The sequence below is a fragment of the Aquimarina sp. 433 genome (assembly GCF_054054605.1).
The window spans coordinates 346,029-403,699 of the sequence record NZ_JBSWZK010000001.1 but is presented as its reverse complement, the minus strand read 5'-3'; the positions used below and the strand labels follow the sequence as shown (position 1 = coordinate 403,699).

The window sequence follows — 57,671 nt, the reverse complement described above, 5'->3', positions numbered from 1 at the left end:
GCGGCACAGTTAGTATTCTTATATAATTTTATACATTCTATTTTCTATGGAAAGAAAGCAACTCAGAATCCATGGAAATCAAATACGATGGAATGGACTACGCCAGTAGAGCACATACACGGTAACTGGCCTGGAGCTATTCCTCACGTATATAGATGGCCTTATGATTACAGTAAGACGAGAGAAGATGGGGAGTATGTAATACCAGGACAAGATTGGGTATCGCAGATTACGCCAATGCAAGATGATGAAGAGGAGTTACATCATTAATGGATATATAACTTCAATAATATATAGAGCCTTTTCAGTTTTATGAAAAGGCTCTTTCTTTTTCTATTATATTTGTTGAAGTTGTATGGAAATCAAATAATGATTTAGAATGTAGCTAAAATGTATCGTACGAATGAATGAAAACCTTAATCCATCAAACGAAAATTATTCTAATGAAGATTTAGATATAGAAAGAGCGTTACGTCCATTGGCCTTTGAAGACTTTTCTGGTCAGGATCAGGTTTTAGAGAATCTTAAAATTTTCGTTCAGGCAGCCAATCTTAGGAATGAAGCTTTGGATCATACCTTATTTCATGGTCCTCCAGGTTTGGGTAAAACTACCTTGGCGCATATTTTGGCAAATGAGCTCGGAGTAGGTATTAAGGTTACGTCAGGTCCAGTATTGGATAAACCAGGAGATTTAGCAGGTTTATTAACTAATTTAGATGATCGTGATGTCTTATTTATAGATGAAATTCATCGTTTAAGTCCTATTGTCGAGGAATATCTATACTCGGCGATGGAAGATTATAAGATTGATATTATGATCGAAAGTGGTCCTAATGCTCGTACAGTGCAAATTAACCTGAACCCATTTACTTTAGTTGGCGCCACGACAAGATCGGGTCTACTAACGGCTCCCATGCGTGCACGTTTTGGAATCCAGTCGAGATTGCAATATTATACTACAGAGTTATTAGCTACTATAGTAGAAAGAAGTGCTCATATACTTAATGTTCCTATTTCCTTGGAAGCCGCGATAGAAATAGCTGGACGGAGTAGAGGAACACCAAGAATTGCCAATGCACTGCTTCGTAGGGTGCGTGATTTTGCACAAATTAAAGGGAATGGTAAAATAGATATAGAAATTTCAAAATTTGCCTTAAAAGCGCTTAATGTAGACGCTCACGGTTTGGATGAAATGGACAATAAAATTCTTACCACACTTATAGATAAGTTTAAAGGAGGTCCTGTTGGAATTACAACCTTGGCTACGGCAGTAAGTGAAAGTGCAGAAACCATAGAAGAAGTATACGAACCTTTTTTGATTCAGCAAGGTTTTATTATGAGAACTCCAAGAGGTAGAGAAGTTACCGCAGCAGCCTATAAACATTTAGGTAGGATAAAAGGAGGTGTTCAAGGTGGTTTATTTTGATTCAATGACATAAATAGTATTCATGAAAATAAGTTTAAAACTGGTAACAGTCGCTGTTATATTTACTTTTGCTTCCTGCGCTAAAAAGGAGAAAGGAAAAATTCCTGTGTATGAGAGTAGAGATTATAATATCTACATGGGAGGAAAACTTGCAGGCTATCAGAAAAGCTCAAGAGACAGTGATGGTGCTTACAGATATATTTATGAATTCAATGATAGAGGTAGAGGTCCACATACCGAAGAAAAAGTTTTGGTAAATGAAAACCATACAATTGTATATCATGAAATAAATGGGCATAATTATTTGAAGGATACAGTTAGTGAGGTTTTTAAGGTTGAAAATGGTCTAGCAAGTTGGAAAAGCAGCTCAGAACAAGGCGAGATCAAATTTGATAATAATTCATTCTTTTCGGCAATAAACAGTTCTTTTGGAACTACAGATATTTTGATCAAGAAATTACTCTCGGCAGAAGATAATGAAGTAGATTTATTACCAGGAGGAAATATTAAAATTACTGCTATTGACCATCATACTATAAATGACTCTATTCAACTAAGATTGGTCGAGTTAACAGGTCAATCTTTTACTCCTTCTTATTCTTGGATCGATGAACAAGATCGATTTTTTGGGTATACCTCTTCATGGATCACTTGTATTCAAAAAGGATATGATAGTATAGTTAAGCAGTTACTTCCAATACAAAAACAGAAAGAAGAACAATATTTAAAGAAAATTAGTTCTACATTAACTCGTAACTCCAGCAAGAAAATATTGCTCAATAATGTGACTTTATTTGATTCGGAAAATGGGAATTTAATTCCTAATATGTTTGTTGTTTTAAATGACAATGTAATTGAAACCGTTAGCAAAACTTCACCTTCTGACACTAAAGCGTATGAGGTGATTGATGGGACGGATAAAACATTACTTCCAGGCTTATTCGATATGCATACTCATATTGATGAGACCGATGGAATTTTACATCTTGCTGCGGGTGTTACTTCAGTGAGGGATTTAGGGAACTCTTTCGATCTTCCTAAGCTAAAGGAAAATTTTGATACGAATAAGCTTATTGGTCCAAGAATTTTGGTGATGAGTGGGTTTATAGACAAAGCAGGACCATATGCAGGGCCAACAGGGAGTATTATTAATAATCTTGAAGAAGGTTTTAAGGCTATCGAAGATTATCATAGTAAAGGATACAAACAAATTAAACTGTACAGCTCTATAGAGCCAGAATGGGTGAAGCCACTTGCAGATAAATCTCATGAATTAGGGATGAGAGTTAGTGGTCATATACCTTCGTTCATGATTGCAGAACAAGCGGTACAAGATGGTTATAACGAGATTCAACATGCTAATATGTTAGCTCTTAATTTTCTTTCTGATACTATCGATACCAGAACCCCTCTTAGATTTTCAATGGTTGCTGAACATAATTATAAGTTAGATTTTGACTCTCAAGAATTCAAAAACTTTATTCAATTGTTGAAAGACAAAAATATAGTTATTGACCCTACCGTCTCTATTTTTGAAGGAATGTTTGTTTCCAAAGCAGGAGATCCAAACCCTTCTTTCAAGAAAATATTAAACAGATTGCCGCTAAATATACAGAGGGGTTATTATTCTGGAGGACTACCAATTCCAGAAGGAAGGGAGGAAGAATATAAAGCTTCTTATGATAAGTTATTAGCACTAGTTAAACAATTATATGATAACGAGGTGTCTATAGTGGCAGGAACAGATGCATTAGCTGGATTTGGACTACATACCGAAATGGAGAACTATGTAAAAGCAGGTATACCATCTTCTGAAGTTTTGAAAATAACAACAGCTATCTCAGCTAAAGTATGTGGTTTTGATGAGAAGTTGGGTGCAGTAAAAGAAGGTTACTTAGCAGATTTAATTCTTGTTGATGGAAATCCTGTAGAAAATATCAGTGATATTAGAAAAGTGGAGCTTACTATTAAAGATGGAAAATTGTATTACCCTAAGAAGTTATACAACGTTATAGGCGTAAAGCATTTTGAATAAATTAATCCTTCCATGAAGAGCATAACTACATCAATTCCTAAAGTTTCTTTTTTTAAGGTACTTAGAAATGCAAAACAGATTTTAAGTAATCCGTTACCATTTCATCGTAGGAACTTTAAAAAATTCGGAAATGTTTTTCAGGTAAGTTTAGGATTTGGAAACTCCGTTATATTTACTAGAGATGCTGGTTTTGCTAAGCATATGTTACAAAATCAACATCGCAAATATTATAAATCGCCGCTTCAGACAAAAGATTTAGGAAAGTATATAGGTATTGGTCTCTTAACTTCTAATGGAGAACATTGGTTAAAACAGAGAAGACTCATACAGCCTGCTTTTTACAAGAAAAAGATTGATATCATTGCTAAGACAATTAGGCAAACCATTGATGAAGAGCTTGCCAGAATTGTTCCAGATAAAGCAATGGATGTATACCCTTTAATGAATGATTTGGCATTTAAAGTAGTTGCAAAGTCGTTATTTAGTTATACAGATACGGGTAACACTATGGCTAGATTGCAACATATTACTGAAGCTGCTCAGCAATCTTTAATAAGAGAAATAAGACAGCCTTATAAACGATGGTGGTTTCATTTAAGTGGTCAAATTAGAAGTACGCTGAGCTTAACGCAAGAAGCAAGAGATATACTTCATAAGATTATCGAAGATAGGCGAAAATCTAAAGAAGCCTATGATGATTTATTGGATATGCTACTAAACTCTACATATGAAGATGGTAGCTATATGGATAATGAAAGGTTGATAGATGAGATATTAATATTATTTGTAGCGGGACATGAAACTACCTCCAATGCCTTATCTTTTTGTCTAAGTTTGTTGGCGCTGCATCCACAAATTCAGAAAAACGTACACAACGAAATTAGTGTTTCAGAAGGGGAAGAGTTATCGTTAATGGAACAATTCGAAAAGAGTAAATACACAGCTCAGTGTATTGAAGAATCTATGCGATTATATCCTCCAGCATATTTTTCAGATCGTGTGAGTATTGAAGATGATCAGTATGAAAATATCAATCTTCCTAAGGGAACTACCGTATTAATTTCATTTTTCGAAATACATAGGCATAAAGATTTTTGGGAAGATCCTCTCGCTTTTAATCCAGATCGATTTCATTCAGATAATAAAAAGAAATATTCAGATTGGTACTTTCCGTTTGGAGCAGGACCAAGGATGTGTGTAGGAAGCAATTTTGCAATGTATGAAATGATATATGCAGTTAGTGAATTAGTGAGGAAATATAAAATAACGACCACTATCTCTGAAATAGAAATTAAACCACTGATTACATTGAAGCCGGTAAATGCGATTTTAAAATTTGAAGAAAGATAAATTTCTTGAAAAGTAGAGCCCAACATACCCGTTTGATTAAGGATGAGGCCAAACGTCTTGGGTTTTTATCATGTGGTATTAGTAAAGCTGAATTTTTAGAAGAAGAAGCTCCTCGATTAGAAAAATGGCTCAATCAAAATATGCACGGACAAATGTCCTATATGGAAAATCATTTTGATAAACGATTAGATCCTACATTGCTAGTTCCAGATTCTAAAAGTGTAATATCACTACTACTTAATTATTTTCCGTCAGATTATCAAAAAGATGAGAATGCACCTAAAATCTCCAAGTATGCATATGGGCAGGATTACCATCATGTGATTAAAAAGAAATTAAAGGAACTTCAAGAGTATATTTCCGAAGAAATTGGAGAAGTTCATGGAAGAGCATTTGTGGATTCAGCTCCCGTTCTCGATAAGGCTTGGGCAGCAAAAAGCGGTTTAGGTTGGATTGGTAAGAATAGTAATCTTTTAACTCAAAAAGTAGGTTCATTTTATTTTATCGCAGAGCTAATCATTGATCTCGAATTAGATTACGATACTCCTGTTACTGATCATTGTGGCACGTGTACAGCTTGTATCGACGCATGTCCCACGCAAGCTATTGTTGACCCATATGTGGTAGATGGTAGCAAGTGTATTTCTTATTTTACAATTGAGCTAAAAGAAGAGATCCCTACAGAGTACAAAGGGCAATTCGATAATTGGATGTTTGGTTGTGATGTATGTCAGGATGTATGTCCATGGAATCGCTTTTCTAAACCTCATAATGAACCTCTTTTTAATCCTAAACCAGAATTACTGGAAATGACCAAAAAAGATTGGGAAGAGATCACGCAAGAGGTGTTTTCAAAAGTTTTTCAGAAGTCTGCTGTAAAAAGAACTAAATTTTCCGGTCTTAATAGGAATATTCAATTTTTGAAGGACTAGTTCGTTTTTTGCTGAAAAATTCATAATACAAACGGTTGTATATATCATATTAACTGTTTTTAGTGCTAAAAAATCAATATTTTTAACAGAAACTTGTATCTTCATCAGGGTTTGTCTAAAAATCATGAGATTTCCATATTCTAAGTGTTTGAAAATTGGAAGCTCTTTAGACTAGAAGTTAGGAAAGGCATTAAACATTTCACACATGAATGAATTATCTTATATTGATATTACAGTAATTGTAGTATATCTTATCGGAATTATTATTTATGGAATTTCAAAATCAAAACGAGGAAGTTCCGAGGACTATTTTTTAGGAGGTAGAACAATGACTTGGCCTATTGTTGGAATTGCATTGTTCTCTGCAAATATTTCCAGTTCTACATTAGTAGGTTTAGCATCAGATGCATATCAAACAAATATTAACGTGTACAATTACGAATGGTACGCGGTAGTAGTGTTGATCTTTTTTGCAATTTTCTTTTTACCATTTTATCTCCGATCGGGAGTATATACTATGCCAGAGTTTTTGGAACGGCGGTATGATAAAAGATCCAGATATTATTTTTCATTTATTACGGTTGTAGGTAATATTTTGGTGGATACCGCAGCTGGATTGTATGTAGGTAAGATAGTATTAACCTTGTTGTTTCCATCAATGGATTCTACGTTAATTCTTGTCATATTAGCAGTTGCTGCTGCTGCCTATACAATTCCAGGAGGATTAAACTCGGTAATACAGACTGAGGTTATACAAGCAGTCCTCTTGATCATCGGTTCTTGTTTGCTTACCTATTTTGCTTTTGATCAATTGGGAGGCGGTTGGTCCGGAATGATGGCTAAATTAGATAGTATGTTGTCTGCAGGAGAGGTAGATTTTGGAAATCGGTTGGCAGAAGGTAAATATATACCTTCAAATTCTGGTGAAGTTTTTAGTTTAGTACGACCAGATAACGACGAGTTCATGCCTTGGTGGGGATTACTCACCGGTGTGCCACTACTAGGATTCTATTTTTGGGCAAATAACCAGTTTATGGTACAACGAGTTTTAGGGGCGAAAGATCTAAATCATGGACGTTGGGGAGCTCTGTTTGCAGGATTACTAAAATTACCTGTGATTTTTATCATGGTAGTTCCAGGAGTATTAGCGTTGCTATTATTTAGTACGTTGGATATTACCAGTTTGAATTACGCTTTGACAGATGGCTCCATCTGTGATAATCTTGCTGATTGTCCGAATCTTACGTATCCTGTTCTGTTATTTCAGTTATTACCTGTTGGGGTGTTAGGGTTGGTCGTGGCAGGTTTGATGGCAGCAATGATGTCTTCGGTATCAGCAACATTTAATTCTGCTTCTACGTTAGTGACAATGGATTTTGTAAAACAAATAAAACCAGATCTTACGAGTCAACAATTAGTACGAGTAGGACAAATCACAACAATCATTCTTGTGGTTTTGGCGATTTCCTGGGTGCCATTTATAGAAAGTGTTAGTGATTCTTTATGGACTTATTTGCAATTGGTTATTGCGTATACATGTCCACCAGCAGTATCAACTTTTGTATTAGGTCTCTTTTGGAAACGAGCCAATGGAAATGGTTCTATAGTAAGCTTACTTACTGGTTTCTTATTAGCAGTATTAATGATTTTATCTCAAACTTTTGATTGGGTTCCCGAAGTAAATGAATTACACTTTTTAGCAAAAGCTACTTGGTTATTTATTATATGCATATTTTTACATGTAGTAGTAAGTTTAATTACTAAACCGCAATCGGAGGCTCAAATAGAAGAATATACATATAAACGTGAAATGTTTATTGAGGAATCTAAAGAACTTGTTGGATTACCTTGGTACAAAAATTATAGAATATTGTCTGTAATTCTTCTGGTAATTACTGCCGTAGTAGTTGGTTTTTTCTGGTAACATAAATAATTGGTATGCTAAAGTTTAGATTAAAACATTTGATAATCGTAGTGGTTTCATTAGTGTTGGTTAACTGCAAGGATAAAGAGAAGGTCGAATATCTAGGTCATGATATATTATTGGATCAACTTATTTTTCAGGAGGATACGGATGGAGATAAAAAGATTACAGTAGATGATAAGGGGCCTAAAAAGTTTGAATTTATAAATGCTAATGGAGAGACTAATGTCGTAGAAGGAACTTATCATTTGTCTAATTTGCTTCAGGAACTGGCAATTGCAGAAAAGAATGATACGATATCCTTGGATAAAGTTACAGAATCCCCAAGTGATCGAATTTCAAGATTAATCAAAACACGATATTGGGATAATCTAACCAGATCGGTTGATAAAAAAGGACTGGCAGTAGTATTAGAAGATACAAAGTCTGAAACCGATACGTTCCGATTATATGTTCCATTTAATGATAAGGAGGCTATCGCGTATTTTGAGTCTATAAAAACAGAAATTCCTAAGTTAAAAGTAATCACCTTACCAGAAAAAATAACACCAGCGTATGTAAAAACCTTAAATAATGCGTCAGGTATTCTTAATCTAGATCATTATACTGATGAAAAAGGGAATTATAATGCAAAACCTTTTGTAGTTCCTGGTGGAAGATTTAATGAGATGTATGGATGGGATAGTTATTTCGAATCTATTGGTCTGCTGATTGATGGTCGTTCTGATTTGGCAATGTCGATGGCAGATAATTTTGGATACCAGATAGAACATTATGGTAAGATTTTAAATGCAAATAGAAGTTATTATCTAACACGAACACAACCACCATTTTTCAGTTCTTTAGTAAAAGAAATTTATCAGCAAAACCCTTCAGTGTCTAGAGAATGGTTGTCAGATAATCTAAAAATGATTATCAAAGAATATGAGACTATATGGATGGCGAAAGGAATACGTCTAACCGATACGGGTTTGAGTCGTTTTTATGGAGAAGGAATTGGAATCCCTCCAGAAACCGAGGAAGGTCATTTTGATTTCATATTAAATAAATTTGCTAAGAAGCATAGTTTAACATTAGAAGAATTTACAGCTAAGTATGATTCCGGAGAGATTGTAGACAAGGAATTAGACCTGTATTTTACACATGATCGCTCTATGAGAGAGAGTGGTCATGATACATCTAACCGATTGGATGATGTTTGTATTCATTTAAATACTGTGGGTATTAATAGTTTATTGTATAAGTATGAGCAAGATATTGCCTATTTAATCAAAGAAGTCTATGATGATAAGTTTATAGTAAATGATAAGGACTATACATCCTCATATTGGTTGTCTAAAGCTGAAGAAAGAAAAAAGTTGATGAATGATTTGCTTTGGGATGCTGAGAAAGAAGCATATTACGACTACAATTTTATTACTAAAACCAAACAAAAAATTGAATCTGCCACAAATTATTATCCGCTATGGGCTGGATTATCTTCTAAGGAGCAAGCAGAATCTTTAGTTAAGAATTTATTTCAAGAGCTAGTGCAGAAAGGCGGAGTAGCTGCAACTACAGATATTGCAAACAAAGAGGATCCAAATGCTCCACAACGCCAATGGGACTATCCTAATGGTTGGGCTCCACATCAGATGATGATATGGAGAGGATTAATGAATTACGGTTATGAAAAAGAAGCTCAGGAATTGGTATATCGTTGGTTATGGATGATTACTAAAAATGCGGTTAATTATAACGGAACCATCCCAGAAAAGTATGATGTTGTCCAATGCACACACAAGGTATATGCAGAGTATGGCAATGTAGGTACTGAATTCGATTATATCACTCCAAGTGGATTTGGATGGATGAATGCCTCATATCAATTAGGATTAAGCATTTTAAATGAAAAATTAAAGTCGCAGTTAGATGATTTGGTAGATCCTAATGAAATTTTTAATAAAAGGTAGTTGTAATTGATAATTTCGTAATTTATTTCATAAAAAAACATCAACTTCTCTTAAGTGTTTATTTTTTTAAAGATAACTTGGATTTGCCTTTTGCATCTCGTTCAGACTTGTACCTTTGTATAGCACACAATTTTTATTGATTTAGTATGAGTATCGAAAGTAAACGAAGAGAAGCATTAATTTATCACGCAAAACCTTCTCCTGGTAAAATCAAGGTTGTACCTACCAAAAAATATGCTACACAAAGAGATTTATCTTTAGCATATTCTCCTGGAGTAGCAGAACCTTGTTTAGAAATCGAAAAAGATACAGCAAACGTATATAAATATACTGCTAAAGGAAACTTGGTGGCCGTCATCTCTAACGGAACCGCTGTTTTAGGTCTTGGTGATATCGGACCAGAAGCATCAAAACCAGTGATGGAAGGAAAGGGACTGTTATTCAAAATCTTTGCAGATATTGATGTGTTTGATATCGAGGTGGATACGAAAGATGTAGACGCATTTATCGAAACCGTAAAAAATATTGCACCTACCTTTGGAGGAATTAATTTAGAAGATATTAAAGCCCCTGAAGCTTTTGAAATTGAAAGACGTCTTAAAGAGGAATTGGATATCCCAGTAATGCATGACGATCAGCATGGAACTGCTATTATTTCTGCTGCTGCTCTCTTAAATGCTCTGGAAATTGCAGAGAAAGATATTGATAAAGTAAAAATAGTAGTTAGTGGAGCAGGAGCTGCCGCAGTGTCTTGTACAAGATTATACAAAGCTTTTGGAGCCAAAGCTGAGAATATCGTAATGACCGATAGTAAAGGAGTTATAAGAAGTGATCGGGATAATCTGACTAAAGAAAAAGCTGAATTTGCAACCAATCGAGATCTAAATACATTGGCAGATGCGATGGAGGATGCTGATGTTTTTATAGGACTTTCAATGGCTAATTTAGTTGATCCTGAAATGTTGTTGTCTATGGCAGAAAATCCTATTGTTTTTGCTATGGCTAATCCGGATCCTGAAATACAGTATGATTTAGCAATTGATACTCGTAAAGATATCATCATGGCAACCGGAAGAAGTGACCATCCTAATCAGGTAAATAATGTTCTAGGGTTTCCATTTATATTTAGAGGAGCATTAGATGTAAGAGCAACTGGGATTAATGAAGAAATGAAAATGGCTGCTGTAAAAGCACTTGCCGAATTAGCTAAAGAACCAGTTCCTGAGCAAGTGAATATAGCATACGGAGAAACAAGACTTAATTTTGGTAGAGATTATATCATCCCTAAGCCTTTTGATCCTCGTCTAATCGCTAAAGTACCACCAGCAGTCGCCAAAGCAGCAATAGATAGCGGTATCGCGACAGCACCAATTGAGGATTGGGATAAATATGAAAGCGAACTTTTAGAGCGAATGGGGAATGATAATAAATTAGTGAGATTATTGATGGATCGCGCTAAATTAAGCCCTAAACGAGTTGTTTTTGCCGAAGGAGATCATTTAGATGTTCTTAAAGCTGCTCAAACAGTGAAAGAAGAAGGAATTGCTTTTCCAATTTTACTAGGAAGAAAGGATATCATCATCGAACTTATGAAAGAGATTGATTTTGATGCCGCAGGAGTAACAATTATCGATCCAAAAGCAGACGAAGAAATTGATCGCAAAAATAGATACGCACAAAAGTACTGGCAAGAGAATAGTAGAAAAGGAATTACCTTATACGGAGCACAGAGATTAATGCGAGAGCGTAATTATTTTGCTGCTATGATGGTAAATGAAGGAGATGCTGATGCACTCTTATCTGGATATTCCCGAAGTTATCCAACAGTATTAAAACCAATGTTAGAGCTTATTGGTTTAGCTAAAGGAGCTACGAGAGTTGCTACCATGAATGTTATGATGACTAATAAAGGACCTTTGTTTATCAGCGATACTTCTATTAATATAGATCCAACATCAAAAGAATTGGCAAAGATTGCTCAAATGACAGCTAGAACTGTAGAAATGTTTGGAGTAGATCCAGTGATTGCAATGATCTCTTATGCGAATTTTGGGTCTTCAAAGCATCCAAATGCGTCTAAGGTGAAAGATGCTGTTTCTTATTTACATAGATATTATCCAAACTTAATTGTTGATGGAGAATTGCAGATGGACTTTGCTTTGAATCGAGATATGCGTAAGGATAAATTCCCATTTTCTAAACTCAACGGTCGTAAGGTGAATACATTGGTTTTTCCAAGTTTGGATTCTGCAAATAGTACCTATAAAATGCTTAAGGAATTAAATAATTTTGAATCCATAGGTCCTATTATGATGGGAATGAAAAAACCAGTTCATATTTTGCAATTAGGGGCTAGCGTAGAAGAGATAATTAATGTTGCTGCTGTGGCGGTTATTGATGCTCAGGAGAAAGAAAAAAGAGAAAAAGAGATGTTTTCACTAGTTACTAGTGAGGCATAATTCGAAATATTGATAATATTTTACTAGTATAATAAGCTTCAAAAAGTTATCTTTTTGAAGCTTATTTTTTTAGCAGATTTTGTAGGATAATTTTCTTACTTTTGGATGCTTAACACTCATCTATAGAATGATTACACAAATCAAAGGGCGTCTCATAGAAAAAAATCCAACGGATGTAGTAATAGATTGTAATGGAGTAGGGTATCAATTACATGTTTCTTTACATACATTTTCTCTCATACCAGATCAAGAGGTTTTACAGTTGTACACACATCTTCAGATAAAAGAAGATTCACATACCTTATTTGGTTTTGCAGAAAAATCCGAACGTGAGATTTTTAGACTTCTAATTTCTGTATCAGGAATTGGTGCTAGTACTGCTAGAACAATGCTGTCTTCTTTACATCCAGACCAGATTAAAGAAGCAATCGCTTCTAATGATGTGGCAACGATACAATCTATAAAAGGAATTGGAGCAAAAACGGCTCAGCGTGTTATCATAGATCTAAAAGATAAAATTCTTAAAGTTTATAATATTGATGAACTTTCTGTATCCCAAAACAATACTAATAAGGATGAAGCGTTATCTGCTTTAGAAACCCTTGGATTTAATAGAAAACAAGCAGAAAAGGTTGTGGATAAAATCGTAAAAGCGAATCCGACAGAAACTGTAGAAAATATTATCAAGCAAGCACTAAAAAATTTATAAAAACATTGAGTTCATTACATTCCTTATATTTTAAATTTTTAAAAAGACTAGTTTGTTTAATTGTACTTTGTAGTGGTGTGCTATATGGTCAGCAAAATGAGACCGTACGAGATTCTACCAGTACTACTTTTACTTTAGGGGAAATTTCCTTGCCAGATCCAAACAGTATTGTTGCCAAATACGAATATGATCCAGTTACAAATCGATATATCTATCGAGAAATGTTGGGATCTTTTAATGTTAGGTATCCACTGTTTCTGACTCCTGAAGAATTTGAAGCGTTAGTGGAGGAAGAGCAGAGAAGAGATTATTTTAAAGAAAAAATTAGTGCTTTTAGTGGTAAAACTGATGGTAGTGAAGAAAAAAGAAAAAACTTGTTGCCAATCTTCTATGTGAATTCTAGTTTTTTTGAAACTATTTTTGGAGGTAACGAGATTGAAATAATTCCTCAAGGGTCTGTGGAAATGGATTTAGGTATTTTGTATACTAAACAGGATAATCCAGCATTTTCTCCTCGAAACAGAAGTAATTTCACCTTTGATTTTGACCAGAGGATCAGCCTAAGTTTATTAGGAAAAGTTGGGAAAAGGTTACAAATTACAGCTAACTACGATACAGAGTCTACTTTCGATTTTCAAAATCAAATCAAATTAGAATATACACCTACAGAGGATGATATTATACGAAGTATTGAGATTGGTAATGTAACGATGCCTATTAATAACTCTTTGATACAAGGTTCACAAAGTCTTTTTGGAGCGAAGCTAGGATTGCAATTTGGTCGTACCAGTGTTACTGCTGTATATTCCGAACAAAGGTCTGAAACAAGATCAGTAAATGTACAAGGAGGAGGAACCGTTGAAGACTTTGAGATTGATGCAGTAAATTATGATGACAATAGGCACTACTTCTTATCACACTACTTTAGAGATACATATGATGAAGCTTTGACCAATTATCCGTTCATAAATAATAATATTCAAATCACAAGAATCGAGGTTTGGTTAACAAATAGAGCTACAAGTGCGCAAACTTTAACAGATGCTAGAAATATTGTAGCTTTACAAGATCTAGGGGAATCTCCAGTAGCAGGTAATTTTACAATTCCAACATCACTTTTTAATCAACCTGCAGGATCTTTTCCTGACAATAGGAATAATGATTTAGATCCAAGTGCTATTGGTCCTGCTGGTCCTATTACAGATGCAGTGAGACAAATTGCTACTGTACAGCAAGGATTTACTGGAGCAATATCAGGTTTTAATGAAGGTTTTGATTACGCGATTCTCGAGAATGCAAGACAATTAAATCCTAATGAGTATACGTTAAATACACAATTAGGATACATTTCTTTAAATCAAAAATTAAATAATGATGAGGTGCTTGCAGTTGCATATCAGTATACTGTAGGAGGAGAGGTGTTTCAGGTTGGTGAATTTGCTAATGATGGTGTAAATGCTACTGTTGGTGATAATACAGGTACTGGTGTAGAGGTTGGATCTAGTAATAGTTTAGTAGTGAAAATGCTAAAAAGTCCAATTATTAATGTGGAGCTTCCTATTTGGGATCTGATGATGAAAAACATCTATAATACAGGTGCTTTTAGACTAAACTCAGAAGATTTTAGATTAAATATTGTCTATACGAATCCTTCTCCAGTGAATTATATTACACAAGCAGAAGGTAGTACTACACCACTGCCAGATGATGTAGAGCAAACAAGACTTCTTACCGTATTTAATATGGATCGATTAAATCCAAATAACGATCCAGTACAAGGAGCAGATGGTGCAGGAGATGGTTTTTTCGATTATGTTCCTGGGCTTACTATTGATCCAGAAAATGGAAGGATTATTTTTACAACAGTAGAGCCTTTTGGACAACATTTATTTAATAAATTAGATAATGATGCCATAACAAATCCAAACGATTATACAAATCCTCTAAATTATAACGGTAATCAAAGTCGTTATGTTTTTAGGGAACTCTATACACAAACAAAGGTTATTGCAGAACAACAAGCAGCAGAAAATCAATTTTTTCAATTAAGAGGTCGTTATAAATCTTCTGGGCAAGATGGTATTCCGTTAGGGGCGTTTAATGTTCCACAAGGATCAGTAACTGTGACTGCTGGTGGGCGTACATTGCAAGAAGGAGTTGATTATACAGTGAATTATTCATTAGGTAGAGTGAATATTTTAGATGAAGCTTTGTTAGCGTCTAATACACCAATTCAGGTTTCTACTGAAAATAATGCTGTTTTTGGACAGCAAACTAAGCGTTTCACAGGGTTGAATATAGAGCATAAGTTTAGTGACGATTTTATTATTGGAGGAACCTATTTAAATCTAAATGAAAGGCCAATAACTCAAAAATCGAGTTATGATTTTGAGCCTATAAATAATACACTTTTAGGGTTTAATTTAAACTATTCAACAGAAGTTCCATTTCTTACTAGAATGGTAAACAAGTTACCTAATATAGATACTGATGTACCATCAAATGTTTCTGTAAGAGCTGAAGGTGCTTATTTAATTGCTGGAGCGCCAAGAGGTGCGGATTTTGGTGGAGAAGTAACCACATATATTGATGATTTTGAAGGAGCGCAAACGCAAATTGATGTAAGTTCACCATTATCTTGGGAATTATCCAGTGTGCCTATTGGTTTTGGATCCACAAATGATGATGAGACATCCGTACAGGCAGGAATAGAATCAGGGTATAGAAGAGCGGATTTATCATGGTATACCGTAGATCCAATATTCTATAGCAATGGTAGACCAAGTGGTGTAACAGATGAAGATATTAATTTTAATGAATCAAGAAGAGTATTTCTTGATGAAATTTTCCCAGAGACAGATATACCACCAGGTCAGACTTTATCATTGTTTCCACTGGATTTACATTACAGACCAAATGAACGTGGTCCTTATAATTTTAACCCAGAATATGCTGGAGGCGCAACTCCTTCCCAACCAGAAGATAACTTCGCTGGTATTACAAGGCAATTAACGTCCACTAATTTTGAACAAGCTAATGTAGAGTTTATAGAATTCTGGTTAATGGATCCGTTTTTTGATCCAGGAGATGGGCAAGAGCCTTTAACGAATGCGACTAGCGGAACCATTATTTTTCATTTAGGGAATATTAGTGAGGATGTCCTTAAGGATGGAAGAAAACAGTATGAAAATGGACTTCCTGCAGATGGTACTGATGAAGGTACTGTTACTACAACTTATGGAGATGCAAGAGTTCCGGTAAATCAATCGTTAATTTATGCCTTTGATTCTGAAGGGCAAGCCAGGATCAATCAGGATGCTGGATATGATGGTTTAAATGATGAACAAGAAGTTGCCGCATTTTCTGCAGATTTTGGTACCGAAGATCCTGCAAATGATAATTACCGTTACTTTTTACAAGGTGAAGGTAGTATTGTAGAACGCTACCGTGATTATAATGGTACTCAGGGAAATTCACCGACAAGTGTAGCAGATGATGATAGAGGTAATACTACGTTTCCTACGGCAGAGGATGTGAATCGTGATAACACCATGAATACAATAGATAGTTATTATGAATACGAAATACCTATTTTTCCGGGTATGGGCTTTGGAAATGATGGTGGTACAGGATATATATCGGATTCTCCAGGACCACAGGATGCAATTATATTAAATGGGGTGACTAGAAGTACTCGTTGGCTTCGATTCAAGATACCTATTTATGAACCAACAGGAAGGCAGAATATTGGGGAAAATGATTTTAGGTCTATTCGTTTTATGAGAATGATCGTTACTGGTTTTGATCAACCCGTAGTATTACGATTTGCTACATTGGATTTGGTAAGAGGAGATTACAGAAGATACGTACAAGAAGGTAATACTACTAATGATCCTACAAGTGGATTAAATATAAACGGAAATGAAGTAATCGTAACATCTGTAAGTGAAGAAGAGACACCAAATTACGTAACACCACCAGGAGTTGTAAGAGAAGAGTTGATTAATAACAATACGGCTATTAGAGAAGATGAAAGGTCACTAGCATTAACAGTGAATGATCTTCAACCCGATGATGGTAGAGGGGTGTATAAGAACCTTAATGTAGACATGCGGCAATATGAAAATCTGGAGATGTTTTTGCATGCAGAAAATCTTCCCGGACAGTCCACATTGTCAGATGGTGAGCTTGTTGCGTTTGTAAGAATGGGGAATGACTTTACGAATAATTTTTATCAGATTGAATTACCGTTAGCCGTTTCACCGAACAATAATTCAAATGCTGATGCGGTTTGGCCAGATGCAAATAGATTGAACCTGCCATTGTCTTTTCTTCAGGAGATAAAAGCAAACGTTATTGGAAATTCTGGATTGAATAGTACAGATCTTAATTTCTTTGATGGTCCTAATAATCTTAGAGTAGGGATTAAAGGGAATCCTAATTTTGGAGATGTAAAAATTATGATGGTTGGAGTGAAGAATGCAAGCGGATCAAATGAATCAGGTACCGTTTGGTTTAATGAAATGAGATTAAGTGATCTTAAAAACCAAGGTGGTTGGGCTGCTGTAGGTAGTATGGATGCTAATATTGCAGATTTTGCGACCATTAGTGCTTCTGGTAGAGTTAGTACTATTGGTTTTGGAGGAATTGAGCAAGGTCCGAATGAAAGAAGTATTGAAGATGTTAAACAATATGATTTAACAACAAATGTAAACTTAGGACAACTACTGCCTAAAAAATGGGGTATTCAGGTGCCGTTTAATTACAGTAGAGGAGAAGAGTTGATCACTCCGCAATATGATCCGGAGTTTCAGGATATTGAGTTGCAAGATCGATTAGATCGAGAGACAAATGCGGAAGAAAAAGAAAGGATAGAAAAGCAATCTACGGATTATACCAAAAGACAAAGTTTTAATGTTATCGGATTGCGAAAAGACAGAACGGGCGATGCTAAGCCAATGCCATATGATGTAGAGAACTTCGCTTTTTCGGGAACATACAATCAAACAGATCATCGAGATTTTGAAATAGAAAAGTCTTTAGAGCAGAATGTTCGTTTAGGAGGAACCTATGACTTTAGTTTTCAGCCTAAGGAAATTGAGCCTTTTAAGAAAATTAAATTCTTAGGAAAGAGTAAATACTTTGACTTATTGAAGGATTTTAATTTCAACTTGCTTCCTACTAGTATATCGGTGAATTCTAACATTACAAGACAGTTCAATGAGCAAGTTTTTAGAGATATCACATTAGGACCAAATGATCTTAGATTGCCAGCACTTACGCAACGTAATTTTCTATTTGATTGGCAGTTTGGTATCAACTATAATCTAACTAAATCCCTTAATTTTAGTTTTAATACTGCTAATAATCGAATTGTAAAGAACTTTATTGATGATGAAGGTGTTGTGGATGAATCTATAGGTGTTTGGAGTGGGCTTTTTGATGTTGGAGATCCTAACTTTCATAGTCAACAACTACAGGTAAATTATGAGATTCCTTTTAATAAGGTTCCATTATTTAAATTTATGAGAGCGACCTATTCTTATTCGGCAGATTTCCAATGGACAAAAGGTAGTGAGGCATTAAAGAATTTAGATGGTATTCCAGACTTAGGAAACACCGTTCAAAATGCCAATGTACATACAGTAAATGGTTCTTTGGATATGAGCACTTTATATAAATATATTGGATTAACAAAGAAGAAACCTGGAAGAAGAAAAGCTTCTAAAAAGAAAAATGCTAAAGCTGGAGAAGGGAAAGAAGGTGATAAATCTGAAGTGGCCAATGCTAAGGAGAAAACTAAAAAGAGATCCAGTAAGCTAACTGTTGGAGATAAGATTTTAAATACCGCAATAGGTTTAGTGACTGCTGTAAAAAAAGTGAATATTAATTATCAGCAAGATAATGGTATATTTTTACCTGGATATGTTAGAGAGCCTGGATTTGTTGGTACACTAAAACCAACGGTAGGTTTTACTTTTGGTAGTCAGGCAGAGATTAGAGATATTGCCGCTAGGAATGGTTGGTTGACATTATATCAGGATTTTAATCAGCAGTATAGAGAAGTAGAAGGAAGACAATTAAATGTGCAGGCTTCTGTAGGATTATTAAAAGATCTCAAAATAGATATTAGTGCTAACCGAAACTATTCTGAAACGTATACAGAAAACTTTAGAGTAAATAGAGAAGGTGCTGATGCAGATCTTAACGAGTTTGGTATTAATATAGATCAACCGTATTATTCTTTATCACCAAATACGTTTGGTAATTATACAATCTCTACTTTGTTGATTAAAACTGCTTTTAAGAAAAGTGATGAGTTTGCATCTGAGACTTTTGATAAATTCCGAGAAAATAGGCTTGTCATAGCAAGACGTCTTGCATTAGAACGTGGGATTGATCCTGGTACAGGTGATAATTTTCCAGTGGGTCTAGGTCCTACAAATCAAGCTGTACTTTTACCTGCTTTTCTAGCTGCATACACTGGAGCTGATCCTCAAAATGTGCAAAAAGGTGCGTTTAGAGATGTTCCTTTGCCAAATTGGGATATTAAGTATACAGGTTTAATGAATTTGAAATGGTTTAAAAAACGTTTTAAAAGGTTCTCAATGGCACATGGTTATCGTGCTAATTATACCATTAATCAATTCCAAACAAACTTAGAGTTTAATCCTAATAATCCGGACGAATTGGATGAGGGAGATAATTTTAAGAATCCAGAATTGTATGCAAATGTAAATCTTACAGAGCAGTTCAGTCCTTTGATTAGATTAGATATGGAGATGAAGAATTCCATTAAAATTTTGGCAGAATGGAAAAAAGACCGTGCGTTGTCTTTAAGTTTCGATAATAATCTACTCACAGAAATTCAAGGAAACGAATATATTATTGGATTAGGCTATAGAATACAGGATTTAACATTTGTTACACGTATTGCGGGTAAGAAAACAACTCTTAAGAGTGATCTAAATTTTAGAGCAGATCTTTCTTTACGCCAAAATGAAACAATTATAAGATATTTAGATATTGATAATACACAGGTTACTGCTGGGCAAGATATATATGGTATTAAATTTACAACGGATTATGCTTTAAGTAAGAATTTAACAGCCTTGTTGTTTTATGATCATACGTTCTCGCAGTATTCTATTTCTACCGCTTTCCCGCAAACAACTATTCGAGGAGGGTTTACGTTACGTTATAATTTTGGAAACTAATTTGAATTATTAATGGATATATCAAAGTTTTTTGATATCAACAGGAGCAGAATTAATTTTTGATAAATTTTACCGCTCTTTTTCTAAAGTTTGATAAAATAAATTTATTTTCGTCTTCAAAATAATAAGAACTTATAAATACTCTTTCGAATGAATATTCCTTCAGAATTAAAATATACAAAAGATCACGAGTGGATTAAAATAGATGGCGATATAGCTACAGTAGGGATTACGGATTTTGCGCAAAGCGAATTGGGTGATATCGTTTATGTAGAAGTTGAAACAGTTGGTGAAGAACTAGAACAAGAAGAGGTTTTTGGGACAGTTGAAGCTGTAAAGACGGTTTCGGATTTATTCTTACCACTAACTGGAGAGATTACAGAATTTAATGAAACATTAGAAGGAGATCCTGAACTTGTAAATAGTGATCCTTATGGAGAAGGATGGATGGTGAAAATCAAGATTACAGATGATTCTCAAATAGAAGGACTTTTATCTGCAGATGATTATAAAGCACTTATTGGGGCATAAATTCCTTTTTTCGCTAGCGATACTCTATACAGGTATCATTACTTGGCTTTCATTAGCCAAAGTATTTATTCCGATTAATGTACGAGTTGAGGGAAGCGATAAGATTGGACATTTGTTAGCATATTTTGTTTTTGCAATTGTTTGGTTTTTGTTTTTCTTTTTTTCAAAAAGACAGTCTAGAAAATTTACAACAAGTTTTATTTGGGCAGCTTTGTTTGGATTTGCGTATGGAATACTTATGGAAATATTGCAAGCGACACTAACTAGCTATCGAAGTCCAGATTGGAAGGACGTAATAGCAAATACCAGCGGTATTGTTTTGGCAGTATTTTTGCTTATAATACTTAAGAATAAGATAGTTACCTATAAAACTAATTTATAAAATTGAATAAAGTAGAATGGCTTTTGTGTTTTAGCGACATATTTAAGAGGTCATTGTAAAAGTTAAAAATTGTATTTTTTGTTTTACATTTCCATGTTTACTTGGAAAATACAAAAGAAATTAGCTATTTTAGCATTCATATAATAACATTGTAGTATGGAACCAAAGAAAAATCCGAAAGCCGATTTAACCAAAAAAAGTTCGTTGTTTTTGCAATTGGGGTTAATTTTAGTGCTTTTAATTACATGGCAAGCGATTGAGTATAAAACTTATGATCGAAGTAATATCGATATTGGTCAGGTAAATCTTGATGAGTTAGAAGAGGAAGAAGTTCCAATTACTCAAAATTTAAATACTCCACCACCTCCACCACCTCCACCTCCAGCACCAGAAATTATTGATGTTGTTGAGGATGAAGAAGAAGTTGAAGAAACAATTATCGAGTCTACTGAAACGAATCAGGAAGAAGAGATTGTTGAGGTTGAAGAAGTAGAGGACGTAGAGGAAGAAGAAGAGATAGCGGACGTACCATTTGCAGTTATTGAAAACGTACCTGTTTTTCCAGGTTGTGAAAAAGAATCAGGTAATGCTGCGAAAAAGAAGTGTATGAGTGATAAGGTTAAGAAATTTGTTAACCGTAAATTTAATACAGAATTAGGTAGTGAGCTTGGTCTTTCTGGTGTAAATAGAATCTATGTTCGTTTTAAAATTGATAGAAGCGGAAATATTGTAGGTGTTCAGGCAAGAGGTCCACACCCAAGACTAGAAAAAGAAGCTCAAAGAGTAGTAAAGATGTTACCTAAAATGACGCCAGGAAAGCAAAGAGGAAAGGCTGTGGGTGTACTATATTCTTTACCTATCGTGTTCCAAGTTCAGGATTAATTACATTTTTTTAAAAATATACTAGAAATCCCGCTGTATTGTTCAGCGGGATTTTTTTTGGTATGCTTGTTGTGCGTAGTTAGACGTAACGTTAAAACTAAGTAATATGAGTAACAAGCATGAAGCTAATGTTCGAAAAGGATCATTAGTAAACTTTCAGATTGGACTTATTGCAAGTCTACTATTCACCTATGTGATGTTCGAAGTGTATACTTCAGAACCAATTAAAAAGATTGCGGATAAACCTGTGGTCATTGACGATGAACACTTGGTTTGGGATGGTGTTTTTGAGGTTTATCAAGAGCCAGAGCAAAAAGTAGTGGCACAAAAACAACCTGTACCTATTCCTGACCCTACTGATTTCGAAGTGGTAGATAATGATGTCGCTTTAGATGATCCTACTGATGAGTACGAAAGCAAGGAACCAACAGAGGTAAGTGTTCCTTTTAATCCAAATGCTATTTCTAGTGAAGAAGAGGAAGAGATTCCAGAAAATGTTCCTTTTTCGGTAGTGGAAGATGTTCCTATTTTTCCAGGTTGCGAAAAATTGAAAACCAATAAAGAAAGGGCAGCTTGCTTTTCTGAAAAGATTGGTAAAATTATTTCCAGAAAATTCGATACTAGTATTGGAGAAGATTATGGTTTAAGCGGTGTGCAAAGGATTTATACCTTATTCGATGTAGCTGCTGATGGAACTATCCAGAATATACAGGTGCGAGCTCCTCATCCAAAGTTGAAAAAGGAAGCAGAAAGAGTTATTCGTTTGTTTCCTACTATGACACCTGGGAAGCAACGCAAAACTCCTGTAACGGTAAAGTATCAGCTTCCGATCGTTTTCAAAGTTCAGGATTAAGAACAGCTATTTTTTAAAATATGAGAATCCCGTTACGAATATCGTAAACGGGATTCCTTTTTGGTATGCTTGTTGATTTCAATTTTAATTGTAACGTTAAAACTAAATAATATGAGTAACAAGCATGATGCTAATGTACGAAAAAGTACGTTGGTGAACTTTCAGATTGGGCTTATAGCAAGCCTTTTATTCGTTTTTACGATGTTCGAAACATATAGTTCTGTTTCGGTAATCGCACCACCAGACGATGAAGTTGATAACATAGAGGATGTTAGCTTCACGATGGATGTTTTTAGGGTAGAGAAACCAAAAATTGAAAAACAATTGGTTGAGGTGAAAAAAGTAAAGAAACAGGAGTTGGTGGAGCTAAATAAAGCCGAAGAAAAGTCGGTTGTCGATAAACTTACAAAACAACTTGGTATAATAAGCGAAAAAGGGAAAACTAAAGCTGTTCCCGTCGATTCAATTTTAGACATTGTTGAAACCAAAAATATTACTTACGATATCAATAAAGTTACTGTGGCTCCAATTTATCCAGGATGTGAAGGGTTGTCCAGTAATGATGAAAGAATTGCTTGTTTATCCAGTAAGATTAAGAAAATAGTTTCTTATAAATTCAATACTGATTTAGGTGCTGAGTATGGTCTTAAAGGAATGCAAAGAATCCATGTTCAGTTTCAGGTAAGTAAAGATGGATCTGTAAATAATATTAGGGTAAGAGCACCACATCCAGCTTTAGAAAAAGAAACCAGACGAGTGGTAAGAAAATTTTCTAGGATGACACCAGGAAAGATTGGTAAAGATGCTGTAAATGTGAAATATTACTTGCCAATTAAATTTAAAATAGAAGAATAGTTGCTAAGAATAGTGATAAAAGTCTATCCTCATAAGTGGATAGACTTTTTTAATATTTTTTCGGTATGATTTGTAAGTGTTTAGAAGTGCCTTTGATTGAGTTAAATGACGCTTAATTTGTGGAACAGTTGTTAAAAGGTGAATTATAAATAGTTATAAGTTGTCTATAATGCTTTTAAGGCATATCTTTGCACAACTTTTTTTAAAAGCAATTTAGATAACGTGCAAAATTTGAGTATAACCCAAGTAGATACTGCCAAAGTTTCTGTTATTCAGGATTTTAAAGAGATTACTAAAATGCGTCTTGCGTTGAGTGTAGTCTTTTCTTCTGTTGCAGGTTACCTTTTGGGAGTAGAAAGTATATCTTGGACCACATTGGGTCTTCTATCTATAGGTGGATATTTTATGGTGGGTGCATCTAATGCTTTTAATCAGATCATAGAGAGAGATCTGGATGTGCTAATGGATCGTACAAAGAACAGACCTATTCCCTCAGGAAGAATGTCTGTAAGTACTGCTTTTATAATAGCAAGTATATTTACAATATTAGGAATTTCAGTATTGTTTGTGATCAATCCACAAACAGCTATGTTCGGTGCGATTTCAATTTTTATTTATGTAAGTCTTTATACACCACTTAAAACGAAGACACCTCTGTCAGTTTTTGTGGGGGCAATTCCAGGAGCAATTCCTTTTATGTTAGGTTGGGTAGCAGCGACAGATAACTTCGGTATAGAACCGGGAACACTGTTTATGATTCAGTTTTTTTGGCAATTTCCTCATTTTTGGGCTATTGGATGGTTTTTATTCGATGATTATAAAAAAGGAGGCTTTTTTATGCTTCCTACGGGAAAAAGAGATAAAGGTACTGCAACCCAGGTAGTGATTTATACAGTATGGACAGTTGTTACATCATTAGTACCTGTTTTTGGTGTTACTGGACGACTGTATATTACACCAGTATCAGGAATCTTAATTCTTATACTAGGTGTTTTTCTATTAAGATATGCAATACGTTTGTACAAGGTTAAAGATGCTAAAACTGCGAAACAATTAATGCTTGCAAGTGTTTCTTACATTACTTTATTGCAAATCATTTATGTGGCTGATAAATTTATTCGTGTATGGATTTAACACAAGGAACGACAATCGAAAAACAGAAAAGAGCCAAAAAAACTATGATGTGGTTTGCTATGATAAGTATGACCATGACATTTGCTGGTTTAACAAGTGCTTATGTAGTAAGTAAAACTAGGGAAGACTGGTTGACTGATTTGGTTTTTCCGAATGCTTTTTTAATTAGCTTATTTATCATTATTGGGAGTAGTATTTCTTTTTACATGGTAAAAAAAGCAATTGAAAAAGAGAATAGAAGTTTAGCAACTTTGTTATTATTGTTAACTTTAGTATTGGGAACGTTTTTTGTTTTTATGCAATTTCAAGGTTTTGCGGATATTATGGATCAAGGGTATTATTTTACAGGTCCATCGGCAAATATTGTCCCAACGTTTTTGTATATCATAGTCGTATTACATATAGTCCACGTAATTGTTGGGCTAATCGTACTTTTAGTCGTAATTTATAATCATTTTAAACAAAAGTATAAAACAGGGCAAACCCTTGGTTTAGAACTGGGTGCTATGTATTGGCATTTCGTAGATGTTTTATGGGTTTATCTCTTTTTATTTTTATATTTCGTTAGATAATAAAATTGATTACTTTTGTGGAAAATTTAACAATACCAAATTCTTTATATGGAAACAACTGTTACTAATACAGGTACAGAAGGTAAAACTTGGGGTGGAGGTAACAAACCACTGAAAGTGAGTTATGGTAAGATGATGATGTGGTTTTTTATCCTGTCTGATGCACTTACATTCTCTGGGTTTCTTGCTGCTTACGGTTTTTCAAGATTCAAATTCATAGATTCATGGCCAATCGCGGATGAAGTGTTTAATCACTTTCCATTCCTTCATGGAGTAGATGCTCCGATGTATTATGTGGCATTAATGACGTTTATATTAATATTTTCTTCAGTAACAATGGTACTTGCGGTAGATGCAGGGCACCAAATGAAACAGAAGAAAGTAATTCTTTATATGTTCTTAACGATTATTGGTGGAGCAGTTTTCGTTGGTTCTCAGGCTTGGGAATGGAAAAATTTCATCAAAGGAGAGTACGGAGCGGTAGAAACTAAAGGAGGTCAGATCCTGCAGTTTGTAGATAAAGAAGGTCACAGAGTCGCATTACACGATATAGCTATTGTAAATGCTAATAAGTATAGAGAGCAACACCAAAGCAAAAACGGAATTTGGTACGAGTCAGAAAAAGAGCTGCCTACGTATACAATTCAGGAGATAAGAGACGGTTTTGCTAAAAAAAGTGACTTATTGGTAAGAACTCAGATTTTAACGGAGAAAGGTGAAAAGACAATCTTATCTAGAGAAGAGTCCTTAAAAAGATTAAATACGGATGCTATTGGTATTGTAGAAGGAGCGAATTTGATTCATAATGAATATGGAACACCGTTGTTTGCTAATTTCTTTTTCTTTATCACAGGATTCCACGGATTTCACGTATTATCTGGAGTTGTGATCAATATTATCATATTTTTTAATGTGATATTAGGGACATACGAGAGAAGAAAGAATTACGAAATGGTGGAGAAAGTAGGACTTTATTGGCACTTCGTAGATTTAGTTTGGGTATTTGTATTTACATTCTTCTACCTGGTTTAATTATTAAAAAGATTTTAAAATAGATATGGGACACGATACAGCACACCACGAATCAAATACCAAAAGAATATGGTATGTGTTCGTTTTATTATCAGTAGTGACGATAGTAGAAGTGATTTTAGGTATTATCAAACCTGCATTTTTAATAGAGACTACAGTTATTAGTATGAAATTGCTAAACTGGATCTTTATTATCTTAACGATTTACAAGGCATATTACATTACATGGGCTTTTATGCATATGGAAGGAGAGACAAAGGGACTTCGTAGATCAGTTGTTTGGACAGCAGTATTTCTAATCAGTTATTTGATTTTTATCTTGTTAACCGAAGGAGATTATATTTATGAAGTTTTCAAAGCTGGTCATAAAAGCTGGGACTTTTAATTAAGATATACAGACGTTAAAAACGTAATAAAAGATAGTAAAAGACGGTTGGTTTCAGCCGTCTTTTTTATTTTTGCAGATAAGTTAAGTTGTTGATTTAATGAAAAAATTTTTAGTTCTAGGTATATTATTTATTCTGCCAATAGTAGCATATTTATTTTTTGCTTCAGCTGTAGATAATTTCTCCAAACTCCCGGTTTTAGTAGAGTCCGTTGGCGATCTTAATAACTTCGAAAGCCTTGAAAAAAAAGACATAACATTACAGGATAAAATTACAATTTTAGGTTTTTTAGGAGATGACATCCTTAGTAAACGAGGTAACGCTTTCAATCTTAATCAGAAAATATATAAAAAGAATTATGAATTCAGAGATTTTCAATTCGTAATGGTTTGCCCTTATGGTAGCGAAAATCAATCCAAGGAGCTTATTAAAGAATTAAGTAAGTTAACTGATGTATCTGGTTGGAATTTTGTTTTTGGTACTCCTGAGCGCATAGAAAGTTTTTTTAAAGGGTTAAAAACACCGTATTCTTTAGATGAGAAGAGTGCAACAGATTTTGTCTTTATCATAGACAAAAAAATGAATCTAAGAGGGCGAGAGGAGAACAGAGAAAAGAATGAGATAGATGTATATGGATATGATACTAGCTCTGTAGCTGATCTTAATAACGTTATGGTAGATGATGTGAAGGTGATATTAGCGGAGTATCGTTTGGCATTAAAAAAATATAAAGCAGATCGTAAAGAAAAGTAGCTATGAAAAAATATTCATATGTTGGTATATCTTTTATTATCCTAGTTTTTGGAATCATTTTTATTCCTAGAATAGTAAATAGAGTAAAGAAGTCTTCTATTGTGGAAAATGATAGGATGAGTGCGAGCAATCCAATAGTCAATCAAAAGCTTTCTTATATTAAAATTAACGGAAAGCCAAGAAAAGTTCCTGAGTTTGCGTTTCTGAATCAAGATAGTATGCTTATAACTAATCATGACTTTAGAGGAAAGGTTTTTGTCGTAGATTTCTTTTTTACCAGTTGCCCTACGATTTGTCCAAAAATGTCTAAGAATTTGGTGTATTTACAGGATAAATTAAAAGATTATAAGGATTTTGGTGTAGCTTCATTTACCATTAATCCAAGACGCGATACTCCAAGTATCCTAAAAAAGTACGCAGAAAACTATGGTATATCAAACCCTGATTGGCATTTACTCACCGGAGAACGAGAAGATATATTTGATTTAGCGAAAGCTGGATTTAATATATATGCCGCTGAAAACCCTGAGGTGCCTGGAGGTTTTGAACATAATGGTCACTTTGCATTAATAGATAAAGATGGGTATATCCGATCTCGTTATGATGCTTCTGGTAATCCTATTATTTATTATAGAGGTACTATTGGTGTAGAAGAAAAAAAGGATGAAAGTGGAGAGGAAGAGCAAATTACAATCTTGTTAGAAGATATAAAGAAATTATTAGAAGAGGATGAGTAAAAGTATTTCAGAAACCGAAAGCAAGTATAATAAATGGATCGTTGTGTTATCTATTGCTATTCCAGTAGCAGTCGCTGGATTGTTTTTTATAAATCTTAAAAAATTAGGTTTCGATGTAGAACCGTTAACTTTTTTACCACCAATTTACGCTACGATAAATGGATTAACAGCAGTAATTCTTGTGATTGCATTTTGGGCAATAAAAAATAAGAAAGTAAAATTGCATGAGAATCTCATGAAGACTGCTATTGTGTGTTCTGTTCTTTTTTTAGTAATGTACGTCGCATACCACATGACTAGTGAATCTACTAAGTTTGGTGGAGAGGGAATAATCCGTTATGTGTATTTGTTTATTCTTCTTACTCACATACTGTTATCAATAGTTGTTATTCCTTTTGTTTTGATTACTTATGTGAGGGCATTAGCTAAGAGTTTCGAAAGGCATAAAAAAATTGCTAGAATTACATTTCCAATATGGTTGTATGTTGCAATTACGGGTGTTATTGTTTATCTGATGATATCTCCTTACTATTAATTTATAACTTCTAAATAGGGATCCTTAGATGATGAGATTAAAATATATATTGATTTTAGTGTTGATGTTGTTTTTTACACTTCCAATGGATGCACAATGCGCTATGTGTCGTGCTGTGTTAGAAAGTGAAGAAGGTCAGCAAACTGCTAAAGGAATTAATAATGGGATCGTATACCTTATGATTATCCCATATATTTTGATTGGCACTGTAGGATATTTTATTTACAGAAATAAGAAAAAAGCTTCCTAGGAGATTTAATAGCTTTTTACTCAATATAAATGTTTAACATTTTAATAACACATGCTACTGTAACGAAATTGATGTAGGATTAGTCTTATCTAATAAGACTACACTAACCAATCTTTTGTATTTCTGGAGGGGAAACCAGAAACAGCATATAAAACATACTATTTTTAGTACCAAGGTGTAAGTCTTAGTTTATATTAGTGAAGGTATCATATTGTGCCTCATAATCTTAATCTAAGTATTATGATTGAAATTAAAGACTTGCATAAATCTTACCAGATGGGGAGTAATTCTCTGCACGTTTTAAAAGGAATCAATTTTAATGTTAATGAAGGGGAACTTGTTTCTATCATGGGGTCATCGGGCTCTGGAAAATCTACGTTGCTAAATATTTTAGGAATGCTCGATGAAGCTGATTCTGGAAGTTACTTTTTGGATAATATTCCTATTAAAAACCTTAACGAAAAAATCGCCGCTAGATATCGGAATAAATTTCTAGGGTTTATATTCCAGTCTTTTAATTTAATTAATTATAAAAATGCCTTGGATAATGTCGCTATGCCATTATACTATCAAGGGATTAAAAGGAAGGAAAGAACGGACAAAGCACTTCATTATCTGGAAAAGGTTGGATTAGCAGATTGGGCAACACACTTACCGAACGAATTATCTGGAGGACAAAAACAGCGGGTAGCGATTGCGAGGGCATTAGCATCTGAGCCTAAAGTACTGCTTGCAGATGAGCCAACAGGAGCATTGGATACTAAAACCTCTTATGAAGTAATGGATCTGATTCAGGGAATAAACGATGAAGGTAAAACAATCCTTATTGTTACTCACGAAGAGGATATAGCGCATATGACCAAACGTATTGTTAACCTTAAAGATGGTCTTATTATAGATGACGGTATTGTAGAACAAGTAAGAGCAAATTCATATGTTTAATATCGAACGCTGGCAGGAAATATTTGAGACAATTCGTAAAAACAAATTAAGAACCTTTCTAACCGGACTGTCTGTTGCTTCAGGAATATTTATTTTGGTAATACTTCTTGGTGTGGGACAAGGAATGCAAAATGGAATTGCAGAAGAATTTGAAGGCGATGCCTCTAATAGTATATGGGTTTGGACAAGACCAACATCTGTAGAATATAAAGGAATGAACCCAGGAAGGTTCTTTAGCATGACCAACGAAGATTTTGATTTTATTCATAAGACCAATGAAGATGTAATAGAATACGAATCATCTAGAGTGAGAATTTGGAATGCTACAATATCATATAAAAAGGAATCTGGAAGTTATAGAATTGAAGGTGTTTTTCCAGGTTTTCAATTTATTGAAAATCAGTCCATGGTATCGGGTAGGTTTATCAATCAGAATGATATCGACGAAAAGGGTAAGATTGTAACACTGGGAAGAAAAGTGAAGGAAGCCTTGTTTAAAAATGGGGAAGATCCAATAGGAAAATATGTTAAACTTAATGATATTCCTTTCAAAGTTGTTGGAGTATACACGGATAAAGGTGGAGAACGGGAAGAGGAGCAGGTTTCTATTCCTTCCACTACAGCACAACAGGTTTTTAATCGTGGTCAAAATATTAATAATCTATCTTATACTCTTAAGCCAGAAAAAGATTTTGAAACTGCAGTAGCAAAATCTGAAGAATTTGTGGCTTCAATTACCAGATATTTAAAAAACAAACACGTTATCGCTCCAACAGACGATCGAGCTATTGGAATCGGGAATTCTTTAGAGCAGGCTAAAAGATTTTATAGCTTGATTTTTATGATCAAAGCCTTTTTCTGGTGGGTAGGAGTGTGTACGATTATAGCAGGTGTAGTGGGGGTAAGTAACATTATGCTTATCATTGTTAAGGAACGAACAAAAGAAATAGGTATTCGGAAAGCAATAGGGGCATTACCTTCTTCCATTATTGGAATGATTTTGCACGAAGCTATATTTGTGACTGCTATAGCAGGTTTTACTGGATTAATTTTTGGATTGATTCTATTAGAAATAGTAGGACCTATGGTCAAAACAGATTTCATATCCAATCCTTCTGTAAATTTCAATATTGCCATTACCACCGTATTCATATTAATTATTGCAGGAGCACTCGCAGGATTTTTTCCAGCATGGAGAGCAGCAAAGATCAAACCCATTGTAGCACTTAGAGACGAGTAATATGTTTAATAGAGATAAATGGAATGAAATAATAGAAGCCCTAACGGCTAATTGGTTTAGAACCTTGTTAACTGCATTTGGAGTTTGTTGGGGGATATTCATTTTAGTAATACTGCTGGCAGCGGGAAAAGGGTTGGAAAATGGTGTAAAACGAGGCTTTGGAGATATTGCTACGAATACCATGTTTATGTGGACACAGATTGCAACCAAACCTTATAAAGGTCTACCCAAAGGAAGAAGATTTAATTTTAAAATAGGAGATGTAGCTTCAATTAGAGAAAAAGTACCTGGATTACTATATATTTCTCCTCGTAATCAACTTGGAGGCTTTGGAGGGACTAATAATGTTGTAAGAGGTTTAAATACCGGAGCTTTTAATGTTTATGGTGATTATCCTGAGATCATTAATCAAGATCCAATTACTATAACTTCCGGAAGATTTGTCAATTATGGGGATATCGATAATAATAGAAAAGTAGCTGTAATTGGTGAAGGAGTAAAAAAAGAGTTGTTTAAAATAGGTGAAGATCCCATTGGTGAATATATAAAAATTAAGGGGGTTAGTTTTATGGTGATTGGAACTTATATGAAGAAATCTAATAATGGAGATCGAGAACAAGGCCAAAATGAAATTTTTGTTCCTTTTACTTCTTTTTCGCAAGCTTTTAATAGGGCAGATAACGTTGGATGGATGGCGATTACAGCACAAGATGATCACTCAATTACCAAGTTGAAGAAGAATATAATCGATGTAATGAAAACTAATCATACCATACATCCTGAAGATAACAGGGCAATTGGAAATTTTGATCTGTATCAAGAGTTTAGTAAGATTAATGGACTTTTTATTGCCCTTAGAGGAGTAGCTTATTTTGTGGGAGTTCTGGTATTATTATCGGGTATTATTGGTATTAGTAATATTATGCTGATAGTTGTGAAGGAACGAACTAAAGAAATTGGAATTAGACGTGCCCTTGGCGCTTCCCCTTGGTCTATAAGAGGGCAAATTTTATTAGAGTCTATTTTTCTAACTATTATTTCTGGTATGACAGGCATTGCAGTATCTACAGGAGTTATATTTTTAGTAAATAAAATCTTAGATGGGATACCCGCTACTAATGAAACGATGTTTGCAAATCCTAGTGTAGATCTCACAGTCGTTTTTGTGGCTTTACTCATATTAATAACAAGCGGACTTTTAGCGGGTTTAATACCAGCACAAGTTGCTATCAAAACAAAACCAATAGATGCTTTAAGAGCAGAATAAAAATAAATCAATCAAAGTTTTACTGTTGCAACAGTAAACAAATCAATAAACACGGAAAATGAAAAAAACAATAACAGTTATTATCTTACTTCTTATAGTAGTTGTATTCGGAGGCGCATTATATTATTTGTATCAAAAAAATCAGGAAGATCCTGTAACTTATAAAACAGAACAAAGTACTGTAGAAACGATTATTAAAAAAACCGTAGCAACAGGAAGTATTGTGCCGAAAGAAGAAGTGTTAATAAAACCAAACATTTCTGGAATCATTGAAGAAATATATATCGAAGCTGGAGATCAGATTAAGTCCGGTGATCTAATTGCTAAAATTAGAGTGATACCCAATGTGTCTTCATTGCAAAGTGCTAAAAATGCGGTGCAAACGGCAAAAATAGATTTGGATAATCAGGAAAAAGTTTTCAAAAGACAAAAAGAGTTGTTTGATAAAGGAGTTATTTCTGCAAATGAATTTGATGGTTCGGATGTAACTTACAAACAATCAAAACAAAACTATGAAGCAGCACAGCAAAATTATCAAATTGTTAAAACAGGAACTACACGAGGATTAGGAAGCGCTGCGAATACATTAATCCGCTCCACAGTTTCTGGGATGGTTTTAGAAGTTCCGGTAAAAGAGGGGAATCAGGTGATTGAATCAAATAATTTTAATGATGGTACCACTATCGCTGCTGTAGCAGATGTAGGACAAATGATTTTTGAAGGAAACGTAGATGAAAGTGAAGTAGGAAAAATTAAAGAAGATTTACCATTAGAAATAACGGTAGGAGCGATAGAAAATAAAAAATTTGATGCCGTTTTGGATTATATTGCACCGAAAGGAAAAGAAGAAAATGGAGCCATTCAGTTTGAAATTAAAGGTACATTGAATAAAAAGGATACCACATTTATTAGAGCGGGACTAAGCGCAAATGCATCTATTATTTTAGCAAAAGTAGATAGTGTAATGGCATTGAAAGAATCTCTTATCCAGTATGATTCGAAAACACAAAAGCCTTTCGTAGAAGTGGCTACAGGCGATCAACAGTTTGAAAATAGAGATGTTGAGTTAGGAGTAAGTGATGGAATTCATGTAGAAATTAAAAGCGGAATCACGAAAGAAGATAAAATCAAAGTTTGGAATCAAATTAAGAAACCAGAGTTTGGAAATTAATTTTTTTCAAAAAAAGTGTAACAACAATAATCAATAGTATACAAATAGGTATCAGAAACGTAAATTTAAGTATAAGAAGATGTTTCTGAGCGACCTTTTAAATAAAGAGAAACCGATGAAAGTTAAAATTTCAATTATTTGCTGTGTCCTTTTTGGGATGCTTACTGTACAAGCACAAGATAAAAAATGGACATTAAGAGAGTGCGTGGAATATGCTTTGGAAAATAATATTACTATTAAACAATCAGCACTTAATGTAGAAAATGCAGCAATAGATAAAAAAGATGCTTTGGGTAATTTTTTACCATCTCTAAATGCACAGGCATCTAACTTTTGGAGATCAGGTTTAGCAACAGATCCGATTACAAATACGAACAGTACGGCAACTTTTAGAAGTTCATCATATGGTATTAATGTTGGGATTACTTTATTTGATGGGTTAAGAAACGTGAAACAGTTTCAAAGAGCAAAATTGAATAAACTTTTAAGTCAGTACAATCTTGGAAAATCTAAAGACGATATTGCGTTGTTTGTAGCTAATAGTTACTTACAAGTTCTATTGAACAAGGAATCTTTAAAGGTAATAGAAAAGCAACATGAAATTACCTTAGAACAGTTAAAAAGAACAAAGGATTTGGTAGATGCAGGTGTTTTGCCGCAAGGAGATCTTTTGGAAATAGAAGCGACCTCTGCAGATGAGCTTACCCGAATTGTACAAGCGGAAAATGCTGTGTTAATCGCTAGAGTTGGACTTGCACAAACACTATTAATAAAGGACTATGAAAAGTTTGATATTGCAGAGCAAGATTACCTAGTTCCGTCTTCTTCGATTTTGAATAAGTCCGTTGATGAGATTAGGTCTAGTGCTAGAGAAGCTAGATATGAAGTGCAAATTGCAGAACAAAATAAGCTAATTGCAGAAAAAGACTTAGAAATAGCAAGAGGTGCTTATTATCCTACATTAAGTGGTTCGTTTGGATATAATACTAGTGAAGTTGGAAATGATACATTCAGTAGATCAATTGATCCAGACAATCCAACAGTAGATTTACCAATTGGATTTGTTGGAAATACTGGAGAGGAAGTATTTCAAACTCAGCCAAACTTCTTAATACAAGAAGCGGGACCTACACCATTTATAGAACAATTGTATAATAATGATGCACTTTCTTATGGATTATCCCTTTCTGTGCCAATTTTTAATGGTTTCGCAACTAGGAATAATGTAAAAAGAAGTAAGATTAATGTTAAGCGTACACAGTTTCAGCTAGAACAAGCGGAGCTAGATTTAGATAGTAATGTATATCAGGCCTATTTGGATGCTAAAGGATCTGCTGAAGCTTATGAGGCTTCTTTAGTTGCTGTAAAGGCGCAAGAAAGAGCTTATGAGTACGCGAAGGATAGATATGATGTTGGAAGAACCAACGCATTTGATTTTAGTCAGTCAAAATTCAGATTAGAAAATGCACAGAGTAATGAGGTGCAAGCAAAATTCGATTACATATTCAAGATTAAAGTTCTAGAACTTTATTTTGGAATCAAAATAGCAGACATAAAATTATAATTTAAATAGTCCATTAAATTTGGGCTACTTAACTAAAGATTGTAATTTCATTTTATAGAATTAATTTAAACTAAGTCATGAGTAGAAAAACTTTACTAATCATTTTAATTTTTGTTATTGTTTTAGTTATTGGACTTGTCTTGGGCAAAAAAGCAGGATGGTTTGGTAAAGATGGAAACCTAAAAGAAGTAGAGATTTCAGAAATCCAAAAGCTAGATATTGTGGAAACCGTTTCTGCTACAGGAAAAATTCAACCAGAGGTAGAAGTGAAGCTTTCTTCTGAGGTTTCTGGAGAGATCATTGACTTACCTATAAAAGAAGGTCAGCAAGTACAAAAAGGAGATCTCTTAGTTAGAATTAATCCTGATATTATCCAATCAGGATTGAATAGATCTCAGGCGGCATTGGAAAATGTTAGAGCAGGATTACAACAAGCTGAAGCTAGTTTAAAAGAAGCTAAGTTAAGTTACGAACGTAATAAAGAATTGTTCGACAAAGGCGTAATTTCCAAGGCAGAGTGGGATACTTCAGTGTCGGCTTATGAAGTGGCACAAGCAGCTAAACAATCTGCTTTTTATAACGTAAAAAGTGCTCAGGCAACTGTGAATGAAGCAAAGGATAATTTAAGTAGAACAACGATCTACGCGCCAATGAGTGGTACGATCTCTAAATTATCGGTAGAACTCGGAGAAAGAGTAGTAGGTACACAACAAATGGCAGGTACAGAAATAGTTAGAGTTGCTAACTTGAGTAATATGGAAGTAGAAGTTGATGTTAATGAAAATGATATTGTAAAAGTTTCTCTTGGTGATTCTACTATTGTTGAAGTAGATGCGTATTTAAAAAAACAATTTAAAGGGTTAGTTACCGAAATTGCTAATTCTGCAGAAAGCACATTAAGTGCTGATCAAGTAACTAACTTTAAGGTAAAAGTTCGTATTCTAGAAGAGTCTTATAAGGATTTGACAGAGGGTAAACCAGAAAGTTACTCACCATTCAGACCTGGAATGACAGCAACAGTAGATGTTATTACCAATAAAAGAGAGAGTGTAATTGGAGTTCCAATTAGTGCAATAGTAATAAAAACGGATACTTCTAGTAGTGCTAAAAGGAAATATACGAAGGAAAAAATAAAAGAGTCTGACGAGAAATTTGAATGTGTTTTTGTTAATGATGGAGGATCTGCTAAACTAAGAGTTATCAAAACAGGAATTCAGGATGATAGCAATATAGAAATTACAGAAGGCTTAAATGTTGGAGAAAATGTTATTGTGGGGCCTTATAATGTTGTTACAAAGACATTAAAAACAGGAGATAAAGTAACTTCTAAAAAGCAAAGCAAAGCCAAAGAAGAATAAGATTATTAAAGGTATCTTTGCATAAATTTTTTAAGATGGCCTATATTCTTTGTTTAGAGACTTCTACAACTAATTGTTCTGTATCACTATGTAAAGATGGTAAAGTAATTGGCTTTAAAGAGGATTACGACACCAAATATTCTCATGCAGAACGCTTGCATCAATTCATAAAGATTGTACTGGAGGAGGCATCAATAGAGTTTAAAGAGCTTAATGCAATAGCAGTAAGTAAAGGGCCTGGTTCCTACACAGGTCTAAGAATTGGAGTGTCCTCTGCAAAAGGACTTTGTTATGGTCTACAAATACCATTAATATCTATAAGTACCTTACATTCATTAGCGATGCAAATACAATGCGATAAGGGATATATTGTGCCAATGATTGATGCTCGTAGAATGGAAGTATATTCAGCTATATTTTCAAAAGATTATAAGAAAGAAAGATCCATAGAAGCTGAAATTTTGGTAGAAGATTCGTATCAATCTTATTTGCAGAATAATGAAGTATGTTTTATCGGTAATGGTGTATCCAAGTTTTCGGAAATTTGTGAGCATAAAAACGCCAAGTTTTTTCCAGAAAAATTACCGTCTTCTAAAGAAATGGCAATCTTGAGTTATCAGAAATATGTAAATAAGGATTTTGAAGATGTTAGTTATTTTGAACCTTATTATTTAAAAGATTTTGTAGCGGGTTAGGCTTAAGGAAGTAATACAATATCAATTCACAGAAGTTATTTTATACAACAAAAGAGGTCATCTCAGAATAAGATGACCTCTTTTGTTTTGATTTTAAATATAATTTAATCTCTTCTACTTCTATCGCTAAGTAAACTTCTAGATCTATTGCCGTCCGTACTTTTTAAAGCATTATATCTTGATACTAATCGAATAAGATCTTCTTCCTTTCTTACCTTAATACGATTCTTTTTCATGTATTTCTTTAACTCTTCTTCTTTATCACTTAAAGCAGCTAAAATCTCTTTCTTATTCATTGGAAGTTCCATTATAATCCCACGTTCTTCTAAGAAATATTTGGTTTTGATACGCACCTTTCCTGGTGTTGCAGTACCACTTACCGAACCTTTTGGATCAGGTTTAGTTATCTTCACAGAATACTTTTTATAGATTCTATACTTTTCATTTAGCTCTACCAAGACATAATACCCCGGTTTTTTTAACCCACGCTGAGTTTTAAAATTACAATAGTAATAGTAATCTCCGTCTATTCGTGCATGTGATGTAGGACTCTTTAAAAGTTCGAATAAATCACCGCCTTTTTTGAATTCTAATGCATCTGTGTAAGCATTATATCTTAGTTTGGTATCAAAGGTTCCTGACTTTTCATCAATGACACTTGCATCCTTATATTTTAAGGTTTTGTGTATAGAACCATCATACTCATCAAAAGTAGTTACTCTTTTGGTTGGTTTTAGTAAAGATTGCGGAAGTTGCGCAAACAATAAAGGCGATATTAATAAAAATAATAAGTGTAGTATTTTTCTCACGATCTATTGATTTAGGTGTATTAAATTTAATAAAACGTAGGTTTAAATACAAAAATTACAGTTTTAATACTTTATTTTTATTGATTATTCAATACTTTTAAATTATTGGCAATTTATTAATGAGAAATAACATATTTTGTTGAAAATATAACATCTATTTTTTACGGGAATACTGTAAAGTTTGTCTCGAAAACGTTTTAGTTTGTAGGAAATTACTTCATTTTGTTTGCTAAAAGTTTGATTTTCCGATCGTAAAACGCTTCCTAGGAATTATCTATTTTGAAAGGGAATTTTTAAACTTTTAAACTTGTTTTTATGGCGTGCCTGAATCTCTTTTCTGTTATAGATACTTTATAGAGTCAAAAGTTAGTTGATAAGCATAAAAAAACATCTAGGAATCAAATTCAGAGATGTTTTTTTATTTATAAATGACCTTAAAAGAAACTAGTACATAAATTAATTTCTTCTAGTGAGTAAACTCCTTGACCTACTTCCATCTGTACTTTTTAATGCATTATACCTGGATACAAGACGGATTAAATCTTCTTCTTTTCTTACTTTAATACGCTCCTTTTTGATGTATTTTTTTAGTTCTTCTTCCTTATCACTAAGCGCAGTTAATAGCTCCTTTTTGTTCATAGGAAGCTCCATAATGATACCACGTTCTTCGAGAAAATAAGTGGTTTGCATTTTTAATTTTCCCGCAACATTATTACCATTGGCAGCACCACCTTCATTAGGTTTCTTAATTTTTAAATCAAACTTTTTATAGATTTTATATTTCTCATTTAACTCTACCAACACATAATATCCTGATTTTTTGTGACCTCGTTGTGTTTTAAAATTGCAATAATAAAAATAGTCTCCATCTATTCTTGCATGTGAGGTAGGCTTCTTTATTAATTCATATAATTCTGATCCTTTTTTAAACTCTAATGCATCTGTATACGCATTATAACGAAGTTTTGCATCAAATGTTCCTGACTTTTCATCTATCACACTAGCATCCTTATATTTAATACTTTTATACATAGAGCCGTCATAGTCATCAAACATAGTTACTTCTTTGGCAGGTTGGATTAAAGACTGCGGAAGCTGAGCAAATAAAAAAGGTGAAATTAATAATAATGGAAATAGTAATAGTTTTTTCACGATTGTTAGATTTAGGTGAAATAAAATTAATAAAACGTAAAATTTAATGCAAAAAATAGCTTTTTAATATCAAATTTTTATCAATACCTCAATGTTTGGTGTTTTTTTTCAATTTTTTAATTACAAAAAATCAATTTTATTGAAAGATTGACACTGTTTAATTACGGTAAAACCATAATATTGATTTCGAAAACGTTGTAATTTGTAAGAAAAAACTTATATTTTTTGATATTTTTTTGTTTTTTCTTCTAGAAATCAGTTTGTTAAGTAAAAACCATTGTCAACAAAGAAACATCTCAATTAATAATGAGATGTTTCTTTATAAAGTGATACGGTTCTAACTAATCTCGAAAGAAATTTTAAGAATAACTCTATATTCTTTGATCTCACCATCATCAATGATCAACTTTTGATCAGAAATCCATGCTGACTTAATGTTCTTTAATGTTTTAGCTGCTTCTTTTACTCCATTTTTAGCTGCATCTTCCCATCCCTTCTCAGAAGCTGCTATTACTTCTATAACTTTTACTATTGCCATTTCAATAATTTTTTGGTTAATATTTTATTATATTCTCTAAGATACGAGATACTTAGGTTAAATTTTAGTAGTAACCGCTATTATTTTCATGGTTTTTCGATATGATTAACGAATATTCGATGAACTACCCGTTTATCGCCTCTACGTAGGCAACTTTATCTTTAAGCATTTCTTTAAGCATATTCTCGATTCCATTTTTGAGGGTAAATGTAGAAGAAGGGCATCCACTACAAGCACCTTGCAAAATTACTTTTACTCCTTTGCTTTCAGGGTCATAGGAATCAAACATAATATTTCCTCCATCACTTGCCACGGCAGGTTTGATATATTCTTCAATAATGTTGACAATATCTTTTGATGTGTCATCTAATTTTTCGAAATCGGTATCTGCTTGTTTTTCTACCTGACTTTTGGAGACAGTGGCATTAGCCGATAAAACCTCTTTACCTTGTTCTAAATATTCTCGAAGAAATTCTCTTAATTCTAATGTAATATCCTGCCAGTCCGCAATGTCATACTTATGGATAGAAATATAGTTTTCATCGATGTAGATCTCTTTTACAAATGGGAAATTGAACAACTTTTCTGCTATAGGTGCTTCTTTGGTATCATCGATACTTTTAAATTCATGACCAGCTGTCACTAGCTTTTTATTGGCAACAAATTTTAATACAGAGGGATTCGGTGTACTCTCTGCATAAACGGTGATAGCTGTCTTTTTTGGTGCAGTTGTTTCATTAATTACAGGTTGACCACTATTCAGGTAATTTTCTATCTGTTCTGCAACTTCATCTTGCACATCATTCCATTCCACAATTTCGAACTTATCAATGGCAATAAAGTTTTGGGCTATAAATACTCTTTTTACAAAAGGAAGATAGAATAATTGTTGGGCCAAAGGAGAGTTTTTAGCATGGTCAATATTCTCAAATTCATAACTTGTATGCTTTGTCAAAAAAAAGTTTGCTTCAAATTTTAGTATACTGGGATTAGAAGTAGCTTCTATTTTTATCTCAAATTTCTTTTCCATAATCAAATTTTATACAAATTTACTAAAAACTAAATCCAACTTGCCCTTTACGCTTTAAGATTAAGAATGTTTTAATACGTAAGATAAAACCTATGTTTTTATAAAAATTTATATATTTGAAGCTGGCACGAAGTAATATTTTAGTTTGGGAAAGAAATATGAAAGCCCCTACAATATAAGCTTGATTAAATAGTTTATATTGAAATAATTAACCTAGTTTTTCCTTTTTTTAACATAAAGCCTCTAATGAATTTGAAGAAATATTATTTGTTGCTTGCTATTTTAACCTCACAATTTATTTTTTCTCAGGAAGGAATTCCGGTTTATGCAGATTATCTTTCTGATAATCTTTACTTGGTACATCCGTCTATGGCAGGAGCATCCAATGCTAATAAAATCAGGCTTACAGCTCGGAAACAATGGTTTGATGTGGATAATGCACCAAGTACACAATCTGCTAACATCAATTTTAGAACTAATGATAAAGTTGGTTTGGGCGCTATAGTGTATAGAGATGAGAATGGACGTTTTACACAAACTGGTGCTTTTTTGACTTTTGCGTATCATTTATTGTTTTCACGTGATCGAACTGATCTTAATATGCTTTCTTTTGGTATGAGTGGAGCTTTTATCCAATCCAATGTAGATGAACGGGGTTTGGATGATCCAGCAGATCCTGATCCTGTGTTAAGAGGTAATCTCCAAAAGGATGCTTATTTTAATGTGGATATAGGAATGTCTTATCATTATCTCGATTGGTATGCGCATTTTACGGTTAAGAATGTATTGCCGACCGCAAGAGATATTTTTGATAATACTGATATTGGTGCTACTATTAGAGATTCTAATAACCAAAGAAGATATATCTTCTCAGTGGGATATGTATTCGGATTGGGAAATAGTGCTTGGAGTCTTGAACCTTCTGTTTTATATCAAGCTACAGATCAGACAAAAGAAAGTACTATTGATGCTAATCTAAAAGTGTATAGACGTTTTGGAGAATTAGCCACTTTATGGGGAGGCTTATCATACAGAAGAAGTTTTGATGGTGCTGAGTTTTCTCAGACAGGGATAGAAATAGAAAGTCAGAAACTACAATATATAACTCCTTTTCTAGGAATCAATTATAAAAAATGGATGGTTGGCTACACTTACAGTTACCAGTCCAACTCCGTAGTGTTGAGTAATGGCGGATTTCATCAGTTAACAGTGGGGTATGATTTTGGAAAACGAAAAGAGCGTTGGAATTGTCACTGCCCAGCCGTTAATAACTAAAAATATATTTTCATATAAGTAATGGCAAGCTCTAAAAAGCTTGCCATTTTTGATTACTTTACTGTTGTTCCCGAAAATGTAATACGTTTATCTTTTATCCTTACAAGAGATGCTAGTTCGTATACATTTTTGTATCCGTATCCATATAAATTTATAAAAGTTGGAATATTTAATGCCAAAGGAAGACTCTTGGTCGGGAAGTTGATAGCGTCTCCATCAATATTGTTATTACAATAAATTAAAATTTTAGTTTTTTTGTTTGGGATTAATTTGGCTAATTTCTTTTCAGTAAAATCAGAAAAATTCAGATGTACTGCGCCTTTTAGGTGTTTCTTGTCATATGCTGATTTTGATCTGGTATCTAACAGTATAGTATTAGGATCCTCTGCAAATTCTAAAAACGTTTCTAAAGGAATAAGTCTTGGCTGTCTGTATACCAAGACTTCTTCAGTGATCTCTGCAAATGCATTATAGTCGATTTTAGATTTTGGTAATTCTTTGTTTGATTGTGCAGTCATTGCTAGCGGCAATAATATTAGAATTAAATATGTTTTCATTGTATGATAATTATAAATTAAATCACGAATTAGATATTACTTTTCCCAGCTAAAAGACTTTTTTTGTCCTTGAGTCTTTATGGCTTTGATCAACGCTGCTTCTAGATTAGCTTCATCCTTTTTACTGTTTTTTTTGATATACGCTAAACGCTTTTTATTTAAATTTTGAATTTCATCCTGAATTTCCTTTCTTTCCTTACTCTTTTCAGCTATATATTGTTTCAACTCTTTACTAGATTTTTCTTTTAATTCTATAGGTAATTCTTCTTTTACTACTTCTTCTATTTCAAAACTTTCCTCTTCTACGGCGTCCACAAGATCCCAACTTTTGTTTTTGTAAAAACCAGAACTTTTACTGATTGCTCTGCTTACAGCATTGGCTTCGCTGTAGGATCTCGCATTACGATCTTGTTCAGCTTGTAAACTAATTTTTTTAGAACCTTCGTTACCATAATAGATATAGGTGTTATTTAGTTTTCTATTTAGTTGTAATATGATATCATCATAAGGTGTAGCTATATGAATTGTTTCTCTATTATGATCAATTGCGCTATATTCTCCATTGGTTAAATCTGCTCCGTCTTTCCATTTGGTGTTGATACCTTGAGCATAATTACCACAGAAAATAGTATTTACTGTTATGTCTTTCTCCTTAGCATCGATAGCGGCATCTTTATAGTCTAACGGTCCTTGTGTAAAAGGTTCATTACCTGCGATAAAAATTAGTTTTAGATGATCATTATTTTTTTTCCAATCCAATTGATTGATAGAGGTATTAATTACTTTACCACAGTATTCATTTCCACCATTAGTGGCAAGCGCAAATAGCTCTTTTGAAATTTCATCTAAATCATCCGAAAATGGAAGAACCTGTCTGATGTATCCTTCCTGAGATGGTAGTCGATCATTACCATATTCATATAAGGCGATTTGCAATTTTATTTCATAATGACCACACTTGGCATACGATAATTCATTTACTATTTCCCACAACTGAGCTTTTGCCTGGTCGATGAGTCCATCCATACTATTACTCGTATCCAGTAATAAAGCTACCTGAATATTTTTGGTGTCTGGATCTGTTTTGGAAGTGTAAATTTCTAAAGCTTGCTCGGTTTGGATGGCTAACTCGGTATTTTTTTCATTTTTTGCTTGGCATGATATAGGAATAGTAAGCAAACATCCTGCAAGCATCCATGTATATAGTGTTTTCATAGGTTTAACAATTTTTAAATTCTGTATAAAATTATGCTGAACTTTTTTTGATAAAAACTTAGAATGAGGAACATACACATATGAATGAGTAAACGTGTCTAGTTATTTAGTGAAATTGCATTTGGTGCTACGGAAAAGCTTTAAAACTTGGTGTAACCGAATATTCCGATTTTATAATCCCATATAAATGGATTAAGTTTACCTAGACTTATGAAGTATATAATGAGTAAATATTATTTTGTTTTAGTAGTAATGTGGTTGTTGTCTAATACCATGTTTGGGCAGCATAATGCAAAGACTTTTGAAAATAATAAAGCTGACAAGCGTAGTCAGTTCCTGGAAATTAGGGGAACCGTAAAAGAAGACAATACTCTTGAACCTCTAAAGAACGTAGAAATTAGAGTTGTTGGAGGGCAAACGTATCATACAGATAATCAGGGTGATTTTAAGATAAAAGCTAGAATAGGAGATGAAATTATTATTAGCCATGATAACTTCAATACTGTATATCATACAATAACAAGTAGTGAACGGATAGATGTTAAGGTTCAGGAAGATCCAGATGGATTTGTTTCAAAAAAGGAAATAAAGCGAAAAAAACTTTCTGCAGCTTATGGTTCTAATCTTAAAGCTGCGAGAAACACGATGACAAAAGATGCTGCAATAAGTATTGATTATGTGACCAAAGCGCTGGAAACTATTGAAGATGATGACGTTTTTGGAGATGAAAAAAAGGCAGAGCTTTTTGAAACTCTCGGAGATATCTATGCGTATTGGAAGCAACCAGATCTAGCAGAAAGTAATTATAAAACTAGTATAAGTAACAAGTATAGTATAGACGTAAAAATTAAGCTTGGAAATGCACAATTACAGAATAGCGATTATCAATCTTCATTGGTAACTTTTGATCAACTTAAAAAAGCTAAGCTAAATTCTGTTCAAAGAATAAAAGTATATGAAGGTTTAGGTGATAGTTATAAGGGTCAGAATGATTATGAAAATGCAAGTAAGAATTATAATATAGCATTGTCATTTGCTGAGAAAAACAATTCGGAGGATATCGTAATCGAGTTGAATTCTAAACTGGCAGAAGTGTTTCAAATTCAAGGGAATATTAATGATGCCGAAGAGTATCTCGATAATTCAGTACAGTTAGCAAGTAGAAGAAGTAAAAAGTCTTCGGCAAGACAACGGGCTAAGGCTGCGGACTTCTACAATAAGAATAATAGTTTTGCAAAAGAGATACAATTAAGAAAAGAAGCACTAGAAGATATCCAGGAGATGGAGGAGACAGAAGCGGAGAGTCCAAGTCCAATAGTATTGGATAGTATAAGTGCTCTAAATAGTATCAGTTTAGAGGACAGAGCTATTACTTCTCAAGTACAAAATTATAAAATCGCTAATGCTTTCGCGGCACAATCAGAGTATGATGAAGCAATTCCATATTTAGAGGAAAGTATTAAAAAAGCAGCATCAGAGAATGATTTAGTAGTCCAGAAAGATGCTACTCGAAAATTAGGAGAAGTATATCGAGAAAAAGGAGAATTAGAAAAAGCTTCTGAAGCTTTTGAAGAATACGAAGTGATCATTGATAAACTCTATATTCAAAAAGAGCAAGAAATTTCTCAGGCAACGAGATTTAATAGAGAATTAGCACAAAGAGCTAATCGGATAGCTTCACTCGAAAAAGATCGAGAACTGAATGAGAGTAGATATAAATTAGCCTTTGCTTCTCAGGAATTAGCAGGTCAACAGAAGATTATTATTTATTCTTTAATCGGTTTGTCCATATTATTGCTTTTGGCAGCTTATCTAATGTTTAGAAATATAAAGCAACAAAAGTTTGCTAATAATTTACTAGCGTTAAAATCTCTTCGTTCTCAGATGAATCCTCACTTTATTTTTAATGCTCTGAATTCGGTAAATACTTTTATAGCTACAAGTGATGAAAGGGCTGCGAATCGATATCTTACGGATTTTTCGTTGCTCATGAGAGCAGTTTTAGAAAATAGCGAAGAAGATTTTATTCCTTTAGAGAAGGAAATAGAACTTTTGGAACTTTATGTGCAGTTGGAACATTTTAGGTTTCAAGATAAATTTGAGTATAAAATAAACGTAGATCCTGAAATAGATATAAAGCAATATATGATTCCTCCAATGCTGCTTCAGCCGTATGTAGAGAATGCGGTTTGGCATGGACTACGTTATAAATCGGATAAAGGTTTTCTTTCCATTAATTTTCAAAAAACAATAGATGGCACTATCGAGATAGTAATTGCGGATAATGGTATTGGAAGAGAAAAATCAAAATCCCTAAAAACATTAAACCAGAAAAAACAGAAGTCCCAAGGAATGAGTAATATTAAGAAAAGAATACAGATACTTAATACTATGTATAAGGATAAAGTAGATGTTTTTATTTCGGATTTAACTAATGACGAAGAAGGGACAGGAACTCAGGTAAAGTTGATTCTTAAAAAAGATAAGTAAGTACTGTAGTAAACAAAATATAATTTAATAAATCAAAGACTGTGAAATTAACTGCAATTGTAGTAGATGATGAGGCAAATAGCCGAGCAATTCTAAAAAATTATTTACAAAAATATTGTCCAACAGTGCAAGTATTGGGAGAAGCTGCGAGTGTTCAGGAAACTTTAAAGATCTTGGAGACGGAGAATCCTGATCTGCTGTTTTTGGATGTAGAAATGCCTTATGGGAATGCTTTTGATTTGTTGGAACAAGTTCCTGATAGAACTTTTGAAACCGTTTTTGTTACTGCTTATGATCATTATGCTGTAGATGCGTTAAACGCACAAGCTACATATTATCTTTTAAAGCCGATTGCTATTGATAATCTGATTAAAGCAGTAGATCATGTTACTCATATTAAAGAGCGGGAAAAAGAACTCCAGGACAAAGTACTTACTCCTAAAATTTCGGCGACAGTAGACGGGAAAATTACAATACCTCAGCAAGATGGCTTTGAAGTGTTAAAAATATCAGAGATTTTATATTGCCAAGCAGATGATAATTATACCAAGATCTTTCTGAACAATGGCCAGAAATTGGTAAGTAAGACTTTAAAGTATTTTGAAGATACATTAAAAGATCAAGGCTTTGTTAGAATACATAAGAGTTATTTGGTAAATGTAAATATGATAGTAAGATATAAAAAAGGAAAAGGGGGTAGTGTACAACTATCATCAGGAAAAGAATTGATGGTTTCTTCATCCAAAAAAGGTACCTTGTTAGACTATTTTAAATAATATGATTACCAAGTGAAATTGGGTGAATTCCAATTATAACTGCTATAAGAAATTCCTTTGCGACGCTTGTATGCTGGAGAGTCAATAAATAAGGTTTTTACTTGTTCATCCCAGTCTTTGATAATTGTAAAATAACTACTATTTACAGCAGCCATGATCTGTTCGCAATCATGACAAATATGTTTTTTATAATCTAGAAAGTAATGTGCAAATTCATGAAAGGCAACTACTTTTAAAATTTCATCATCCAGTAATGTAATCCAATTAATGATAATGTTTTCTACTTTGTTATTATTATCTCGTGTAAGCATACCCAGAGTTGATCCTTTTTGAGAAATAGTTAATGTGTCTACAATATCAATATTTTTAAGTTCAAAAAGTTTGTCATGATATTCGATATTGTATTGCTTACAATATTCAAAAAATGTATCGAGATGAGGCTTTAATCTACCGTCGATTTTAACGTTATTCTGGGCAAAACCAAATCCCATGGAGAATATTCCAAAAAGCAACATAAAGCTTTTGTTTATCGTCATAATTTTAGGGGTACATAAGGTTATTAGTGTGGGTGATTCTAATTGTTTTAAAATCAATCCGTTACCAAATTAAAGTAAAAATTAATTGTAGTGAAGATAAAAGAATGTTAAAAGTCGCTGAAGCGTATCTCATATTAACAAACTTTAATATTATAGAATCTTTTTCCTACAAGTTTAAAAATCTAAATAAGAAGCTGTTGTAGAAATTTTGTGGTTAAAAAGGATGTCTTCCAGAACGGATAGTGTACCATTAGTAAAGAAATGGTGTTCACCTTTTTGGGTACTTTTAGAAAGTAAACTGTTCTTTAATAAAATAGACTTTGTCTGTCTGGCAACTGCTTCACCAGAATCTATAATAACAATATGGTTTGGGAGTATTTTTCTTAATATTGGAATAAGATAGGGATAGTGCGTGCAGCCTAGAACCAGATAATCAATATCTTTTTCTATCATAGGTTGAAGATAGGAGGTAAGTAGTGCGTGCATCTCCGGAGTGTGAATTTTACCTTCTTCTATAAGTTCGACTAATCCAGTACCTACAACCTCAATAACTTCTATATTGTGAGCATAAAGGTCTGAAGTTTTTGCAAAAAGCTTGCTGGTTAAAGTTCCTTTGGTTGCTAATACTCCAACTCTTTTGGTTTTTGTTTGTAGAGCTGCGGGTTTTATAGCAGGTTCAATCCCAATAAAAGGAATATCAAATTGTTGCCTCAATTCCTTTATTGCGTTGGTTGTAGCTGTATTACATGCGACAACAATAATTTTACACTGTAGTTCTAGAAGTTTTTTAGTGTTTTTTATGCTTAAGGATAAGATTTCGTTCTTACTACGTTTTCCGTAAGGGGCATATTTACTATCCGCTAAATAAATCGTATTCTCATTGGGAAGCATAGTGGTAATTTCTTTCCAAATAGAAGTTCCTCCAATACCAGAATCAAAAATACCTATAGCTTTGTTACTCATTAAAACTAAAATAGAATGGTTCAAAAATAAAAAAACAGTGAGAAACTCAAGTTGCTCACTGCTTTTTTTATTTTAAAAGGTAATTTTTTAGATACCTAAATCTTTTTTAACATCAGCCATTAAATCTTTACCTTCAGCTAAGATTACTCCTAATCCTGTAGTAGAGTCTAATACGTACTGGAATCCTTGCGCTTTTGCTACCTTTTGAATAGATACACGAGCACTTTCATAAATAGGCTTTAGCAATTCAACTTCTTTTTTCTGAAGATCTTGTAAAGCATTTTGTCTGTAATCAGCGATACTTTTTTCAGTAGCCTGCACTTCTTGTGCTCTTTTAGCATTTTCCTCTTCAGTTTTAGAAGGTGCTTCTGCTTGATATTTTTTCATGGTATTTTGTAATTCTAATACCATATTTCTAATTTCAGCTTCATAGGTCTTGTTTAGCTTCTCAATTTCGCTTTTTGCAGCTTTAAAAGCAGGCATTGCTTCTACTAGCTCTTGGGACGCGATATGAGCAACTTTGGATTGCGCATTTACGAAACTTGACGCTCCTAAAACTAATGCACAAGCTACTAATAGGGTTCTAAACTTTTTCATTCTAATAATATTAATGTGTTATAAATTTAAAAATTAATTTCTCTAGTTATTATCGTTTTCTTCAGTCTCTCCTTCTTTATTGTCATCAGACTGAGTGTCATTCTTTAATTGTTCTTTTAAGGCTTTTATAGAGTCTTTTTTTCTTTTTTGCGCCGCTAAAAGTTTTGCTCTTCGTTCTTCAAATTCTTTTTTCTTAGCTGCTCTAATAGAATCCCTTTCTGCTTTTCTTTCGGCTAATAACCGTTCTCTTTCCGATTGTTTTTTAGCTGCTGCTTTTTCTCTATCAGTTACTTCTTTTTCTTGTTCGACATTTCTTTTTTCAGCTCTTTCTAGTGCTTTCTTTTCTCTTTTGCTATTTACCTGTTTTCTTTTAGAAGCTCTATTGATCCTTAATAATATTTGATCACTAATATCATGTCTGTCTGCCGAAAACAACATTACTAAATCTGCAGACTTGTCAAATATAAAATCATATTTTTTATTCTTAGCAACTTCTTGAACAGCAACAAAAACTTGATCTTGTACTGGCTGAACTAATCGCTTTTTTTGAATAAACAAGTCACCATTAGGTCCAAATCTTTTTTGTTGATACTCAAGTATCTCTTTTTCTTTAAAGAATATATCTTCTTCTCTTTCTTCAATCAATTCTTTAGTTAGCAGAACACGTTCGTTGTTGAGGTCTTTTCTCATCTCTTCAACTTCTTTTAATTCAGCCTCGATTTCTACTTTCCATTTTTGTACTTTTTTTTCTAAATCAGCAGAAGCTTCATTGTATTCTGGTACATTTTCTAGGATATAATCCATATCAATGTATCCAATTCTAATACCTTTTTGAGCTTCAGCTGTAGTGGAAAAAGATGTCCAAAGAATAGCTGCTAATACTAAAAGAACTTTTGTTTTCATGATCCTGTGTTGTTTATAGAAATAATCGTGCCAAAATTAAAATTGTTGTCCAATGATAAAGTGAGTCTCCCATCCATTATTTCCTGTCGTACCTGGAATTGGGTCAAAACCATACCCAAAATCAATACCCAGCAATCCAAAGGCTGGCATAAAGATACGTAAACCTGCTCCAGCAGAACGATTTAATTGAAAAGGATTGAATCCTCTGAAGCTATCATAAGAAGCTCCTCCTTCTAAAAACGCCAGCATATATATAGATGCAGATGGTTTTAGAGTAATTGGATAACGAAGTTCTAACGAATATTTATTATAAATTGTTGCCCCATCCTCAACAAAATCTGGATCATTTGCTCTACTTAAAGGAATTATAGATTGATTAGGGTATCCACGAAGAGCAACAACCTCTCTTCCATCCAGAGCAGTTGCTCCCAATCCATCTCCTCCTACGAAAAATCTTTCGAATGGAATATTTCCTCTGTTGTTATTATAGGCACCAAGAAAACCATACTCTCCTCTGGTTCGTAATACCAAAGGTTGTTTTCCTATTTTAGTTAGTGTTGTGTACCAGGTAGCATCAAATTTTATTTTGTAATATTCTAACCAATCGAAACGTTCCTGATCAATTTCTCCAATTTCTGTATTTATCTCTCCAATCCTGTCATTAGTCGGGTCTGTATTTACTAGATCTTCTTGCTCTTCTAGTAAACTAGCTCTTTCATCTGCTAAAGCACCATAATCGGTTCCGTCCCATAAAGAATACGGCAATGATAATTTTGCAACAAGATTGAATTCAGAACCGGATGTTGGGAAAATCGGGTTTACTGCGGTGTTATTTCTGTTAATACCTATTGTATATGCTAAGTTGTTAGATGACCCATCACCAAAGGTAAACAGTCTTGTGTTATAGTTTTTAAGGTTATAATGCTGTATGCTTACTGCTTGTGATAAGGTAAAGTAGTTATCTGGCCAGTTTAATCTTTTTGCAATTCCAATAGAACCACCAGTAATTAAGAACTTACTATCTCTGTCTACATCACGTGTTCTTTGATTAAATAAAAATTGAATAGTATGCGAAAAAGAAGTTGAAAGTTGGAAAGGTCTTTTTCCTCCAAGCCATGGTTCTACAAAAGAAAGACTGTATGTCTGAAAGAACTGACTTGCCTGCGCACGAATTCTTAATGTTTGTCCATCTCCCATCGGAAGTGGGCTATACGCTTCTTTCTTAAAAATGTTTCTAATAGAGAAGTTACTAAACGCTAAACCAAGGGTTCCAACAAAACCACCTCCTCCAAAACCACCTTGGAGTTCTATTTGGCTCGCTCCTTTCTCTACTACAGGATAATTAATATCAATAGTTCCAGCTTGTGGATCAGCGTTTTTAAACTGAGGCTCTAGTTGTTCTGGATCAAAGAAACCTAATTGTCCTATTTCTCTTACCGTTCTTACCACAAGATCTTTACTATAAATCTGACCAGGTTTAGTTCTTAGTATTCTATAAACTACATGATCATTTGTTTTGTCATTTCCAGTAACTGTAATATGATCAAAACGCACTAACTTTCCTTCTCGGATTCTTATCTCAAAATCTATAGTATCATTTTTAACATCAGTTTCTACAGCATCTATATTAGAAAATAAGTATCCATTATTCTGATATAGGTTAGTCAAGTCGTTTGCATCAGGTTTGGTGTTGTCTGCAATTTGTTTTTCTAAAAGAACACCATTGTAAACATCTCCTTTCTTTATAACTAATTGTTGTGCTAATTGGCTGTCAGAATACACACTGTTTCCTAAGAAGTTGATATCCCCAAAATAGTATTTGTTTCCTTCTTCAATAGAGAGGTTGAGCGAAACACTGTTGTCATCTTCTACTATTAAGGAATCAGAGGTGATTCTAGCGTCTCTATAACCTTTTTCTTTGTATTTGCTGATGATACTTTCTTTATCATCTTGATAATCACTTTTAATATACTTAGAGCGTTTCCAGAATCTCCAGAATTTCTTCTGTTTCGTATTCTTCATAGCGGCTCTTACCTTGCTGTCGGTAAACTGCTCATTACCATTGATTCTAATTTTATCAACTTTTACACGATCTCCCTTGTCAATACGCACTAACATATTTACCTTATTGGTAGGAACAGTGTCTTTTACAGGAGTAGTATTGATAATTACCTTAGTATTTAAGAAACCATCTTTACGGTATTTGTTGGTAATAAAATTTCGTGTAGTGGTTATAAGGTTTTCTGTAACCTTTGTTCCTGGATTAAGACTGTTATCTTTGATGAGATCTTCTGCTTTACGTTTACGTACACCTTCAACTCTAGCTTGATTTAATTCTGGTACTTCCTGAATGTTTATTTCTAAAAACGCTTTTTCTCCCTCTACCTTAGTGATGTAAAAATTAATATCACTAAATAATTCAAGATCCCATAATTTTTTTATGATCTGACTAATACGATCTCCTGGTAGTGCAATTCGCTCTCCATTTTTTAATCCTGTAAAAGTAATAATGGTGTTTTCATTATAGGTAGATATCCCTGTAACTTTAATATCCCCAATAATATATTCTTTTCCAGAAGTACCAGGTAAATTTTGTGCTGAAAGTAATGCTGTATTTAACAAAAATGCAAGGAACGCAAAATATGTAATAGGTAATTTTTTTGTCATCTCTTTAACTAAGCTGCTCACTAGTTTTTCCAAATCTTCTCTCTCTTTGTTGATAATTTAAAATGGCCTCAAATAAATCTCCTTTTTTAAAATCTGGCCATAATATTTCAGTAAAATATAATTCAGCATACGCAATCTGCCATAACAAAAAATTACTAATACGTTGTTCACCACTGGTTCGTATTAATAAATCTACATCAGGCAGATTTTTAGTATACAAATGCTCATTAATGACTGCTTCATTTATAAGATGTGGCGAAAGTACATCATTTTTAACTTTATTACTGATTTCTTGAATAGTTTTTATAAGCTCTTCTCGACTACCATAGCTTAGCGCTAAGGAAAGTGTCATATGCGTGTTATCCTTAGTCTTTTCAATGACTTCGAGTAATTCTTTTCTTGCTTTTTTCGGTAATGCTTGTAGATTTCCTATAGCATTTAATCGAATGTTATTTTTTTGAAGAGTGCTAATTTCTTTTTTCAGAGAATTTACCAAAAGCTTCATTAAAGTTTCAACTTCTAGCTTAGGTCTGTTCCAATTTTCCGTAGAAAAAGCGTATAATGTAAGATATTTTATTCCAATTTCGGCAGAAGCTTCTACTGCTTCTCGTACTGCTTTTGTTCCGTTTTCGTGACCAACAGCTCTAAAGAGCCCTTTCTTTTTGGCCCATCTTCCATTTCCATCCATTATGATGGCTACATGTTCCGGAATGTTAGAGTTTAGTTGTTCTTTATCAATCATTTTTTTAAAATGCACAATAACATGGAATGCGCCCCCATGTGTAAGATAATGTTATACCAGTAAATACATACCAGTCATTATTATTTAAATTACCAAATCCTGTTCCAAATGCACTGTCCGGATCACTTCCGTCCAGATTATCTGTAAATGTGTATCGAGCACCTATTTCTGCACCTAATACCCAATGTCTTCCTATAGTCTTCTTTATACCAACTACCATTGGTATAGCTACCCTCCATCGCTCACTATACGAGCTAATTTGATTACCATTATTTGGATCTACTGCCTTGGCACTGTAGTTAAATCCAGTTAAACCAGTATAAAGGTATGGTGTAAATTGCGGTTGCCCATCATATAAATACCACTCCCAGAAATTAAATTCTAATCCCAATGATAATTCCTTTACAGAATTGTTGAAGCTAAAACCTCTCTGAACTCTTCGGTCATCGCCATTTAAATCATTAGATTTAAGATTAGCGTACAAGAACGAAGCCCTAAAGGCATGTCGTTTACTTCTATTCCATTTCCCAATGGCACCTACTGCTAATGCGTTAGGAGCGATGTAGTAGGTAGATCCCACATCACCAATATAATTAGAACCACCGAGCATTAGTCCAACCTCATAGGTCTGGGAGTTCATAAATTGCCCAAAAAACAAAATTACTACAAAGGGTGCTAAGTATCTCATAGATTTTCAAAAGTTTGCAAATATAACAATTAACTTTACTACACAAGAATTTGAGTGAAATAGTATGAATTAAAAAACACTTTTTAGCAGTTTTTATTGTTTAATTACGTTTATCTTCACCCCAAAGCATCTTTTTTCTCAATGTTTTTAAGAAGCTGTCTCCTTCCAAAACTACCATATTAATTTTGAAAGGTGCTTTTTTAATAACAACGGTAGTTTCGTTGGGTAAGGTGTGTACTCTTGAGTCAAGAGACACTAAATAAGAATCTTCTCTTCCAGATACTTGTAAAGTAATTTCTTTATTGTCTGGAATTACTAAGGGTCTGGCATTAAGGTTATGTGGAGCAATTGGTGTTAGTACCATGCTTTCTGCATCAGGCATCATTACAGGACCTCCACAACTTAAAGAATATCCGGTAGAACCAGTCGGTGATGAAACAATTAATCCGTCAGCCCAATATGAAGTAAGAAACTCATCATTTAAACTTGTATGTACAGTAATCATAGAAGTAGAATTTCTACGACTAACCGCAATCTCGTTCATGGCAAAATTTAATACTCCAAATTCTTTGGAAGGAGGAACTGTATCTATCGTCACTATAGTTCTTGGTGAAATGTAATATTTTTGGTCTAAGATCAAATCAATTGTATCCTTGATTTCTTCCTTTTGGATTGTCGCTAAGAAGCCTAATCTACCCGTATTGATTCCAGCAATAGGAATTCCTAAATCTCGGACATAAGTTATTGTTCTTAATATTGTGCCATCTCCTCCAATACTGAAAAAAAGATCGTAAGAGTCATCTAATTCTTCGAAAGTGCTAAAGTGAGAGTAACTCTTGTCAATATCTTCATGAAGTTCTATTAGCTCAAGAAAATTCTTTTCAATTACAACTTCGATATTATTCTTGTCCAGTGCTTCTAACAACTGCTGAATGTATGTTCCAGAATTTTCATGATAGAACTGGCCGTAAATACCTATCTTCATTATGATGTCATTTCTTTAAATTATTTCTGTATAGTAAGCTAAATATTGAGGTACTTTTCTAAATATTGAGATCGTTCCTTAAGGTTATTTAAGAAAGAATCTTCGTGATGTTTAGAAACTATGTTGTAACTATATCTTCTAAAAGTTTGTACGATATTATTGATATCACTATCATTAATTTTTAAAGTAATTTGAGTGACATCATTTTCCATATTGGAAATGAAAAGACCTAGTAGTTTTGCATTATTAGATTCTACAATCTGAGACACTTCGCTAAATGAGTAATCCAAAACTCCTTTCTCTACTATTAATATGTTCCCAGGTTCACTAAGAAAAGGAGTTTCATTAAAGAGGTTCATGATATCTCTTAGTTCAAAATATCCCTGATAATTATTTTGATCATCAAGTACAGGCATAATATTAGAATGATTTTGGGCAAAAGATTCTAATATATCTAACCAGTTGGCATCTGCTCGTACAAAAAATCCTTCTAAAGCGTATAAATAGGACTCAAGTGATTTTTCGGTATCAAAACATCTTGCATCTGCTTCTGCAATGCAACCTACATAAGTCTTGCCATTAAAAACAGGGAAATGGGTGTATGTTAATTCGTTAAATAACAATTGTGCATCTCCAACCTTTGCTGAGGTAGCAAGGGGCTGTATTTCATTTATTATGTATAAACTTGTCTTCATAATTCCCGGGGCTTTTTGTGCAAATTAATCAAAAATATGTAACCGAGGGGCTCTCAAGTTTGTATTTTTGTTATTTATTAAAAGTTATATCAAAAACTATGACAAAGTTAAGTGTAAATATCAACAAAATTGCAACTTTGCGTAATTCTCGAGGCGGAAACACTCCAAATTTATTGAAGGTGGCTTCAGATGTTCAGGATTTCGGTGGCGAAGGAATTACAATTCATCCAAGACCCGATGAACGCCATATTAGATACCAAGATGCATATGATTTGAAATCTGTGGTGCATACCGAATACAATATAGAAGGTAACCCAATTCCTAAATTTATAGAATTAGTACTTAATATAAAGCCTACACAGGTTACCTTAGTTCCGGATTCAGTAGATGCTATAACCAGTAATTCTGGTTGGGATACTTTGAAAAATAAAGAGTTTTTGCAAGAGGTGATATCGGAATTTAATAGAAATGATATTAGGACTTCGATTTTTGTAGATCCATTAGAAAAAATGATCGAAGGAGCAAAAGAAACGGGGGCGGATCGAATTGAGTTATATACAGAAGCTTTTGCCTCAGAGTATGCAAAAGGTAATCTAGAAGCAGTGAAGCCATATGCACAATGTGCCCAATTGGCAAACGAGTTAAGTATTGGGGTGAATGCAGGTCATGATCTTTCGCTGGATAATATTAAGTTTTTTAAAGAGAATATTCCTGGATTATTAGAGGTGTCCATTGGACATGCATTAATTAGTGAATCTATATACCTTGGATTGGAAAATGTAGTAAATATGTATTTACATAAACTAAAGTGATTGCGAATATGAAATTACATTCAAATATTTTTGGAGAAGGTATACCTTTTATTGTATTACATGGTTTTTTGGGGATGGGCGATAATTGGAAAACCTTAGCAAAGAAAATTTCAGAGCAAGGGTATCAAATGCATTTGATAGATCAAAGAAATCATGGGCGTAGCCCTCATAGTGATGATTTTAGCTATGAATTGATGGCTTCTGATCTATTAGAATATTGTAATGATCATCATCTTAAGGATGTTATTCTTCTTGGTCACTCCATGGGTGGTAAGACAGCGATGTTATTTGCAGTAAATCATCCAGAAGTGATTCGTAAACTGGTAATCGCAGACATAGGTCCTAAATATTATCCGCTACACCATCAAGATATTTTAGATGGGTTGAGTTCTTTAGATTTTGATATTTTGAAAAGTAGGTCAGAAGTTGATTTGGCTTTAGGTGAATATGTAAAAGATCCTGGAGTGAGAATGTTTTTAATGAAAAATTTATTCTGGAAAGAAAAGGGAAAACTAGGGTTGCGAATGAATTTAGAAAGTTTGGTGCAAAATTCTTCTGAAATTGGTATTGAACTTACGGATAATTTTCAATACCTTGGAGATACTCTTTTTATGAAAGGAGATAAATCTAATTACATTTTAGAGGAAGATGAACATCGGATTAAGGCGCAGTTTCCTCTTGCTCAAATTCGGGAAATTTCCAACTCTGGTCATTGGTTGCATGCAGAAAACCCTATGGAATTTTATTCTAATTTATTAGAATTTATTAAAAATTGAATAAAAAATGTTATGTATGCATAATATTTTAATGATTTAGTTGGATAATTGTTATTTTCTGCTAAATTTGATGCTTTCTTTTTACAAAATTCTAATAAAAACAAAAACAATTTTAATTTATTATGAAAAAACTACTATTATTAGTTCTATTCGCCCTAGTGACATTTGTCACCTACGCAGGTGGATATAGAGTTAGTGTGCAAGGGCAGAGAGCTATAGCTATGGGGCACACAGGTGTTGCTGTAGTAAATAGTGCGGAGCTAGTATTCTTTAACCCAGCAGGTCTGGTGTATTTGGAAAATAAATTGAATGTAAGTGCCGG

51 protein-coding genes (2 of these 51 cut by a window edge) are annotated in these 57,671 nt (G+C 33.6%); 36 read left to right on the top strand and 15 right to left on the bottom strand.

What is annotated here, in order from left to right:
* From ACWNT5_RS01815 to tsaB, 30 genes are all read left to right on the top strand, one after another.
* Positions 1-270 carry the 3' end of a cytochrome c oxidase subunit I gene (locus ACWNT5_RS01815; protein WP_299603549.1) on the top strand. 1,551 nt of this gene lie to the left of the window's left edge, so 270 of the gene's 1,821 nt are visible here — the last part of the coding sequence; its start codon lies off the left edge, out of view; its stop codon occupies positions 268-270.
* 133 nt (positions 271-403) lie between these two features.
* Complete coding sequence (ruvB, locus tag ACWNT5_RS01810) at positions 404-1,426, top strand: Holliday junction branch migration DNA helicase RuvB (protein WP_299603546.1); 1,023 nt, start codon at positions 404-406, stop codon at positions 1,424-1,426.
* Positions 1,427-1,448: 22 nt separating this feature from the next.
* Entirely contained in the window at positions 1,449-3,461 is a 2,013-nt protein-coding gene (locus ACWNT5_RS01805) for an amidohydrolase family protein (protein ID WP_299603543.1), read from the top strand.
* Positions 3,462-3,473: 12 nt separating this feature from the next.
* Positions 3,474-4,811: a cytochrome P450 gene (locus ACWNT5_RS01800; RefSeq protein ID WP_456516430.1), complete on the top strand. Its 1,338-nt coding sequence runs from the start codon at positions 3,474-3,476 to the stop codon at positions 4,809-4,811.
* 5 nt (positions 4,812-4,816) lie between these two features.
* Entirely contained in the window at positions 4,817-5,743 is a 927-nt protein-coding gene (queG, locus tag ACWNT5_RS01795; RefSeq protein ID WP_299603537.1) for a tRNA epoxyqueuosine(34) reductase QueG, read from the top strand.
* A gap of 205 nt (positions 5,744-5,948) precedes the next feature.
* Positions 5,949-7,667: a sodium:solute symporter gene (locus ACWNT5_RS01790; protein WP_299603534.1), complete on the top strand. Its 1,719-nt coding sequence runs from the start codon at positions 5,949-5,951 to the stop codon at positions 7,665-7,667.
* Positions 7,668-7,681: 14 nt separating this feature from the next.
* Positions 7,682-9,619, top strand: a complete 1,938-nt coding sequence (locus ACWNT5_RS01785) for a trehalase family glycosidase (protein ID WP_299603531.1) — start codon at positions 7,682-7,684, stop codon at positions 9,617-9,619.
* 146 nt (positions 9,620-9,765) lie between these two features.
* On the top strand, positions 9,766-12,078 hold the full coding sequence (locus ACWNT5_RS01780) for an NADP-dependent malic enzyme (RefSeq protein WP_299603528.1): 2,313 nt from the start codon (positions 9,766-9,768) through the stop codon (positions 12,076-12,078).
* Between the two features lie 127 nt (positions 12,079-12,205).
* Positions 12,206-12,787, top strand: coding sequence for a Holliday junction branch migration protein RuvA (gene ruvA, locus ACWNT5_RS01775; protein WP_456516429.1), 582 nt, complete (start codon positions 12,206-12,208; stop codon positions 12,785-12,787).
* Between the two features lie 5 nt (positions 12,788-12,792).
* A complete protein-coding gene (sov, locus tag ACWNT5_RS01770; RefSeq protein WP_456516428.1) occupies positions 12,793-20,004 on the top strand; it encodes a T9SS outer membrane translocon Sov/SprA in 7,212 nt (2,403 codons plus the stop codon).
* Positions 20,005-20,154: 150 nt separating this feature from the next.
* Complete coding sequence (gcvH, locus tag ACWNT5_RS01765; protein WP_299603523.1) at positions 20,155-20,535, top strand: glycine cleavage system protein GcvH; 381 nt, start codon at positions 20,155-20,157, stop codon at positions 20,533-20,535.
* Entirely contained in the window at positions 20,525-20,917 is a 393-nt protein-coding gene (locus tag ACWNT5_RS01760) for a VanZ family protein (RefSeq protein ID WP_299603521.1), read from the top strand. The genes gcvH and ACWNT5_RS01760 overlap by 11 nt, the downstream gene beginning before the upstream one ends.
* Before the next feature lie 156 nt (positions 20,918-21,073).
* The gene (locus ACWNT5_RS01755; protein ID WP_343911614.1) at positions 21,074-21,799 is read left to right on the top strand and encodes an energy transducer TonB; all 726 of its coding nucleotides are present in this window, start codon (positions 21,074-21,076) and stop codon (positions 21,797-21,799) included.
* 106 nt (positions 21,800-21,905) lie between these two features.
* Positions 21,906-22,652 (top strand): energy transducer TonB, encoded by a 747-nt coding sequence (locus ACWNT5_RS01750; RefSeq protein WP_456516427.1) that lies wholly within the window; start codon positions 21,906-21,908, stop codon positions 22,650-22,652.
* A 111-nt stretch (positions 22,653-22,763) separates the two neighbouring features.
* Positions 22,764-23,507: a TonB family protein gene (locus ACWNT5_RS01745; RefSeq protein ID WP_456516426.1), complete on the top strand. Its 744-nt coding sequence runs from the start codon at positions 22,764-22,766 to the stop codon at positions 23,505-23,507.
* Between the two features lie 231 nt (positions 23,508-23,738).
* Complete coding sequence (cyoE, locus tag ACWNT5_RS01740; protein WP_299603509.1) at positions 23,739-24,641, top strand: heme o synthase; 903 nt, start codon at positions 23,739-23,741, stop codon at positions 24,639-24,641.
* A complete protein-coding gene (locus ACWNT5_RS01735; RefSeq protein WP_299603506.1) occupies positions 24,632-25,213 on the top strand; it encodes a cytochrome c oxidase subunit 3 in 582 nt (193 codons plus the stop codon). The genes cyoE and ACWNT5_RS01735 overlap by 10 nt, the downstream gene beginning before the upstream one ends.
* A 48-nt stretch (positions 25,214-25,261) precedes the next feature.
* Positions 25,262-26,245, top strand: coding sequence for a cytochrome c oxidase subunit 3 (locus tag ACWNT5_RS01730; RefSeq protein ID WP_456516425.1), 984 nt, complete (start codon positions 25,262-25,264; stop codon positions 26,243-26,245).
* Positions 26,246-26,270: 25 nt separating this feature from the next.
* Positions 26,271-26,630, top strand: a complete 360-nt coding sequence (locus ACWNT5_RS01725; protein ID WP_299603500.1) for a cytochrome C oxidase subunit IV family protein — start codon at positions 26,271-26,273, stop codon at positions 26,628-26,630.
* A 100-nt stretch (positions 26,631-26,730) separates the two neighbouring features.
* Complete coding sequence (locus ACWNT5_RS01720) at positions 26,731-27,384, top strand: hypothetical protein (RefSeq protein WP_456516424.1); 654 nt, start codon at positions 26,731-26,733, stop codon at positions 27,382-27,384.
* Positions 27,385-27,386: 2 nt separating this feature from the next.
* Complete coding sequence (locus ACWNT5_RS01715; protein ID WP_456516423.1) at positions 27,387-28,121, top strand: SCO family protein; 735 nt, start codon at positions 27,387-27,389, stop codon at positions 28,119-28,121.
* Complete coding sequence (locus tag ACWNT5_RS01710; RefSeq protein ID WP_299603490.1) at positions 28,114-28,656, top strand: DUF420 domain-containing protein; 543 nt, start codon at positions 28,114-28,116, stop codon at positions 28,654-28,656. Before ACWNT5_RS01715 ends, ACWNT5_RS01710 begins: the two co-directional genes overlap by 8 nt.
* Positions 28,657-28,687: 31 nt before the next feature.
* Positions 28,688-28,906: a hypothetical protein gene (locus ACWNT5_RS01705; RefSeq protein ID WP_299604661.1), complete on the top strand. Its 219-nt coding sequence runs from the start codon at positions 28,688-28,690 to the stop codon at positions 28,904-28,906.
* Between the two features lie 240 nt (positions 28,907-29,146).
* Complete coding sequence (locus tag ACWNT5_RS01700; protein ID WP_299603488.1) at positions 29,147-29,848, top strand: ABC transporter ATP-binding protein; 702 nt, start codon at positions 29,147-29,149, stop codon at positions 29,846-29,848.
* Positions 29,841-31,088 carry an ABC transporter permease gene (locus ACWNT5_RS01695; protein WP_299603486.1) on the top strand — a complete coding sequence of 416 codons (1,248 nt, stop codon included), beginning with the start codon at positions 29,841-29,843 and terminating at the stop codon, positions 31,086-31,088. The genes ACWNT5_RS01700 and ACWNT5_RS01695 overlap by 8 nt, the downstream gene beginning before the upstream one ends.
* 1 nt (position 31,089) lies before the next feature.
* The gene (locus ACWNT5_RS01690) at positions 31,090-32,355 is read left to right on the top strand and encodes an ABC transporter permease (protein WP_299603483.1); all 1,266 of its coding nucleotides are present in this window, start codon (positions 31,090-31,092) and stop codon (positions 32,353-32,355) included.
* A 58-nt stretch (positions 32,356-32,413) separates the two neighbouring features.
* Positions 32,414-33,526, top strand: a complete 1,113-nt coding sequence (locus ACWNT5_RS01685) for an efflux RND transporter periplasmic adaptor subunit (RefSeq protein ID WP_299603481.1) — start codon at positions 32,414-32,416, stop codon at positions 33,524-33,526.
* A gap of 115 nt (positions 33,527-33,641) precedes the next feature.
* Positions 33,642-35,090: a TolC family protein gene (locus ACWNT5_RS01680; RefSeq protein WP_299603479.1), complete on the top strand. Its 1,449-nt coding sequence runs from the start codon at positions 33,642-33,644 to the stop codon at positions 35,088-35,090.
* A 77-nt stretch (positions 35,091-35,167) separates the two neighbouring features.
* Positions 35,168-36,448, top strand: coding sequence for an efflux RND transporter periplasmic adaptor subunit (locus ACWNT5_RS01675; protein WP_299603477.1), 1,281 nt, complete (start codon positions 35,168-35,170; stop codon positions 36,446-36,448).
* A 35-nt stretch (positions 36,449-36,483) separates the two neighbouring features.
* Entirely contained in the window at positions 36,484-37,143 is a 660-nt protein-coding gene (tsaB, locus tag ACWNT5_RS01670) for a tRNA (adenosine(37)-N6)-threonylcarbamoyltransferase complex dimerization subunit type 1 TsaB (RefSeq protein WP_299603474.1), read from the top strand.
* Positions 37,144-37,247: 104 nt separating this feature from the next.
* Here the strand turns inward: tsaB and ACWNT5_RS01665 are convergent, their stop codons facing one another.
* The 4 genes from ACWNT5_RS01665 to ACWNT5_RS01650 all read right to left on the bottom strand — a co-directional run bounded on the left by ACWNT5_RS01665 (position 37,248) and on the right by ACWNT5_RS01650 (position 40,672).
* Positions 37,248-37,952, bottom strand: a complete 705-nt coding sequence (locus ACWNT5_RS01665) for a hypothetical protein (RefSeq protein WP_299603471.1) — start codon at positions 37,950-37,952, stop codon at positions 37,248-37,250.
* 456 nt (positions 37,953-38,408) lie between these two features.
* The gene (locus ACWNT5_RS01660) at positions 38,409-39,104 is read right to left on the bottom strand and encodes a hypothetical protein (RefSeq protein ID WP_299603469.1); all 696 of its coding nucleotides are present in this window, start codon (positions 39,102-39,104) and stop codon (positions 38,409-38,411) included.
* A gap of 337 nt (positions 39,105-39,441) precedes the next feature.
* Positions 39,442-39,642 (bottom strand): dodecin family protein, encoded by a 201-nt coding sequence (locus tag ACWNT5_RS01655; protein ID WP_299603466.1) that lies wholly within the window; start codon positions 39,640-39,642, stop codon positions 39,442-39,444.
* A 124-nt stretch (positions 39,643-39,766) separates the two neighbouring features.
* Positions 39,767-40,672, bottom strand: coding sequence for a NifU family protein (locus ACWNT5_RS01650; protein WP_299895015.1), 906 nt, complete (start codon positions 40,670-40,672; stop codon positions 39,767-39,769).
* A 246-nt stretch (positions 40,673-40,918) separates the two neighbouring features.
* On the opposite strand from ACWNT5_RS01650, the gene ACWNT5_RS01645 reads away from it, so the two are divergent.
* Positions 40,919-41,947: a PorP/SprF family type IX secretion system membrane protein gene (locus ACWNT5_RS01645; protein WP_299603460.1), complete on the top strand. Its 1,029-nt coding sequence runs from the start codon at positions 40,919-40,921 to the stop codon at positions 41,945-41,947.
* Between the two features lie 53 nt (positions 41,948-42,000).
* Here the strand turns inward: ACWNT5_RS01645 and ACWNT5_RS01640 are convergent, their stop codons facing one another.
* Both ACWNT5_RS01640 and ACWNT5_RS01635 read right to left on the bottom strand, forming a co-directional pair.
* The gene (locus tag ACWNT5_RS01640) at positions 42,001-42,504 is read right to left on the bottom strand and encodes a rhodanese-like domain-containing protein (RefSeq protein ID WP_299895018.1); all 504 of its coding nucleotides are present in this window, start codon (positions 42,502-42,504) and stop codon (positions 42,001-42,003) included.
* A 36-nt stretch (positions 42,505-42,540) separates the two neighbouring features.
* A complete protein-coding gene (locus ACWNT5_RS01635) occupies positions 42,541-43,719 on the bottom strand; it encodes a vWA domain-containing protein (RefSeq protein ID WP_456516422.1) in 1,179 nt (392 codons plus the stop codon).
* 210 nt (positions 43,720-43,929) lie between these two features.
* Here ACWNT5_RS01635 and ACWNT5_RS01630 point away from each other — a divergent pair, with 210 nt between their 5' ends.
* Together ACWNT5_RS01630 and ACWNT5_RS01625 are read left to right on the top strand one after the other, a co-directional pair.
* Positions 43,930-46,209: a histidine kinase gene (locus ACWNT5_RS01630; RefSeq protein WP_456516421.1), complete on the top strand. Its 2,280-nt coding sequence runs from the start codon at positions 43,930-43,932 to the stop codon at positions 46,207-46,209.
* A 41-nt stretch (positions 46,210-46,250) separates the two neighbouring features.
* On the top strand, positions 46,251-46,985 hold the full coding sequence (locus ACWNT5_RS01625) for a LytR/AlgR family response regulator transcription factor (RefSeq protein ID WP_299895027.1): 735 nt from the start codon (positions 46,251-46,253) through the stop codon (positions 46,983-46,985).
* A 5-nt stretch (positions 46,986-46,990) separates the two neighbouring features.
* On the opposite strand, the gene ACWNT5_RS01620 is transcribed toward ACWNT5_RS01625, so the two are convergent.
* The 9 genes from ACWNT5_RS01620 to ACWNT5_RS01580 form a co-directional block, all read right to left on the bottom strand.
* Positions 46,991-47,521, bottom strand: coding sequence for a hypothetical protein (locus tag ACWNT5_RS01620; RefSeq protein ID WP_456516420.1), 531 nt, complete (start codon positions 47,519-47,521; stop codon positions 46,991-46,993).
* Between the two features lie 174 nt (positions 47,522-47,695).
* Positions 47,696-48,484, bottom strand: a complete 789-nt coding sequence (gene murI, locus ACWNT5_RS01615; protein ID WP_456516419.1) for a glutamate racemase — start codon at positions 48,482-48,484, stop codon at positions 47,696-47,698.
* 87 nt (positions 48,485-48,571) lie between these two features.
* A complete protein-coding gene (locus ACWNT5_RS01610) occupies positions 48,572-49,081 on the bottom strand; it encodes an OmpH family outer membrane protein (RefSeq protein ID WP_299603439.1) in 510 nt (169 codons plus the stop codon).
* A 42-nt stretch (positions 49,082-49,123) separates the two neighbouring features.
* Entirely contained in the window at positions 49,124-49,984 is an 861-nt protein-coding gene (locus ACWNT5_RS01605; protein ID WP_299603437.1) for an OmpH family outer membrane protein, read from the bottom strand.
* Between the two features lie 36 nt (positions 49,985-50,020).
* Entirely contained in the window at positions 50,021-52,651 is a 2,631-nt protein-coding gene (locus ACWNT5_RS01600; protein WP_299603434.1) for a BamA/OMP85 family outer membrane protein, read from the bottom strand.
* 4 nt (positions 52,652-52,655) lie between these two features.
* Positions 52,656-53,393: an isoprenyl transferase gene (locus ACWNT5_RS01595; protein ID WP_299603431.1), complete on the bottom strand. Its 738-nt coding sequence runs from the start codon at positions 53,391-53,393 to the stop codon at positions 52,656-52,658.
* Positions 53,394-53,397: 4 nt separating this feature from the next.
* Positions 53,398-54,081, bottom strand: coding sequence for a type IX secretion system protein PorG (gene porG / locus ACWNT5_RS01590; protein WP_456516418.1), 684 nt, complete (start codon positions 54,079-54,081; stop codon positions 53,398-53,400).
* Between the two features lie 100 nt (positions 54,082-54,181).
* On the bottom strand, positions 54,182-55,066 hold the full coding sequence (locus tag ACWNT5_RS01585; protein ID WP_299603427.1) for an NAD kinase: 885 nt from the start codon (positions 55,064-55,066) through the stop codon (positions 54,182-54,184).
* Between the two features lie 38 nt (positions 55,067-55,104).
* Entirely contained in the window at positions 55,105-55,761 is a 657-nt protein-coding gene (locus ACWNT5_RS01580) for a CBS domain-containing protein (RefSeq protein ID WP_299603424.1), read from the bottom strand.
* Positions 55,762-55,859: 98 nt separating this feature from the next.
* On the opposite strand from ACWNT5_RS01580, the gene ACWNT5_RS01575 reads away from it, so the two are divergent.
* From ACWNT5_RS01575 to ACWNT5_RS01565, 3 genes are all read left to right on the top strand, one after another.
* Positions 55,860-56,573 (top strand): pyridoxine 5'-phosphate synthase, encoded by a 714-nt coding sequence (locus ACWNT5_RS01575; protein ID WP_456516417.1) that lies wholly within the window; start codon positions 55,860-55,862, stop codon positions 56,571-56,573.
* 8 nt (positions 56,574-56,581) lie between these two features.
* Complete coding sequence (locus ACWNT5_RS01570) at positions 56,582-57,349, top strand: alpha/beta fold hydrolase (protein ID WP_456516416.1); 768 nt, start codon at positions 56,582-56,584, stop codon at positions 57,347-57,349.
* A 122-nt stretch (positions 57,350-57,471) separates the two neighbouring features.
* A protein-coding gene (locus ACWNT5_RS01565; protein WP_456516415.1) for an OmpP1/FadL family transporter crosses the window boundary here: on the top strand, positions 57,472-57,671 show its 5' portion. The gene runs 1,048 nt beyond the window's last position; the window shows 200 of its 1,248 coding nt (coding positions 1-200); the start codon lies at positions 57,472-57,474; the stop codon falls past the right edge of the window.

What these genes read in the sequence shown, in the direction of transcription:
- ruvB (WP_299603546.1), top strand. Translation starts at nt 404, where the DNA reads ATGAATGAAAACCTTAATCCATCAAACGAAAATTATTCTAATGAAGAT.
- ACWNT5_RS01805 (WP_299603543.1), top strand. Translation starts at nt 1,449, where the DNA reads ATGAAAATAAGTTTAAAACTGGTAACAGTCGCTGTTATATTTACTTTT.
- ACWNT5_RS01800 (WP_456516430.1), top strand. Translation starts at nt 3,474, where the DNA reads ATGAAGAGCATAACTACATCAATTCCTAAAGTTTCTTTTTTTAAGGTA.
- ACWNT5_RS01790 (WP_299603534.1), top strand. Translation starts at nt 5,949, where the DNA reads ATGAATGAATTATCTTATATTGATATTACAGTAATTGTAGTATATCTT.
- ACWNT5_RS01785 (WP_299603531.1), top strand. Translation starts at nt 7,682, where the DNA reads ATGCTAAAGTTTAGATTAAAACATTTGATAATCGTAGTGGTTTCATTA.
- ACWNT5_RS01780 (WP_299603528.1), top strand. Translation starts at nt 9,766, where the DNA reads ATGAGTATCGAAAGTAAACGAAGAGAAGCATTAATTTATCACGCAAAA.
- ruvA (WP_456516429.1), top strand. Translation starts at nt 12,206, where the DNA reads ATGATTACACAAATCAAAGGGCGTCTCATAGAAAAAAATCCAACGGAT.
- gcvH (WP_299603523.1), top strand. Translation starts at nt 20,155, where the DNA reads ATGAATATTCCTTCAGAATTAAAATATACAAAAGATCACGAGTGGATT.
- ACWNT5_RS01755 (WP_343911614.1), top strand. Translation starts at nt 21,074, where the DNA reads ATGGAACCAAAGAAAAATCCGAAAGCCGATTTAACCAAAAAAAGTTCG.
- ACWNT5_RS01750 (WP_456516427.1), top strand. Translation starts at nt 21,906, where the DNA reads ATGAGTAACAAGCATGAAGCTAATGTTCGAAAAGGATCATTAGTAAAC.
- ACWNT5_RS01745 (WP_456516426.1), top strand. Translation starts at nt 22,764, where the DNA reads ATGAGTAACAAGCATGATGCTAATGTACGAAAAAGTACGTTGGTGAAC.
- ACWNT5_RS01735 (WP_299603506.1), top strand. Translation starts at nt 24,632, where the DNA reads ATGGATTTAACACAAGGAACGACAATCGAAAAACAGAAAAGAGCCAAA.
- ACWNT5_RS01730 (WP_456516425.1), top strand. Translation starts at nt 25,262, where the DNA reads ATGGAAACAACTGTTACTAATACAGGTACAGAAGGTAAAACTTGGGGT.
- ACWNT5_RS01725 (WP_299603500.1), top strand. Translation starts at nt 26,271, where the DNA reads ATGGGACACGATACAGCACACCACGAATCAAATACCAAAAGAATATGG.
- ACWNT5_RS01720 (WP_456516424.1), top strand. Translation starts at nt 26,731, where the DNA reads ATGAAAAAATTTTTAGTTCTAGGTATATTATTTATTCTGCCAATAGTA.
- ACWNT5_RS01715 (WP_456516423.1), top strand. Translation starts at nt 27,387, where the DNA reads ATGAAAAAATATTCATATGTTGGTATATCTTTTATTATCCTAGTTTTT.
- ACWNT5_RS01710 (WP_299603490.1), top strand. Translation starts at nt 28,114, where the DNA reads ATGAGTAAAAGTATTTCAGAAACCGAAAGCAAGTATAATAAATGGATC.
- ACWNT5_RS01705 (WP_299604661.1), top strand. Translation starts at nt 28,688, where the DNA reads ATGAGATTAAAATATATATTGATTTTAGTGTTGATGTTGTTTTTTACA.
- ACWNT5_RS01700 (WP_299603488.1), top strand. Translation starts at nt 29,147, where the DNA reads ATGATTGAAATTAAAGACTTGCATAAATCTTACCAGATGGGGAGTAAT.
- ACWNT5_RS01695 (WP_299603486.1), top strand. Translation starts at nt 29,841, where the DNA reads ATGTTTAATATCGAACGCTGGCAGGAAATATTTGAGACAATTCGTAAA.
- ACWNT5_RS01690 (WP_299603483.1), top strand. Translation starts at nt 31,090, where the DNA reads ATGTTTAATAGAGATAAATGGAATGAAATAATAGAAGCCCTAACGGCT.
- ACWNT5_RS01685 (WP_299603481.1), top strand. Translation starts at nt 32,414, where the DNA reads ATGAAAAAAACAATAACAGTTATTATCTTACTTCTTATAGTAGTTGTA.
- ACWNT5_RS01680 (WP_299603479.1), top strand. Translation starts at nt 33,642, where the DNA reads ATGAAAGTTAAAATTTCAATTATTTGCTGTGTCCTTTTTGGGATGCTT.
- ACWNT5_RS01675 (WP_299603477.1), top strand. Translation starts at nt 35,168, where the DNA reads ATGAGTAGAAAAACTTTACTAATCATTTTAATTTTTGTTATTGTTTTA.
- tsaB (WP_299603474.1), top strand. Translation starts at nt 36,484, where the DNA reads ATGGCCTATATTCTTTGTTTAGAGACTTCTACAACTAATTGTTCTGTA.
- ACWNT5_RS01655 (WP_299603466.1), bottom strand. Translation starts at nt 39,642, where the DNA reads ATGGCAATAGTAAAAGTTATAGAAGTAATAGCAGCTTCTGAGAAGGGA.
- ACWNT5_RS01650 (WP_299895015.1), bottom strand. Translation starts at nt 40,672, where the DNA reads ATGGAAAAGAAATTTGAGATAAAAATAGAAGCTACTTCTAATCCCAGT.
- ACWNT5_RS01645 (WP_299603460.1), top strand. Translation starts at nt 40,919, where the DNA reads ATGAATTTGAAGAAATATTATTTGTTGCTTGCTATTTTAACCTCACAA.
- ACWNT5_RS01640 (WP_299895018.1), bottom strand. Translation starts at nt 42,504, where the DNA reads ATGAAAACATATTTAATTCTAATATTATTGCCGCTAGCAATGACTGCA.
- ACWNT5_RS01635 (WP_456516422.1), bottom strand. Translation starts at nt 43,719, where the DNA reads ATGAAAACACTATATACATGGATGCTTGCAGGATGTTTGCTTACTATT.
- ACWNT5_RS01630 (WP_456516421.1), top strand. Translation starts at nt 43,930, where the DNA reads ATGAAGTATATAATGAGTAAATATTATTTTGTTTTAGTAGTAATGTGG.
- ACWNT5_RS01620 (WP_456516420.1), bottom strand. Translation starts at nt 47,521, where the DNA reads ATGACGATAAACAAAAGCTTTATGTTGCTTTTTGGAATATTCTCCATG.
- murI (WP_456516419.1), bottom strand. Translation starts at nt 48,484, where the DNA reads ATGAGTAACAAAGCTATAGGTATTTTTGATTCTGGTATTGGAGGAACT.
- ACWNT5_RS01610 (WP_299603439.1), bottom strand. Translation starts at nt 49,081, where the DNA reads ATGAAAAAGTTTAGAACCCTATTAGTAGCTTGTGCATTAGTTTTAGGA.
- ACWNT5_RS01605 (WP_299603437.1), bottom strand. Translation starts at nt 49,984, where the DNA reads ATGAAAACAAAAGTTCTTTTAGTATTAGCAGCTATTCTTTGGACATCT.
- ACWNT5_RS01600 (WP_299603434.1), bottom strand. Translation starts at nt 52,651, where the DNA reads ATGACAAAAAAATTACCTATTACATATTTTGCGTTCCTTGCATTTTTG.
- ACWNT5_RS01595 (WP_299603431.1), bottom strand. Translation starts at nt 53,393, where the DNA reads ATGATTGATAAAGAACAACTAAACTCTAACATTCCGGAACATGTAGCC.
- porG (WP_456516418.1), bottom strand. Translation starts at nt 54,081, where the DNA reads ATGAGATACTTAGCACCCTTTGTAGTAATTTTGTTTTTTGGGCAATTT.
- ACWNT5_RS01585 (WP_299603427.1), bottom strand. Translation starts at nt 55,066, where the DNA reads ATGAAGATAGGTATTTACGGCCAGTTCTATCATGAAAATTCTGGAACA.
- ACWNT5_RS01580 (WP_299603424.1), bottom strand. Translation starts at nt 55,761, where the DNA reads ATGAAGACAAGTTTATACATAATAAATGAAATACAGCCCCTTGCTACC.
- ACWNT5_RS01575 (WP_456516417.1), top strand. Translation starts at nt 55,860, where the DNA reads ATGACAAAGTTAAGTGTAAATATCAACAAAATTGCAACTTTGCGTAAT.
- ACWNT5_RS01570 (WP_456516416.1), top strand. Translation starts at nt 56,582, where the DNA reads ATGAAATTACATTCAAATATTTTTGGAGAAGGTATACCTTTTATTGTA.